The 56,226-nt window shown below is 74.4% G+C and carries 50 protein-coding genes; 17 read left to right on the top strand and 33 right to left on the bottom strand.

Annotation, left to right across the window (positions count from 1 at the left end; translation table 11 throughout):
• Positions 1-115 precede the first annotated feature (115 nt).
• Genes AB0H57_RS22705 through AB0H57_RS22690 form a run of 4 tightly spaced genes read left to right on the top strand, consistent with a single transcriptional unit; the run spans position 116 to position 4,655 of the window.
• A complete protein-coding gene (locus AB0H57_RS22705; RefSeq protein WP_357509490.1) occupies positions 116-376 on the top strand; it encodes a hypothetical protein in 261 nt (86 codons plus the stop codon).
• Between the two features lie 10 nt (positions 377-386).
• Positions 387-1,325: a hypothetical protein gene (locus tag AB0H57_RS22700; protein ID WP_357509488.1), complete on the top strand. Its 939-nt coding sequence runs from the start codon at positions 387-389 to the stop codon at positions 1,323-1,325.
• The gene (locus AB0H57_RS22695; protein ID WP_357509486.1) at positions 1,318-3,990 is read left to right on the top strand and encodes an FtsK/SpoIIIE domain-containing protein; all 2,673 of its coding nucleotides are present in this window, start codon (positions 1,318-1,320) and stop codon (positions 3,988-3,990) included. Before AB0H57_RS22700 ends, AB0H57_RS22695 begins: the two co-directional genes overlap by 8 nt.
• The gene (locus tag AB0H57_RS22690; protein WP_357509484.1) at positions 3,987-4,655 is read left to right on the top strand and encodes a hypothetical protein; all 669 of its coding nucleotides are present in this window, start codon (positions 3,987-3,989) and stop codon (positions 4,653-4,655) included. Before AB0H57_RS22695 ends, AB0H57_RS22690 begins: the two co-directional genes overlap by 4 nt.
• Before the next feature lie 343 nt (positions 4,656-4,998).
• Here the strand turns inward: AB0H57_RS22690 and AB0H57_RS22685 are convergent, their stop codons facing one another.
• Positions 4,999-6,270, bottom strand: coding sequence for a cupin domain-containing protein (locus AB0H57_RS22685; RefSeq protein WP_357509482.1), 1,272 nt, complete (start codon positions 6,268-6,270; stop codon positions 4,999-5,001).
• Positions 6,271-6,280: 10 nt separating this feature from the next.
• Positions 6,281-6,586: a hypothetical protein gene (locus tag AB0H57_RS22680; RefSeq protein ID WP_357509480.1), complete on the bottom strand. Its 306-nt coding sequence runs from the start codon at positions 6,584-6,586 to the stop codon at positions 6,281-6,283.
• Positions 6,587-6,783: 197 nt separating this feature from the next.
• Here AB0H57_RS22680 and AB0H57_RS22675 point away from each other — a divergent pair, with 197 nt between their 5' ends.
• Positions 6,784-7,533: a PIG-L deacetylase family protein gene (locus tag AB0H57_RS22675; RefSeq protein ID WP_357509478.1), complete on the top strand. Its 750-nt coding sequence runs from the start codon at positions 6,784-6,786 to the stop codon at positions 7,531-7,533.
• 8 nt (positions 7,534-7,541) lie between these two features.
• Positions 7,542-8,342, top strand: coding sequence for a DUF72 domain-containing protein (locus AB0H57_RS22670; protein ID WP_357509476.1), 801 nt, complete (start codon positions 7,542-7,544; stop codon positions 8,340-8,342).
• 6 nt (positions 8,343-8,348) lie between these two features.
• On the opposite strand, the gene AB0H57_RS22665 is transcribed toward AB0H57_RS22670, so the two are convergent.
• The 8 genes from AB0H57_RS22665 to AB0H57_RS22630 all read right to left on the bottom strand — a co-directional run bounded on the left by AB0H57_RS22665 (position 8,349) and on the right by AB0H57_RS22630 (position 13,724).
• Positions 8,349-8,777, bottom strand: a complete 429-nt coding sequence (locus AB0H57_RS22665) for a DUF2267 domain-containing protein (protein WP_357509474.1) — start codon at positions 8,775-8,777, stop codon at positions 8,349-8,351.
• A gap of 299 nt (positions 8,778-9,076) precedes the next feature.
• Entirely contained in the window at positions 9,077-9,949 is an 873-nt protein-coding gene (locus AB0H57_RS22660; protein WP_357509472.1) for a DUF72 domain-containing protein, read from the bottom strand.
• 41 nt (positions 9,950-9,990) lie between these two features.
• Positions 9,991-10,389 (bottom strand): TraR/DksA C4-type zinc finger protein, encoded by a 399-nt coding sequence (locus AB0H57_RS22655; protein ID WP_357509470.1) that lies wholly within the window; start codon positions 10,387-10,389, stop codon positions 9,991-9,993.
• A 215-nt stretch (positions 10,390-10,604) separates the two neighbouring features.
• Positions 10,605-11,231, bottom strand: a complete 627-nt coding sequence (locus AB0H57_RS22650; protein ID WP_357509468.1) for a uridine kinase — start codon at positions 11,229-11,231, stop codon at positions 10,605-10,607.
• A gap of 23 nt (positions 11,232-11,254) precedes the next feature.
• On the bottom strand, positions 11,255-11,860 hold the full coding sequence (locus AB0H57_RS22645) for a winged helix-turn-helix domain-containing protein (protein ID WP_357509466.1): 606 nt from the start codon (positions 11,858-11,860) through the stop codon (positions 11,255-11,257).
• 226 nt (positions 11,861-12,086) lie between these two features.
• Positions 12,087-12,683 (bottom strand): winged helix-turn-helix domain-containing protein, encoded by a 597-nt coding sequence (locus AB0H57_RS22640; protein WP_357509464.1) that lies wholly within the window; start codon positions 12,681-12,683, stop codon positions 12,087-12,089.
• A 44-nt stretch (positions 12,684-12,727) separates the two neighbouring features.
• Positions 12,728-13,231, bottom strand: a complete 504-nt coding sequence (locus tag AB0H57_RS22635) for a rhodanese-like domain-containing protein (protein ID WP_357509462.1) — start codon at positions 13,229-13,231, stop codon at positions 12,728-12,730.
• Between the two features lie 46 nt (positions 13,232-13,277).
• Positions 13,278-13,724 carry a cysteine dioxygenase family protein gene (locus AB0H57_RS22630; RefSeq protein ID WP_357509460.1) on the bottom strand — a complete coding sequence of 149 codons (447 nt, stop codon included), beginning with the start codon at positions 13,722-13,724 and terminating at the stop codon, positions 13,278-13,280.
• Between the two features lie 288 nt (positions 13,725-14,012).
• Here AB0H57_RS22630 and AB0H57_RS22625 point away from each other — a divergent pair, with 288 nt between their 5' ends.
• Positions 14,013-14,990, top strand: coding sequence for a DUF3500 domain-containing protein (locus AB0H57_RS22625; RefSeq protein ID WP_357509458.1), 978 nt, complete (start codon positions 14,013-14,015; stop codon positions 14,988-14,990).
• Here AB0H57_RS22625 and AB0H57_RS22620 read toward each other — a convergent pair.
• From AB0H57_RS22620 to AB0H57_RS22595, 6 genes are all read right to left on the bottom strand, one after another.
• Positions 14,968-15,726, bottom strand: a complete 759-nt coding sequence (locus tag AB0H57_RS22620; protein WP_357509456.1) for a class I SAM-dependent methyltransferase — start codon at positions 15,724-15,726, stop codon at positions 14,968-14,970. The two genes, AB0H57_RS22625 and AB0H57_RS22620, sit on opposite strands and share 23 nt — an antisense overlap.
• A 113-nt stretch (positions 15,727-15,839) precedes the next feature.
• Positions 15,840-16,376 carry a DUF2231 domain-containing protein gene (locus AB0H57_RS22615; RefSeq protein WP_357509454.1) on the bottom strand — a complete coding sequence of 179 codons (537 nt, stop codon included), beginning with the start codon at positions 16,374-16,376 and terminating at the stop codon, positions 15,840-15,842.
• Between the two features lie 76 nt (positions 16,377-16,452).
• On the bottom strand, positions 16,453-17,193 hold the full coding sequence (locus AB0H57_RS22610; RefSeq protein WP_357509452.1) for a GAF and ANTAR domain-containing protein: 741 nt from the start codon (positions 17,191-17,193) through the stop codon (positions 16,453-16,455).
• A 204-nt stretch (positions 17,194-17,397) separates the two neighbouring features.
• Positions 17,398-19,689, bottom strand: a complete 2,292-nt coding sequence (gene secA2, locus AB0H57_RS22605) for an accessory Sec system translocase SecA2 (protein WP_357509450.1) — start codon at positions 19,687-19,689, stop codon at positions 17,398-17,400.
• Between the two features lie 110 nt (positions 19,690-19,799).
• On the bottom strand, positions 19,800-20,888 hold the full coding sequence (locus tag AB0H57_RS22600) for a zinc-binding dehydrogenase (RefSeq protein WP_357509448.1): 1,089 nt from the start codon (positions 20,886-20,888) through the stop codon (positions 19,800-19,802).
• The gene (locus AB0H57_RS22595; RefSeq protein WP_357509446.1) at positions 20,881-21,888 is read right to left on the bottom strand and encodes a Gfo/Idh/MocA family oxidoreductase; all 1,008 of its coding nucleotides are present in this window, start codon (positions 21,886-21,888) and stop codon (positions 20,881-20,883) included. Before AB0H57_RS22595 ends, AB0H57_RS22600 begins: the two co-directional genes overlap by 8 nt.
• A gap of 251 nt (positions 21,889-22,139) precedes the next feature.
• Here AB0H57_RS22595 and AB0H57_RS22590 point away from each other — a divergent pair, with 251 nt between their 5' ends.
• The 5 genes from AB0H57_RS22590 to ctaD all read left to right on the top strand — a co-directional run bounded on the left by AB0H57_RS22590 (position 22,140) and on the right by ctaD (position 27,856).
• The gene (locus tag AB0H57_RS22590; RefSeq protein WP_357509520.1) at positions 22,140-23,123 is read left to right on the top strand and encodes a glucosyl-3-phosphoglycerate synthase; all 984 of its coding nucleotides are present in this window, start codon (positions 22,140-22,142) and stop codon (positions 23,121-23,123) included.
• 115 nt (positions 23,124-23,238) lie between these two features.
• Positions 23,239-24,396 (top strand): glycosyltransferase, encoded by a 1,158-nt coding sequence (locus tag AB0H57_RS22585; RefSeq protein ID WP_357509444.1) that lies wholly within the window; start codon positions 23,239-23,241, stop codon positions 24,394-24,396.
• Positions 24,397-24,495: 99 nt separating this feature from the next.
• Complete coding sequence (locus AB0H57_RS22580) at positions 24,496-24,960, top strand: DUF4383 domain-containing protein (RefSeq protein WP_357509442.1); 465 nt, start codon at positions 24,496-24,498, stop codon at positions 24,958-24,960.
• A 75-nt stretch (positions 24,961-25,035) separates the two neighbouring features.
• Positions 25,036-25,764, top strand: coding sequence for an STAS domain-containing protein (locus AB0H57_RS22575; RefSeq protein WP_357509440.1), 729 nt, complete (start codon positions 25,036-25,038; stop codon positions 25,762-25,764).
• 88 nt (positions 25,765-25,852) lie between these two features.
• On the top strand, positions 25,853-27,856 hold the full coding sequence (gene ctaD / locus AB0H57_RS22570; protein ID WP_357509438.1) for a cytochrome c oxidase subunit I: 2,004 nt from the start codon (positions 25,853-25,855) through the stop codon (positions 27,854-27,856).
• Positions 27,857-28,006: 150 nt separating this feature from the next.
• Here the strand turns inward: ctaD and AB0H57_RS22565 are convergent, their stop codons facing one another.
• The 5 genes from AB0H57_RS22565 to AB0H57_RS22545 all read right to left on the bottom strand — a co-directional run bounded on the left by AB0H57_RS22565 (position 28,007) and on the right by AB0H57_RS22545 (position 34,117).
• Positions 28,007-28,270: a hypothetical protein gene (locus AB0H57_RS22565; protein ID WP_357509436.1), complete on the bottom strand. Its 264-nt coding sequence runs from the start codon at positions 28,268-28,270 to the stop codon at positions 28,007-28,009.
• Positions 28,271-28,296: 26 nt separating this feature from the next.
• Complete coding sequence (locus tag AB0H57_RS22560; protein WP_357509434.1) at positions 28,297-29,436, bottom strand: SigB/SigF/SigG family RNA polymerase sigma factor; 1,140 nt, start codon at positions 29,434-29,436, stop codon at positions 28,297-28,299.
• Between the two features lie 258 nt (positions 29,437-29,694).
• A complete protein-coding gene (locus tag AB0H57_RS22555; RefSeq protein ID WP_357509433.1) occupies positions 29,695-31,107 on the bottom strand; it encodes a hypothetical protein in 1,413 nt (470 codons plus the stop codon).
• A 126-nt stretch (positions 31,108-31,233) separates the two neighbouring features.
• Entirely contained in the window at positions 31,234-32,997 is a 1,764-nt protein-coding gene (locus AB0H57_RS22550) for a thiamine pyrophosphate-binding protein (RefSeq protein WP_357509431.1), read from the bottom strand.
• Positions 32,990-34,117, bottom strand: a complete 1,128-nt coding sequence (locus AB0H57_RS22545) for a Vms1/Ankzf1 family peptidyl-tRNA hydrolase (protein ID WP_357509429.1) — start codon at positions 34,115-34,117, stop codon at positions 32,990-32,992. Before AB0H57_RS22545 ends, AB0H57_RS22550 begins: the two co-directional genes overlap by 8 nt.
• A 152-nt stretch (positions 34,118-34,269) precedes the next feature.
• On the opposite strand from AB0H57_RS22545, the gene AB0H57_RS22540 reads away from it, so the two are divergent.
• Together AB0H57_RS22540 and AB0H57_RS22535 are read left to right on the top strand one after the other, a co-directional pair.
• Entirely contained in the window at positions 34,270-34,812 is a 543-nt protein-coding gene (locus tag AB0H57_RS22540) for a hypothetical protein (protein WP_357509427.1), read from the top strand.
• A 44-nt stretch (positions 34,813-34,856) separates the two neighbouring features.
• Complete coding sequence (locus AB0H57_RS22535) at positions 34,857-35,717, top strand: alpha/beta hydrolase (protein ID WP_357509426.1); 861 nt, start codon at positions 34,857-34,859, stop codon at positions 35,715-35,717.
• A 36-nt stretch (positions 35,718-35,753) separates the two neighbouring features.
• Here AB0H57_RS22535 and AB0H57_RS22530 read toward each other — a convergent pair whose 3' ends face one another.
• On the bottom strand, positions 35,754-36,092 hold the full coding sequence (locus tag AB0H57_RS22530; protein ID WP_357509424.1) for a DUF3817 domain-containing protein: 339 nt from the start codon (positions 36,090-36,092) through the stop codon (positions 35,754-35,756).
• Between the two features lie 204 nt (positions 36,093-36,296).
• Between AB0H57_RS22530 and AB0H57_RS22525 the strand changes: the two genes are divergently transcribed.
• Positions 36,297-37,775, top strand: coding sequence for a glutamate--cysteine ligase (locus AB0H57_RS22525; protein WP_357509422.1), 1,479 nt, complete (start codon positions 36,297-36,299; stop codon positions 37,773-37,775).
• 4 nt (positions 37,776-37,779) lie between these two features.
• Here AB0H57_RS22525 and AB0H57_RS22520 read toward each other — a convergent pair whose 3' ends face one another.
• The 7 genes from AB0H57_RS22520 to glgX all read right to left on the bottom strand — a co-directional run bounded on the left by AB0H57_RS22520 (position 37,780) and on the right by glgX (position 48,555).
• A complete protein-coding gene (locus AB0H57_RS22520; protein WP_357509420.1) occupies positions 37,780-38,370 on the bottom strand; it encodes a GNAT family protein in 591 nt (196 codons plus the stop codon).
• A 246-nt stretch (positions 38,371-38,616) separates the two neighbouring features.
• Positions 38,617-39,528, bottom strand: a complete 912-nt coding sequence (locus tag AB0H57_RS22515; protein ID WP_357509518.1) for a glycoside hydrolase family 11 protein — start codon at positions 39,526-39,528, stop codon at positions 38,617-38,619.
• A 560-nt stretch (positions 39,529-40,088) separates the two neighbouring features.
• Complete coding sequence (locus AB0H57_RS22510) at positions 40,089-40,736, bottom strand: maleylpyruvate isomerase family mycothiol-dependent enzyme (protein WP_357509418.1); 648 nt, start codon at positions 40,734-40,736, stop codon at positions 40,089-40,091.
• 102 nt (positions 40,737-40,838) lie between these two features.
• Complete coding sequence (bla, locus tag AB0H57_RS22505; RefSeq protein WP_357509416.1) at positions 40,839-41,759, bottom strand: class A beta-lactamase; 921 nt, start codon at positions 41,757-41,759, stop codon at positions 40,839-40,841.
• Between the two features lie 600 nt (positions 41,760-42,359).
• Positions 42,360-44,093, bottom strand: a complete 1,734-nt coding sequence (treZ, locus tag AB0H57_RS22500; RefSeq protein WP_357509414.1) for a malto-oligosyltrehalose trehalohydrolase — start codon at positions 44,091-44,093, stop codon at positions 42,360-42,362.
• The gene (gene treY / locus AB0H57_RS22495; RefSeq protein ID WP_357509412.1) at positions 44,090-46,432 is read right to left on the bottom strand and encodes a malto-oligosyltrehalose synthase; all 2,343 of its coding nucleotides are present in this window, start codon (positions 46,430-46,432) and stop codon (positions 44,090-44,092) included. Before treY ends, treZ begins: the two co-directional genes overlap by 4 nt.
• 2 nt (positions 46,433-46,434) lie before the next feature.
• Positions 46,435-48,555 (bottom strand): glycogen debranching protein GlgX, encoded by a 2,121-nt coding sequence (gene glgX / locus AB0H57_RS22490; protein WP_357509410.1) that lies wholly within the window; start codon positions 48,553-48,555, stop codon positions 46,435-46,437.
• 317 nt (positions 48,556-48,872) lie between these two features.
• Here glgX and AB0H57_RS22485 point away from each other — a divergent pair, with 317 nt between their 5' ends.
• The gene (locus tag AB0H57_RS22485; protein WP_357509408.1) at positions 48,873-50,264 is read left to right on the top strand and encodes a glycosyltransferase family 4 protein; all 1,392 of its coding nucleotides are present in this window, start codon (positions 48,873-48,875) and stop codon (positions 50,262-50,264) included.
• Positions 50,265-50,447: 183 nt separating this feature from the next.
• On the opposite strand, the gene AB0H57_RS22480 is transcribed toward AB0H57_RS22485, so the two are convergent.
• The 4 genes from AB0H57_RS22480 to AB0H57_RS22465 all read right to left on the bottom strand — a co-directional run bounded on the left by AB0H57_RS22480 (position 50,448) and on the right by AB0H57_RS22465 (position 55,542).
• On the bottom strand, positions 50,448-51,731 hold the full coding sequence (locus AB0H57_RS22480) for a citrate synthase (protein ID WP_357509406.1): 1,284 nt from the start codon (positions 51,729-51,731) through the stop codon (positions 50,448-50,450).
• Between the two features lie 169 nt (positions 51,732-51,900).
• Positions 51,901-53,943: a sulfatase-like hydrolase/transferase gene (locus tag AB0H57_RS22475; RefSeq protein ID WP_357509516.1), complete on the bottom strand. Its 2,043-nt coding sequence runs from the start codon at positions 53,941-53,943 to the stop codon at positions 51,901-51,903.
• Between the two features lie 7 nt (positions 53,944-53,950).
• A complete protein-coding gene (locus tag AB0H57_RS22470) occupies positions 53,951-55,384 on the bottom strand; it encodes a class I SAM-dependent methyltransferase (protein ID WP_357509404.1) in 1,434 nt (477 codons plus the stop codon).
• 8 nt (positions 55,385-55,392) lie between these two features.
• Entirely contained in the window at positions 55,393-55,542 is a 150-nt protein-coding gene (locus tag AB0H57_RS22465) for a hypothetical protein (RefSeq protein WP_222956945.1), read from the bottom strand.
• Positions 55,543-55,736: 194 nt separating this feature from the next.
• Between AB0H57_RS22465 and AB0H57_RS22460 the strand changes: the two genes are divergently transcribed.
• Positions 55,737-56,135 (top strand): VOC family protein, encoded by a 399-nt coding sequence (locus AB0H57_RS22460; RefSeq protein WP_357509402.1) that lies wholly within the window; start codon positions 55,737-55,739, stop codon positions 56,133-56,135.
• Positions 56,136-56,226 lie beyond the last annotated feature (91 nt).

The following is a 56,226-nucleotide window of genomic DNA, read 5'->3' as shown; positions in this document are numbered from 1 at the left end:
CGCACGTCAGCGCGGTAACCGGACACCGGGGCAGGAACGCGGGCAGGGCGGATGTTCGCTGCCCGACCGGCATGGGATGTAATGGAGATCTCTCCCCGCCCCCAGGAGGTCCGCCGTGGCGAGCGTCGCCGAGCTGAAGGCAGCCATCGACATAGCCCTCCAACAGATCGGGGACGGCCAGACAGCGGTGCAGGCGGCCGGCGAGAAGCTCGCCGAGGCCCAGCAGACCCTCGCCGGGGCGCTCGAGGGCAGCGGGCACGAGACGGTGGAGGCGGCCCAGTCGTCGCTCACCCAGGCCAGCCAGGAGCTGGAGGAGTGCCTCGCCGCGACGCTCGTCGCGGTCGAGCAGGCGCAGCTGTACGTGTCCACCCTGTAGAGGCCCACCCGTGTCCATCATCGAGGACGTCGGCGCCCAGGTGCGCGCCGCCGCCGAAGAGCTGCCCCTCGCGCAGCTGACCCAGGCGTTGGAGAAGTTCGGCCAGGCCACCGAGCGGCTGCGCTGGGTGCGCCAGGAGTCCGCCAACCCGATGGGGGTGCCGGAGCTCTCCGCGGCCACCGAGCACGCGGAGACCGCCGGCTACGCGCTGCGCGTCGCCCAGGAGCAGCTGGCCGCGTACCTGGCCGCGATCGGCCTGGCCGGTGACGGCGCGCCCCCGCCCCGGCAGGGGGACCGGCAGCAGCGCCACGACCGGGCCGGCGGCGCGCCGCCGGCCGCCGCGCCGGCACCACCGGAGCAGGCCACCGACCCGGCCGTACGCCGGTGGTGGGCGGTGCGGGTGGCCGAGCTGACCGGTGGGCGGGAGGGGCCGCCCGACGAGCCGGACGAGCGGATCGACGACTCCCGGGAGCTGCTGCGGCGGGTGGCCGCCGGGGTCCGGTCCGGCGACCGGGACCGGCTGCACCGGGAGCTGCGCCGGGCGCACGCCGACGTCGGCCTCGGCCTGGCCGCGGTGGCCCCGCCGGTGCTGCGCCAGTTCGCCACCGAACTGCTCGGCCACCCGCCTCGCGCGGAGGACCTGGGGCGGCTGCGCGCCGCGCTGGACGGCCGGGTCCGGGACCTGCTGCCCGGGCTGCCACCGCCGGCGCTGGAGACCCTGCTGACCCGGATCTGCCGGATGCCGCCGCCGGCCCGCTCCGGCGAACCGCCGCACGCGGCCGACTCGGCGGTCACCGCCGGGGTGGTGACCGGCCTGCTCGCCGCCCGGCTGGGCCGGGAGATACCCGCCGCCGAGCCGGACCCGGGCGGGACCGCCGCCAACGGCACCGGGACCAGCGCCAACGGCGCCGGCCGGCGACCGGAGGGGAACGGCGGACGACGTGGCTGACCTGCGCGCACAGCTCGTGTCGCGGGTTCGGGGCATGCTCGCCGAGGCCCTCGGCGCCACCCGTACCCGATCGGCCGCCGCCGGCACCGAGCTGACCTCGGCCCGCGAGCGGCTGGGGCGGGTGCGCCGGGCCGCGGCGGCGGTGCCGGCGCGGGTCGGCGCGCAGCGCGACCGGCGGCTGGCGGAGATCGACGACCGGCACGCCGCCCGCCTCACGGACCTGGCCCGCCGCGCGGCGGCCGCCGCCGCGCGGGAGGCGCCGGGCGCGGCCTCCGCCGGCTGGGACGGCTGGGTGGCCACCCCCGCCGGGCGGGGTGAGCCGCCGGGCGCGGTCCGCGTCGGCACCGTCCGCATCGACGACGCCGAGCCGGTCCCCGCGCTGGTCCCGCTGCTGGACGCCGGGCACGTGCAGCTGACCGGCGGCGACGCCCGGGGGTACGCCGCGGTGGTGCCCGCGCTGCTGCTGCGCAGCGTCGGCCGGGCCGACCCGGGCGCGGTGCGGCTGGTCGGCTACGACCCGGAGCACCTCGGCGGCGGCCTGGCCGGCTTCGCCCCGCTGGGCACCGCCGGGCTGCTCACCTTCGTCGGACCGGGCGGGCTGGGCCGGCTGCTCGACGATCTGGTGGAGCAGATCCGCCGGATCAACGAGACCGTCCTGGCCGGCGAGTACCGCACGCTGCGGGAGCTGGCCGCCGCCACCGGCCGGCGGCCGGAGCCGTGGCGGGTGGCGGTGCTGCTCGGCGGGGACGAGCCGTCCCGGCACGAGCGTGGCCAGCTGGACCGGGTGGTCCGCACCGGCGCGGCGTGCGGGGTGCACCTGGTGGTCCGCGGCATCGAGCTGCCCGACGACCCGACGGTGACCCGGGTACGGGTGGACGCCGAACAGGCGGTCGTCGGCGGGCTGCCGGTGGTGCTGGACGAGGCACCGCCGGCCGCGCTGGTCACCGAGACCTGCCGGGCGATCGCCTCCCGGGTCAACGCCGGCCCGCCGCCGACGCCCTTCGCCGACCTGCTGCCGCCGCCCGACCAGATGTGGCGGGAGGACTCGGCCACCGGGCTGGTCGCCCCGATCGGGGAGGGCCCGCACGGCCGGCCGGTGCTGCTCACCCTGGGCGACTACCCGCCGCACGCGCTGATCGGCGGCCCCTCCGGCACCGGCAAGACCAACCTGATCTTCGCCTGGATCGGGGCGCTCGCCGCCCGCTACTCCCCCGCCGAGCTGGAGTTCTATCTGCTGGACTTCAAGGAGGGCGTGTCCTTCGCCCGGTTCGCGCAGGGCCGGCGGGACCCGAGCTGGCTGCCGCACATGCGGCTGGTCGGGATCAACGTCAACACCGACCGGGAGTTCGGGCTGGCCCTGCTGCGCTTCCTCGCCGAGGAGCTGCGCCGCCGCGCGGACGCGGCCAAGAAGCACGAGGTCACCAAGCTGGCCGAGCTACGCGCCGTCGACCCGGACGGGCACTGGCCGCGGATCGTCGCGGTGGTGGACGAGTTCCAGGCGTTGCTGGCCGGCCGGGACGTGGTCGCCCGGGAGGCCGCCGACCTGCTGGAGGACCTGGCCCGGCGCGGCCGGTCGCAGGGCATCCACCTGGTGCTCGCCTCGCAGGACGTACGCGGGATCGAGGCGCTGTGGGGGCGGCCGGCGCTGGTCGCCCAGTTCACCCTGCGGATCGCGCTACCGAAGGCGCTGCGCATCCTCGCCGAGCGCAACGACGCCGCCCAGTCGCTGCCCCGGCACCACGCCGTGGTCAACGCCGAGTCCGGGCTGATCGAGGGGAACCAGGTGGCCCGGATCCCGTCCGCCAGCGACTGGGAGAGCTGGAGCGGCCTGCAGCACCGGTTGTGGCGGATGCGCCCGCAAAAGGCCGCGCCGGCCCGGCTCTTCGACGGCGAGGCCATTCCCCGGCTGGCCGAGGCGCCGGACTTCCGGGCGCTGGCCGAGCCGGAGACCGGGGTGCCCCGCAGCCCGGTGGCGCTGCTCGGCGAGATCATCGACGTGCAGGCCCGCTCGGCGGCGCTGCGGCTGCCCCGGGCGCCCGGGCGCAACCTGGCGGTGCTGGGCACCCGGGTGGACGAGGCGTGCGCGGTGCTGGACGCCGCCGCCCGGTCCCTGGCCCGCCAGCACCGCCCCGGCACCGTCCGGTTCTCCATCGCCTGCCTCGACCCGGACGCCGACCCGGCCGCCCGCGAGCTCTACGCCGACCTGGCCGGCGACGCCGCCTGGTACGACGAGGAGACGCTGCCGGAGCTGATGGCCGAGGTGGGCGACGGGCTGGGCGCCCCGGGCACCCCGAGCCCCCCGCACTACCTGCTGCTGTACGCCGTCGACGCGGCGGCGGGGCAGCTGGCCGGGCGGGCCGGGCGGCGGACCGGCCTGGAGCAGCTGCGCCGGATCCTGCACGACGGGCCGGAACGGCGTACCCACGTGCTGGCCTGGTGGCGGGGGGTGGCCCGGATGCGGGCCGACCTGGGCGGGCCGGCGGCGCGCACCGACCAGATCGGGGCGTGGGTGGCGCTGGACGTGCAGGGCGCCGAGCTGGGCTCGTCGCTCTACCCGGGCACCGGCGGCCCGGACTGGTATCCCCGCCCCTGGCGGGGGCTCTTCTTCGACCGGGCGGTGCACCGCACCGGACAGGTGATCATCCCCTATGGTCCCTCCCGATGAACGAACCGGAGACCGGTGAGACGTACGCGGCCCAGGTGCGGCGGCTGGCCGAGCTGACCGCCCGGGTGGCCCAGCAGCGCGCGGAGGCGCACACCTGGTACGCCCGGCAGTGCGCGGCCGCCGAGCGGGCTGTCGCCGACGCCGAGGAGCAGGTGCGGCGGGCGGAGGCGGAGCTGACCGCCGCCCGGGAGTTGCAGGAACGGGTGGACGGCGAGGTGGCCCACCTCTGGCAGCAGCTGCGCGGCCGGCTGGGGGTGGGCGCGCGGCGGCTGGGTGACCCGCCCGGCCCGGCCCGGGACGCGGCCGGTGACCCGGTGCCGCTGCTGCGCGGCGTCCAGGAGCTGCTGGACCGGGCCCGTCAGCCCGGGGAACTGCCCGGCTCGACCAACCCGGTGCTGGCGCTGTGCGGGGTGGCCGGCGCAGTCGTCGCGTACGCCCTGGGGGCGGGCGCCCGCGCGCTCGGCCTGGGCTACGGGGGCGACCTGGCGGTGGGGCTGCCGGTGCTGGCGCTGGTGGTGACGCTGCTCGGGCCGCCGCTGGGCCTGGCGCCGGCGAAGCTGGTCGCGGACCGGCGGCACGCCGTCCTCGGCCCCCGCCCGATCTTCGTGGTCCTGGTCGCCGGCCTGGCCACCACGATCCTGCTGCTCACTCTCCTCCCGCGCTGACCCCCAACAACCCGTTCCCCTCCTCCGCCGGCCCGCGCCGGCCGGCGAGCTGCCCGCCCCGCCGGCGGCCGGTGCGCGTGCAGATCTGGCGCGCGGGTCGGACCCAGGTGCCGCGGATCGCCGTGGGCTGCCGAGGAGTCGAGCTCGGCGGCGGCCAGGGCGACGACCGTGCCGGGTGGAGACCGGAACGAGCGTGATACCCGAGAGGTATGGATATACCTGAGAGGTATCACGCTCGCGTCGGCGGACGCCGCGTAGGTGGCCCGGCGGCGGCGCGGCCGGCCGGGCCCACGCGGCGGCCGGGCCCACGCGGCGGCCAACCCAGCGCCGCGAGCCCGGCCGGTCAGGCGGGTACGGCGACGGCCTCCTTGAGCAGGCGGCGGGCCAGCGTGACCCGGTCGGCGTCGTCGTCCAGGCCGGGCAGGTCGCCGACCCGGACGGGCTCACCGGCGAGCAGGCGGCGCAGCGCCGGCTCGCACTGGCTGGGCAGGGTCAGGGTGCGGTCGGACAGCCGCAGCGCGACCTTCCCGTCGCCGGTGGCGATGAGCTGCCACCGCAGCCCGCCGCGCGGGGCGATCCGGGTGCCGGCCTCCACGGTGGCCAGCGCGGCGGCCTGGGCCAGCGGCCGGATCGGCGCCGGGCGGGCGGCCGGCCAGGCCCGCTGGCGCAGCCCGGCGGCCACCGCCGCCGGATCGGCGCGCAGCAGCCAGTCGCGCAACGCCTCCACCGTCTCCGTCAGCTCCGGCTCGATCGCGTCAGGGTCGGCGACGTCGGTGCCGAACGGCAACCCGGCCCGCAGCCGGGGATCCTCGGCGGCGAGCGCGAGCAGCTCCTCCACCAGGGCGTACCGGGTCAACGCGCGCACGCCCACGGTCAGGTGCAGCGAGCTGGACTCCTGCGCCTGCGCGCTGTGCAGCCAGCCCCGGGGCAGATAGAGCGCGTCGCCCGGTTCGAGGACCACGTCCAGCGCGGCGGGCCCGGAGGCGGTGGCGGAGACCTCGTCGGCCCGGCCGCCCCACGGCTGCCGCTCCAGCGGGTCGGGCAGCACCGGCCGGTGGATCCGCCAGTGCTTGCGGCCGTCGACCTGGAGCACGAAGACGTCGTGGGTGTCGTAGTGGGTGGCGAAGCCCTGGCTGCCGGCCGGGGTCAGGTAGGCGTTGACCTGCAACGGCTGGGTCAGCGCGGTGCCCAGGTCGCGGGCGAAGTCGACAAGCGCCGGCCAGGTGCGGTGCAGGCCCTGCAGGACCAGGGTGGCGCCGTCGGCGTAGAGCTGGAGGATCTTCTCGTCGAGGACCTGGTCGCCGATCTCGGCACCGGCGCCACCGCCGCCGGTCCAGCGCGCCGCCGGCACCAGCTGGCCGTCCTTGGCCACCCGCAGGAACGGGGTACGCAGGCCGCGGCGGCTGAGCAGCTCGTCGGCGTCGGCGGGGCTGAGCAGGTCGGTGAAGCCGGCCGGGTCGGGCAGCTCCCCGGCGCGGGAGAGCAGTGGCTCCCGGCCCCAGTACGCGGCCGCGAACTTGGCCGGCTCGACGCTGACGCACCGGGCGAGCGCCGCGCCGGCGGAGGACGGAACCGCCGGGCGGCCGTGGCCGCCCGGCGGGTCGACGATCGTCATGACGGGTCGGTCAGCCGGCGCTGCCGTCGGCGCCACCGTCGCGCTGGCCGGGGGTCGCGCCGCCGTCGGCCGGGCCCTCGGCACCACCGTCGGCGCCGCCGTCCTGCCGACCCGGGGTCGCGCCGCCGTCGGCCGGGCCCTCGGCACCACCGTCGGCGCCGCCGTCCTGCTGACCCGGGGTCGCGCCGCCGTCGGCCGGACCCTCGGCACCACCGTCGGCGCCGCCGTCCTGCCGACCCGCGGTCGCACCACCGTCCGCCGGACCCTCGGGGCCGCCGCCGCTGGTGGTCTGGATGTCGTCGTCGTTCAGTGCCATCGGTGCTCCCTCGGGTGTGCCGCCCCGCCGTCTGTCGGGGTTCCTGGTGCAGCGGGTGGTACCCCACGCGCGATCTTCTCTAACCACACCGTAGACGGCCCGGCCAGGCCGTACGGACGGTTCACCAACGGTTCCCGCCCGGCACGCCGGCGGCGCCGGTGACAGGATGGACGCGGCTGGCGACAGGGAGGTCGGAGATGGCGCGACCGCAGGGCGAGCGGCTGGAGCCGCTCACCGAACAGTGGCAGCGAGGGCTGGCCGTGGTGGCCCACCCCGACGACCTGGAGTTCGGCGCGGCGGCGGCCGTGGCTCGCTGGACCGGGCAGGGCAAGCAGCTCGTCTACTGCCTGGTCACCAGCGGCGAGGCGGGCATCGACGGGATGTCGCCGGAGCGGACCCGGCCGCTGCGGGAGGAGGAGCAGCGGGTCGCCGCCGGCCTGGTCGGCGTGACCGAGGTGGAGTTCCTCGGGCTGCCCGACGGCGTCCTGGAGTACGGCGTGCCGCTGCGCCGCGCCATCGCCGAGGCGGTCCGCCGGCACCGCCCCGAGGTGGTCATCACCAACAACTTCCGGGACACCTGGGACGGGGTGTACGCGCTGAACCAGGCCGACCACATCGCCACCGGGCGGGCCACCCTCGACGCGGTCCGCGACGCCGGCAACCGTTGGGTCTTCCCCGAGCAGCTCACCGGCGGGGTCCAGGCGTGGAACGGGGTACGCCAGGTCTGGGCGGCCGGCTCACCGCTGGCCCGGCACGCCGTGGACGTCACGGCCACCTTCGACCGGGGGCTGGCCTCGCTGCGCGCGCACGGGGCGTACCTGAGCGGGCTGGGCGACGGCGGATTCGACCCGGCGGAGTTCCTGGAGGGGCTGGCCCGCCCGGCCGGCACCCGACTGGGCGTCCGGTACGGCGCCGCGTTCGAGGTGTTCCACCTCGACCTGAGCTGAGGGCCGCGATGATCGTGCTGGGCACCTCCGGCTGGCAGTACCGGGACTGGCGGGACCGGTTCTATCCGGCGAAGCTGCCGCAACGGCTCTGGCTGGAGCACTACGCCGCCCGGTTCGCCACGGTGGAGGTGAACAACGCCTTCTACCGGCTGCCCGAGCGGGACACCTTCGCCGCCTGGCGGGCGCGGACCCCGGACGACTTCTGCCTGGCGGTGAAGATGAGCCGCTATCTCACCCACATCAAGCGGCTGCGCGAGCCGGCCGAGCCGGTGGCGCGGTTCCTCGACCGGGCCACCGCGCTGGGCGACCGGCTCGGACCGGTGCTGGTGCAGCTCCCGCCGAACCTGCGCTCCGACCCGGACGCCCTGGCCGCGACGCTGCGGCTCTTCCCCGCCGAGGTGCGGGTGGCGGTGGAGCCCCGGCATCCGAGCTGGTGGTGCGACGCCACCCGGCGGGTGCTGGAGCGGCACCGGGCGGCGCTGGTGTGGGCGGACCGCGGCAGCCGCCCGATCACCCCGCTGTGGCGCACCACCGACTTCGGCTACCTGCGGCTGCACGAGGGCCGGGCCCGGCCCTGGCCCCGCTACGGCCGGGCCGCGCTGGCCGGCTGGGTCCGCCGGCTCGCGGCCGCGTTCGACCCGGCCGAGCCCGCGTACGCCTACTTCAACAACGACCCGGGCGGCGCGGCGATCGTCGACGCGGTGGCCTTCGCCGGGCTGGCCCGGCGGGCCGGGCACCGGGTCACCCGGACCCCCCGGGACGCCGACGGCCCGCCCCCGTTGAACGGGAGCGGACCGGTTTCCGGCTGACCCGCCTCAGGCCATCATCCGGCCCAGGTCGGCGGGCATGTTGTCGGTCACGTCGTCCCACTCGCCCTGGGTGACGTGCCGGCGCATGGTCTCCAGCACCACCTGCACCACCCGCTGCGGGCCGCCCTCCACGTCGTACGGGAAGCCCTGGCGGACCTCGTAGAGGAAGTCGTCCCGGTTCAGCTTGATCGGCACGTTCTCCGGCTGCCAGCCGTCGAAGTAGATGCCCCGGACGAGCACCGGCAACTGCTGGGCGAACTCGACGCTCTCCGGCACCGGCATCCGGTCCCGCAGCAGGTGCAGGACGGTGCGCAACGCCGCGTACGACTGGTTGCGCTGCTCCTTCGGCCAACCGTAGGCGTCCTCGATGTCCTTCAGGATCAGGTTGGTCTTGTCCAGCGAGGACTCGAACGCCGAAATCAGCTGCTCAGCCATCTGCCCACCCCCGTCTGTCGGTTTCCCACCGTCGGTCGTCGGCGCGCCGCGGCGGACCCGAAGGGCCTCGCCACAGCCGGGTCGGATGCACCCGGTTGGGTCGGGCCGGCCGGCGCGAGTCGCCGCCGGAGCCGACGACGTGCAGCACGGCGCCCCGCCGTGGGTCCGCCACCACCCGAACCGCCATCACAGCCACCTCCGTACCCTCTCCGCGGCCGGACCGGCCGCACGCACCGTTCCATCCTGCGCGGGCCCCGGGTGAGGCGGCCTCACCCCGGACGGGTGAACCGGTGGCGGGTTCAGCCGGCGTCGAGCAGGCCGGCGAGGGTCGCGGCGTTGGTCTGCGCATAGTCCCGATAGCAGTTGTTCATGAGCACGTGCGTCCGTTCGGTCTCCCCGGCCAGCTCGCGCAGCTTCGGCGCCCAGTCCCGCAACTCCCGGTCGGAGTAGCGGTAGCCGAACTTCTCGTGGATGTCCTTGCTGGTCCACTTGTCGCTGTGCCCGTGGAAGCGGACCACCGCCAGGTCGGCGGTGGCCGCGAGCACCGGCGGCACCGACGAGCGGTGCCCCTGCGGCATGTCCACGCAGACGAACGGCAGCTCGTGCCGGCGTAGGAAGGCCAGCGTCTCCTCCTGGTTCGCCCCGTCGAACCAGGAGGCGTGCCGGAACTCGAAGACCGGGCGCAGCGGGGCGCACCGCTTCGCCACCTCGACCAGGTAGTCCTTGTGGTCGCGGCGGATGCCCCACCAGGGCGGGAACTGGAACAGCAGGGCGCCGAGCCGACCCGCCCCGACCAGCGGGTCGAGCGCGGACAGGAAGCGCGTCCAGACCTCCTCGTACGCCTGGCGCGACAGGTCGTCCGGGTAGACGATCTTCTTGTCGGTGTCCGGGCGGAGGTCCTTGTAGAGCGAGCTCACCCGGGTCGGGTGCCCGGTGAGCAGGCTGAACGCCTTGACGTTGAAGGTGAAGCCGGCCGGGGTGCGGTCCACCCACAGCTGCGCCGTCCGCTCGGCGGGCGGCGAGTAGTAGGTGGCGTCCACCTCGACCAGCGGGAACTGCCGGGCGTAGTACGCCAGCCGCTTCTCCGGGTTGTCCGCCGTCTGCGGGTACCAGCCGGAGTCGAGCAGGGTCCGGTCGGTCCACGAGGCGGTGCCCACCTTGATCTCACCCATCTGTGGAGTCCACCGCGCCGACGCCCGACCGGCAACCCGGCTCAGGCGGCCCGGCGCTCCCGGGTCTGCTTGCACCCCACGCAGGAGGTCGCCGACGGGAAGATCTCCAGCCGCTCGACCGGGATCGGCGCGGCGCAGCCCTCGCAGAAGCCGTAGGTGCCCTCGTCGAGCCGGGCCAGCGCGTGCTCGAACTGGGCCCGCCGGTCGAGGATGGTGCGCAGCAGGGACTGCGCGGTGTCCCGCTCGGCGGTCTTCGTGCCGCTGTCGGCCTGGTCGTCGCCGGCGGTGTCGGCGACCTCGACCAGCCGCAGCACCTGACTCTGCAGCACGGCCTGCTCGTACTCGGCGGACAGCTCGTCGTAGCGCGACCGCAGCGCGAGCCGGATCTGGTCGTTCTCCGCCTGCGAACGGGCGGTGGTCTGCGTCTCCTGCACGAGCATCGCTGCCTGCCTCTCGTCGTACCCGGTACAACCGGGGCGCCGAGCCCCGGTCCCGTCCGTCCGGTGCGCGCGGTTGGTGATCACCCGCGCTCTGTGAGCCGGGCGATTACCCGGGTCGTGGTGAACTCAAACCGGCGATTTTCCGGCCGGTCCGGCCCGGCGCGTCCGGTTTCCGCGCCGGGCGGGGCCGAGGAGGGCCACCCCGGCCGGGTCGATCAGCCTTCCACCAGGGCGGGATGCCGGGGATCGTCGGCGCGGACCACCACGTCGGCGAACGAGGCCGGGTCCACCTCGTCGGCGTACCGGGTGAAGGCGGGCAGCGTCCAGCGCTGCTCCGGGTCGGTGCGCCGGGCCAGCGCGGCCGGGGAGAGCACCAGGTGGACCGTGACGTCGAAGGGCAGCCCGCCGCCGAGCAGCAGCGCGCCGCTGACCAGCACCACTCCCCCGGGCGGCAGGTCGACGTAGCCGGCCCGGCTGGACCGGTCGGCGACCGGGTCCCACAGCGACGGGAGCAGCCGGCCCGAGCCGTCCGGCCCGGCCGGGTCGAGCACCTCCCGGCGCAGCCCGGTCTCGTCGGTCCAGCCCGCGTAGTAGGCGTCCGGGTTGGTGCGGCCGTGCTCGAGCCGGGTCGAGGCGGGGCGCAGGAAGTCCGCGGCCCGGACGTGCAGCACCGGGCGGCCCGCGGCCCGCAGCGGCTCGACCAGCGCGGCGGCGAGGTCGTCCGGCCCGGCGGCGGGCGCGCCGTCGACGGCCACCCGGAGCCGGCCGGGCGGGGTGGCCCGGCTCAGCAGCTCGGTCAGCTCGGCGACGAGGCGGTCCGGCGAGATGGGACGGATGCGCATCGGACCATCCTGCCCCCGCCCGGTCAGCCGCTGCGGTCGATGGTCACCCGGGCGTCGTCGGCGAGCCGGTAGCCCACCCCGTACACGGTGGTGACCAGGGGGACGTCCACCCCGACCTTGCCGCGCAGCCGGCGGACGTGCACGTCGACGGTGCGCACCCCGGCGTGCTCGTAGCCCCACACGGCGTTGAGCAGCTGGAGCCGGGTGAACACCCGGCGGGGATGGGCGACCAGGTGCAACAGCAGGTCGAACTCCAGCCGGGTCAGCGGCAACGGCTCGCCGTCGCGCAGCACGGACCGGGAGGAGGCGAGGATGTGCAGCGCCGGCACGGTGGCCGCGCGCGGGCGGGCCGGGGTACGCCCCGGCGGGGAGCCCTCCGGGCGGCGCTCGGCCGGCACGCTCGCGGTGATCGTGCCCTCGCCCCGTTCCAGCAGCTCCCGGGCGGCCTCCAGCAGCCGCCGGGCGGGCGGGGTGAGCGACTCCTCGGCGGCCAGTGGGATGGACAGGGTGACGGTGAGCACCGGCGTCGGGGTGCTGGCCGGTCGGCGCTGGCCACCGGGAGGACGGCCGGGGACCGCGGGCTGGGACGGATGCCATCCGGCGCGCGACGAGGCGGGGCTGACCGACATGGTCCTCCTTGGCTGGTCCGGGTGTCTCCCCACGGCCCGGGACGCCGCTGCCTCGATGCTTCCCGGGGCCCCCGGCGAGGGTCAAGGGGCGGCCGCGTTGCATGAATGTGACAATTGACGAACACATCGGAGCCGTCCGCTCGCTCTCCGTACGAGCCTGATGATTACAGCAGAACCGCCCGGATGGTTCGATACGGGGGTACCCCAGACGTGCCCACCAGCCGGTTCAGCGGTCCGGGTCGACCATCACCCGGGCGTCGTCGGCGAGCCGGTAGCCCACCCCGTACACGGTGGTGACGAGGGGGTGGTCCACGCCGAGCTTGGCCCGCAGCCGGCGGACGTGCACGTCGACGGTGCGCGCCACCGCGTGCTCGTACCCCCAGACGTTGCTGAGCAACTGGAGTCGGGTGAAGACGCGGCGCGGATGCTCGGCGAGGAAGCGCAGCAGGTCGAACTCGATCCGGGTCAGCCGGATCTCCCGGTCGTCGAGGCGGACCACCCGGGTGCCGGCGAGGATCCGTACCGTCGCGGCGTCCGCCGGCTCCGTCCGCTCCACCGGGTCCGGCACAACGCGCGGCCCCGGCGGGCGGCCGTCGCCCCACCGGCGGCCCGCACCCGGCCGGGGCGGTGTCAGCTCGTGGCGCAGCACGCCCTCGCCGGTGGCGGCCAGCTCGTCGAGCAGGTCGACCAGGCGGGCCAGCCCCGGGGTCAGGGCGCCGCCGAGGTCGAGGGTGATGGTGAGGGTGGGCGCGGGACGCGGGCCCGCCGCCGGGTCGGGGCGGCCCGGCGGGTGCGGGCGGGGCGAGAGGGCGACGACGGTCATGCGGGCCTCCTGACGGTGGCGCCGCCACGCGGATGACGCGGCGGTCAGTGCGCCGCCCGGCCGGCGGTCACCGGCGGCGCGACGGGCGAGGGATGGTACGGCGGGGTGGGGCCGAGGGCGGGCAGGCCGGCGATCCGCCAGGCGGCGAAGCCGCCGACCACGTCGGTGGCCCGCCGCAGCCCGATCTCCTGGAGGGCGGCCGCCGCCAGGGACGAGGTGTAGCCCTCCTGGCAGAGGACCAGCACCGGCAGGTCGTAGTCGACGGCGATCGGCAGCCGGGCCGGGCAGCGCGGGTCGAGCCGCCACTCCAGGACGTTGCGCTCGATCGCCAGCGCGCCGGGCACGGTGCCGTGCGCGGCCCGCTGGCCGACCGGCCGGATGTCGACCAGCAGCGCACCGCGCCGGTACGCCAGATGGGCCTGCTCGGGGTCGAGCCGGCGCAGCCGGGCCCGGGCGTCGGCGAGGATCTCGTCGATCCCCCGCGACCCGGGCGGCGGCACGGGACAGCCGTCGGCGCCGGTCGGCGTCGCGGTCGGGGTCACGCTCATCGGAGCGTCCTTCCGGGTTCGGGGCGGGCGGGGCCGCCGGGGCGGGTCACCACGCCACGCCCGCCTCGGCCACCTCGGCGGCCAGCAGCCGGCCGGCGACGAGCCGGTAGCGGGTCATCCGGGCCAGGGCCGGGGTGTAGACGTGCACGCTGACGGCGGGCCGGTCGCCCCGGTTGGTGACCCGGTGCACGTGCCGGGCGCCGAACCGGCGCGTGGCGCCGGCGGCGAGCCGGTGCGGGCGCAGCCGGTGGCCGCTGACCGTCTCCTCGGTGAGCTTCCCGGCCACCACCAGGAAGGCGCCGGCCGATCCGCCGTGGTCGTGCAGGTCGGTGCCCTGGCCGGGCAGCCAGCTCAGCGCCCACACCTCGTGGCCGGGGCCGGCGGCCAGGCGGGCGTACCACCGCTGGGCCGGGTCGAAGCGCAGCGGCACCGGCCAGGCGGCGGGGTCGGCGTACCCGGTGGCGACGGTGAGCAGATCGGGCTGGTGGGTCATCGCGGAGTCCTCGCGGGCGGATTGACGTGGTCGACCCACTATAGAAGGCAAATCCTATAGGTTTAGTAGGCCATATCGGATGGTGGGACAGCCCGCCGGTGCCGGTCACCGGGCGCGGCCGGCAGGTCATGACCGAAGGCACCGAGCGCAGCGAGGCCGTGGGGCATGGGCTACGACATCAGGTTCGTAGCTTGCCCACCGACCGCCTCGAGGGCGTGCGGTAGGAGGCGATGCGCGAAGGCAGCTCCTGCCAGCGGGGGGAGATCCCGCCCGAGGTATACAGGGGCGGTGGAGGATCCCGTACCCGAGCAGATGCGCGCCGCCGCGACCGCGCTGCTGACGACGCTCGACGAGGCGGCCCGGCGGCGCGCCCGGCACGACTTCGACGACGACGCGGCCCGCCGCTGGCTGGAGTACCGACCGCGCCCCCGCCCGGGCGCCTGCCTGGCCGACCTGGACGTCGCCGGCCGCAAGGCCGTCCACCGGCTGCTCGCCACGGCGCTGAGCCCGGCCGGGTACGCCCAGGCGCTGGCGATCGTCGGGCTGGAGGAGGTGCTGGACCGGGCCGAGGGCTGGCGGCGCGGACGGCACAGCGGCGACTACTGGGTGGCCGTCTTCGGCGACCCGGGCCGCGACGACCGGTGGGCCTGGCGGGTCGAGGGTCACCACCTGTCCGTCAGCATGACCGTGGTGGCCGACCAGGTCTCCCCCGCGCCGATCTTCTTCGGCGCGAACCCCGCCACCGTCCGGCACGCCGGCCGCCCGGTCTCCCGCCCGCTCGGGCCGGAGGAAGACCTGGCGCGGGAGCTGCTGGAGGCGATCGGTCCGGTGGGCCGGGCGGCGGCGATCGTCGCCGACGAGGCCCCCACCGACATCATCAGCGCCACCCGGCCGGCCGCGCCGGGCCGGCTGGAGCCGCTCGGCGTGCCCCGCGACCGGCTGGGCCCCGGCGGCCGGGCGCTGCTGGACCAGCTGGTCGCGCTCTACCTGGACCGGCTGCCGCCGGAGCTGGCCGCCCGGGAGGCGGGCCGGCTGGACGGCCGCGAGCTGCACTTCGCCTGGGCCGGCCCGACCCGGCCCGGGCAGCGGCACTACTACCGGGTGCAGGGCGACGACCTGCTGATCGAGTACGACAACACCACCGACGACGGCAACCACGCGCACACCGTGCTGCGCCGCCCGGCCAGCGACTTCGGCGCCGACGTGCTCGCCGACCACCACGCCACCGCCCACTCCGGCGAGGTCAGGGGCGGCGGGCCTCGATGAGGAACCGCTGGGCGTGGGCCACGAACGGCCCCTCGGCCCGGATCCGGTCGTGCAGCCGGCGCAGCGCCTCCCGGTACGCCCCGACGGTGAAGCCGGGCACCGTCCAGATCACCTTGCGCAGGAACCAGACCACCGCGCCGACGTCGTGGAACTCCGCCCGCAGCTTCGCCGTACGCAGGTCGACCACCGTGAGGCCGGCGGCCCGGGCGGCGGCGACCGCCTGCTCCGGGTGGCGGGTCGCCGGGGGCGGCAGCGGGCCCATGATCGCCTCGCTCAGCTCGCGCATGGTGCCGGGGCCGATCTGCTGGGAGAGGTAGCTGCCGCCGGGGGCGAGCACCCGGGCCACCTCGGGCCACACCGTGTCCACCGGGTGCCGGCTGACCACCAGGTCGAAGGCCGCGTTCCGGAACGGCAGCGACGCCCCGCCGTCGGCCCGGACGACTGTCGCGCCGACCCGGCGCAGCGTACGGCGGGCCACGGCGACGTTCGGCGGCCAGGCCTCGGTGGCGACCAGCAAGGTCGGCGCCGCCGGCACCCCGGCGAGCACCTCTCCCCCGCCGGTGTCAATGTCCAGCGCGGCGCCGGCGGAGGCCATCCGGGCGCCGACGAGGCGGGCGTAGCCCCAGGGTGGCCGCTCCTCGCTGGCCCGCCCGGCCAGCCAGGAGAAATCCCAGCCGTCCACCGGCTCGGCGGCGGCCTCGGCGAGCAGCGTGTCGAAGGTGCGCTGATCGGTCACGCCCGGCAGCCTGCCCGCCCGACCGCGCCGCCGGCAACGCGATTTTCCGCGGGACGGACGGCTCAGGCCGACGGCCGACCGGGCGGCTCAACGCCGCCAGCCGAGCGGGTGGCTCAGGCCGACGGCGGGCGGGCGGCCCGGCGACGGGCCCCGGCGGCCCAGGCCGGCCGGCGGATGATCTCGGCAGTCGGGCCGGTGAGGTCGCGCAGCGCCCCGATGCTCGGCTCCCGCCGGTCGAACTGGCGCATCAGCCGGGCGCCCAGCGCCACGCCGACGCCGCCCACCGCCAGGGCGAGCAGTTCGACGCCGAGCAGGACGCCCGACGCGCCCCGCTGCGGCGAGTCGGCGCGGATCAGGCAGGAGATCAGGAACAGCCCGGCCATCGCCGTGTTCACCAGGTTGAAGGTGACCGCGGTGCGACGGGTCCGGCCGGCCCGCACGTCCCACAGGTCGATCATCCCGGCGACCGCGGCCAGCGCGGCGGCGACCAGCGCGGCGATCGTGGTCCAGTAACCCACCTCGCCCAGGAAGTCCGGCCCGCCGGCCACGTCGGCGAGGTCGAAGAGCGTGGCGCAGGCGAAGAGCCCGTACGGGAACGTCACCAGCATCGGTTGGATGGGGTGCCCCTGCACCCGCAGTCGGCTCTCCATCGGTTGCCTCCCTGGTCCACACGGTTCACCAGTCCAGGGTGCTACCCGGGCGCCACCGGGGCGAAACGATCTCGGCTCAGCCCTCCCGGGACCGGGACACCGTGCGCACCAGCCGCTCGGCCACCTCGCCCAGCGGGATGTCCAACGAGGAGGCGGCGCTGCGCAACACCGCCAGGGCCTCGGGCGCCGGGCAGCCCCGCTGCGTCATGATCACTCCGATCGCCTGCCCGACCACGCCCTCACCCAGCAGCGACGAGTCCCGCTCGCCGGCCTCGGCGGCCTGCCGCGCCCGGTCCCGGACGGCGGCCAGCAGCAGCCCCGCGTGCTCGGCGAGCAGCATCGCGGTGAGCTGGAGGCGGGGCGCCAACGCGGCGGTGCTGTCGGCGTAAAGGTTGATGGCGCCGATCACCTGCTCGTCCACGTCGACCGGCGCGGAGATCACCCCGCGGACGCCGAGTGCCCGCGCCCGCGCCGTCCAGGCCGGCCAGCGCTCCTCGGCGGTCAGGTCCTCCGAGCTGGTCATCTCGCGGCGACGGATCGCGGTCATCACCGGCGTGTCCGGCCCGTGGCGCAGGTCGTCCAGCTCGGCCAGCCGGTCGTCGGAGGCGGCCACCCCGGCCGGCTCACCGGCCCGCAGCGCGGTGAACCCGCACCAGGTCGCCCCGGGGACGGCGTCCCGGACGATCCGGACCAGCTCGGCCAGCGCCCGGTCGAAGTCGTCGACCGCGATCAGCCTCGCGGTCAGCTCCCGCAGCAGGGCGGCCGTCTCCAGCACGCCCAGGGTGTCGTTCATCGGGTCCCGCGTGTCCAGGTTCACCGGCCCCCGGCCCCCGCGTACCGCCCGCCGCCTGCCACTGGCGCCGTTGCCTGTGTCATCGTCTCGAACCCTCTCCCGACTCAGTCTCGAACCCTCTCCCGACTCATGAGCCCCGGGCTACTACCCTCGCAAACCAGGATCGAAACCGCGCAAAGGGGGTTCCTCCCGGCGCAGTTCGGGCGCCGGAAGGAACCCCGGGGTACGTCAGCGGGCGGCGCTGAGCCGGCGCCCCACGGAGGCGATCAGCCGGTCCAGCTCCGAGCCGAACGGGTTGTCGTGCACCAGGTACGTCCAGGTGGCGCTGGGCCGGACCAGCTTCGACGCGTCCGGCTCCCACCCCTCGTCGAACTCGGTCTCCTCGAAGGTGGCGATGGTCCGGGTCTCGATCTCGGGGACCAGCGCGGTGAACGCGGGCACCGCCGCCCGGTGGAACTCGTCCAGCGGGTCCAGCCGGCCCAGCGCCCGCAGGTGCACGCCCTCGCGCACCTCGGACAGCTCGGCCAGGTGCTCGGCCCAGAGCCGGTCCAGGTGGTAGAGGGCGATCTTGCGGGCCACGTCGGCGAGCAGGTCCTCGTCCATCTCGCCGGCCTTCTCCGGCACCCGCTCCAGCAGCATCACCCCGGCCACGTCGCTGGTCAGCAGCCGCTCCCGGCGCTCGGCCAGCGCCTTGCGCTGCTGCTCGATGACGACGCTGTAGCGCCAGGTGTTGCGGTGGATCTCGTGGTTGACGCCCTCGGCGACCCGCTGGGCGTGCTCGACCGCGTAGTCCACCTGCGGGTCGGTGACCAGGCCGTCGGCGTTCATCCGGGGCGACGGCGGGACGGTGTCGCCGGCGTGCCGGACGACCAGGTCGTCCTCCAGGCTGACGAAGAAGACCGACCCGCCCGGGTCACCCTGCCGGCCGGCCCGGCCGCGCAGCTGGTCGTCGACCCGGCGGCTGTCGTGCCGGCCGCTGCCGATCACGTAGAGGCCGCCGAGCTCGGCCACCCGCTCCCGGTCGGCCTGGTCGCTGCCGCCGAGGCGGATGTCGACGCCGCGGCCGGCCATCTGGGTGGAGACGGTGACCGCGGCGTACGCGCCGGCCTCGGCGATGATCGCCGCCTCCTCGTCGTCGTTCTTGGCGTTGAGGACCACGCAGGGCACCCCGGCCGTGTGCAGCCCGGCGGCCAGGCCCTCGGACTCCTTGACGTCCAGCGTGCCGACCAGCACCGGACGGCCGCGCTCGTGGTTGCGCCGGATCTCGTCGATCAGCGCCTCCTCCTTCTCGGCCCGGGTGGCGTAGATCCGGTCCGACTCGTCCTCCCGGACGCACGGGGTGTTCGGCGGGATCACCGCCACCTCGAGGCCGAAGAACTCGCGGAGCTGGTCGCCGACCAGCACGGCGGTCGCGGTCATCCCGCACACCGTCGGGTAGAGCCCGATGAACGCCTGCACGGCGATGGTGCCGAGCACCTCGCCCTCGGCGGTGGCGTCCAGCCCCTCCTTGGCCTCCACGGCGGCCTGCAGGCCGTCCGGCCAGCGCCGGCGCTGGGCCACCCGGCCCCGCATCTCGTCGATCAGCTCGACCGAGTCGTCCCGGACGATGTAGTCCACGTCCCGGTGCAGCAGGGCGTGCGCGTGCAGCGCCACGTTGACCGCGGAGAGCTGGCCCACGTGCTCGGCATCGTAGAGGTCGATCCCGCCGAGCTTCGCCTCGACCGCGGCCAGGCCGTCGCTGGTGAAGGCCACGCTGCGGCCGTCCTCGGCGGCGGTGTAGTGCTTGCCCTTGCGCAGGCCGCGGACCAGGGCGGCGGCGGTGTGCACCGGGTCCTGCTCGCCAGCGACCGCGCCGGCCAGGACCATCGGCACCCGGGCCTCGTCGATCAGGATCGAGTCGGCCTCGTCGACGATGGCCGTGCGCAGCGGCGGCTGCACCCGGTCGGCGAGGTCGGTGACCAGCTGGCCGCGCAGGTAGTCGAAGCCGGCCTCGCTGACCGAGATGTAGGTGACGTCGCAGGCGTAGGCGGCCGTGCGCTCCTCGGGGGTGGAGGTCTCGTTGACCCAGCCGACGGTGAGCCCGAGCAGGGTGTAGACCGGCTCCATCCACTGGGCGTCGCGGCGGGCCAGGTAGTCGTTGACGGTGAGCACGTGCACCGGCCCGTTGCCCATCCGCACGTGGCCGTACGCGGCGATGGCGGCGGTGAGCGTCTTGCCCTCACCGGTGGCCATCTCGGCGACCTTGCCGGACAGCAGCGCCATCGCGCCCAGCAGCTGGACGTCGTACGGGCGCTGGTCGAGCCCGCGACGGGCCGCCTCCCGGCCGATGGCGCAGAGCTCCTGGTAGCCCTCGGCGGAGCCGGCGGCCTCGGTCAGCTCGGCGTCGGAGAGCTTCTCCAGCTCCTCCTCGCGCGCGGCGATCCGCGGCAGCAGCTTCTCCAGCGGGGCCAGGTCGACCGTCGTCCCCGGGCGCTGGAGGAACCGCCGGAACCTGGTCTTCATCCGTTGCGACACACCCATGAGCGGCAACGGTACGCGAACCGAGCCGGATTTCGTGGTCCGGCCGTCCCGGGTCGGCCGAGTTGTCCCGGCGAACCGCCGTTCGCGCAGGTCGGGCGCCCCGACCACGGTCAGCCCGTGAAGATCACCTGGAGCTCGGACCGGCGGCGCTCGGCCAGGTCGGTCAGCACCCTCGGGGCCTCGGCGAGCGGCTCCACCGCGGTCACCAGGTGCTTGCGGATCTGGTCGCCGTACTGGCGCAGCAGTTCGATCGTCTCGGCGGAGAGCCGCTCCCGGTCCCAGACCGGGGCGAGCCCGCGCGGCACCCGGCCGATCTGCGCGCAGCGCAACGACAGCCCGTTGTGGTGGAACTCCTCCCCGAACCGGACGTCGTCCGCGCCGGCCTGGTAGAAGGCCAGGTCGATCACCGTGCCCTGGGGGCGCAGCAGGCGCAGCGCCAGGTGCAGCGCCCAGGCCTGGCCGCGGCACTGGAACACCACGTCGGCGCCGCGGTCGCCGGCGGCGTGGTTCCACCGGGTCTTCAGCACCACCGCCGGGTCGTCGGCGTCCGGGTCGAGGGTCTCCAGGCCGAGCGCCTCGGCGACCGCCCGCCGCTGCGGCGTCGGGTCCAGCACCACCACCGAGGCGGCGCCGTGCCGCTTGGCGAACAGGGCGGTGAGCAGGGCGACCACGCCGCTGCCGACGACGGCGACCCGCCGGCCCCGCACCCCGTCGCCCAGCGACCGGACGTCGGTGCCGCAGAGGTCGGCGGCGGCGTGCAGCACGCCGTTGGCGCAGATCGGCCCCATGTGCGCGACGTAGACGCCGAGCATCGGGTCCAGGTCCTCCGGCAGCGGCACGAAGCGTTCGGCGAGCGGGTCGGTGACGTAACCGCTGCGGTGGCCGTAGGTCATCGCGCCGACGGTGCCGACCGCGATGGCCGGGGTGCGGCTCTCCACCACCCGGCCCACCTGCATGTAGCCGAGCCGGGTGACCGGGTACGGGGTGCTCGCCTCCCCCGGCTGGAAGAGCCCGAGGGCCGGGTTCCAGGTCACGTTGAGGTAGGGGTTGGTGCCCTTGACGAAGCTGAGCTCGGTGCCGGCGGAGACCCCGCTGAACAGCGTCTCCACCCGGAAGCCGCCCTCGGGCAGCTCGGGGACGTCCTGCTCGACCAGCTCGACCCGGCCCGGGCCGCTGACCGCCACCACCCGGTCACGCATCGACGGTCACCCCGGTGGGTGCCAGCGCGGCCGGGCCGGTGGGCAGGGCGACCGGGCGGCCGGTACGCGCGCTGTCCGCGACGGCGAGAGCGAGCCGCTGGGTACGCAGCGCCTCGGCGTACGGGACGCGGACGTCGTCGCCGACCCCGCGGACGGCGTCCACGAAGGCCCGGTCGACGGCCACCCGGGCGCCGTCCGGGTCGGCGGGCAGGTGCCGCTCGCCGTCGGCGTCCCGGACGGTCAGGCCGTCCTCGGCCAGCGACAGCGCCAGCCCGTCGGCGAGGATCTCCAACCCGGCGCGGTGCTTCCAGGTCAGCACGCAGGCAGCGGCCAGGGTGCCCACCCCGCCGCCGGCGAACCGCAGCGCCGCCGCGGTCACCGAGTCGATGTCCGCCCCGGCCACCGGCGGCGGGGAGCCGTCGCCGTACGCGGTCACCTCGACCACCTCGCCGGCCAGCACGCGGACCAGGTCCAGCACGTGCGCGGCCTGCTCGACCACCGGGCCGCCGGACCGGTCCCGGACCGCCCACCAGGCCACCGGCGGCACCTTGTCCAGCCAGGCGCCGTTGACCATCCGCACCGGGCGGTCGGCCAGCAGCTCCCGGGCCTGCTGCACCACGTGCAGGTAACGCCAGTGGTGCCCGACGGCGGTGAGCAGCCCCCGCTGCTCGACCAGGGCGCCGATCCGCTCCGCGGTGTCCAGGTCGACCGCGACCGGCTTCTCCACGAACATCGGGACGCCGGCGGCGATCACCGCCTCCTCGACCGGGCCGTGCGCGAACGGCGGCACGCACACGTACACCGCGTCGAGCCCGGCCGCGAGCAGCTCGTCCACGTCGACGAAGGATCGGCCGCCGTGGTCGGCGGCCAGCGCCTCGGCCGCATCCCGGGCCACGTCGGTCACCCCGACCAGTTCGACGTCGGTGAACTGGCTCAACACCCGGGCGTGGCGTTGCGCCACCCCGCCGGCCCCCACCAGTCCCACCCGGCATGTGCGCATCAGACCCGACCTCTCCGCCACGGTTTCATGTTCCGCGGCAAGCTCTCCCCGGGCCGGCGGCGCGCCAAACCCGCAGCGGGCGCGCAATCAGACGTTCATTTCCCGGGAACCGGTACGGGTGATCTTCGTGATCAGGCTGTTAGCGATGATCCGGTTAGCGCGCGGTCGCGATTGGGAAATCAATCCCCGCGTTTCCGCCACAATCTGGGGGTGTGCCTGTGCGGGAAACAGAATCGACCGTCTCACCGGTGGTGGAGGCGTGGGCGACGTACCGGACGACCTCGGCCGCCGAGTGGCCGGCGCGGGCGCTGGTCCGGGCCAAGGGCGACACCAGGGTCAGCGTGGTGCTGCCGGCGCGCAACGAGGAGGCGACGGTCGGCGCCATCGTGTCCACCATCCGGGAGCACCTGGTGGACCGGGTACCACTGGTCGACGAGCTGATCGTCGTCGACTCCCGCTCCACCGACCGTACCGCGCAGGTGGCCCGGTCCGCCGGCGCCGAGGTGGTCAGCCAGGACGCGATGACCCGCGGCCTGCCCCAGCTGACCGGCAAGGGTGACGCGCTCTGGGCGGGGCTGGCCGCCGCCGAGGGCGACGTCGTCGCGTTCGTCGACGCCGACCTGCGCGAGTTCCGGCCGCACTTCGTCACCGGCCTGCTCGGCCCCCTGCTGACCGATCCCTCGGTCGACTTCGTCAAGGGCTTCTATCACCGGCCGCTGGTGGGGCCGTCCAGCTTGGAGGCCGACGGCGGCGGCCGGGTGACCGAGTTGATGGCCCGGCCGTTGCTCAACCTCTTCTGGCCGGAACTGGCCGGATTCGTGCAACCCCTGGCCGGCGAGTACGCCGCCCGTCGTGACGTACTGGCCCGGGTGCCGTTCGTCTCCGGCTACGGCGTGGAGACGGCCATGCTGATCGACCTGTTGGAGCTGGTCGGGCTGGACGCCCTGGCCCAGGTGGACCTCGGCGAGCGCAAGCACCGCCACCAGGACACCGCGGCGCTGGGCCGGATGTCCGCGCAGATCCTGCACACCGTGTGGGCGCGGCTGCAACGTCGCGGCTGGGCCAGCCCGGGCAGTTCCCCCGCGCCGCTGCTGACCCAGTTCCGCCGCGGCGGGTCGGAGGCACTGCCCAACCTGGAGCGGGAGATCGTGGTGAGCGACGTCTCCGTGCAGGAGCGGCCACCGCTGGCGCAGCTGCGCCACCGGGTGCCCCGCCGCCCGTTGGCGGCGGCGTGAGGGTCCGGTCCGGCGGGCCGGCCGCAGCACCCAGCGACACCCGGCCGCACCGGCCGTTCGGTGGCGGAGCGCGTACGCCCGCGGGCGCCCGCGCCGAGGGAAGGAACCCCGCACGATGAGTCTCACGGTCCTGATGAACGCCGGCCCCTGGCTCTCCGTGCCACCGCCGGGCTACGGCGGCATCGAGAACGTCGTCGCGACTCTGGTGCCGGAGCTGCGCCGCCTCGGGATCCGGGTGGTGCTGGCGTCGGTGGAGTCGAGCACCCTGCCGGTCGACGAGAAGATCTCGGTCTTCCCGGACGGCCAGTTCCACGCCCTGCAACGGCCGTACAACCAGGTCTGCGGCGTCGCCCAGGCGCACCTGGGCGGGGTGGCCCGTGCCTGGCACGCCCGGGACGACATCGACCTGGTGCACGACCACGTGGAGGCGGTCGGGCTGGCCACCCTGGCCGCGATGGGTCCGTCCGGCCCGCCGGTGCTGCACACCCTGCACTGGGACCTGGCCAAGCACCCCGAGCTGTACGGCAACCTCGACGGCGCCGACCGGGTACGGGTCAACGGCGTCTCCGCGTCGCAACTGGCCCGCGCCCCGCAGGCGCTGCGCGACCACTCGGTCGGGCACGTGCACCTGTCCACCCCGCTCGCGGTGGGAGCCGATCGCCGACCGCAGGTGGCCAAGGGCGACCACACGATCATTCTGGGCCGGATCAACCCGGGCAAGGGGCAGGACCTGGGCGCCCGGCTGGCCCAACAGGTCGGCTTCCCGCTGGTGCTGGCCGGGCCGGTCGGGCCGTACCACCGGCCGGAGGAGCTGGCCGCGGCGGGCGACGACGCACGGCAGAACCCCGACGTCCGGTTCTTCCACGACCACGTCGCCCCACACCTCGACGGCGACCTGGTCCGCTGGGTCGGCACGGTCGCCGGCCAGGAGCGCGACGACCTGCTGGCCTCCGCGCGCGCGTCGCTCTTCCCGCTGCGCTGGGAGGAGCCGGGCGGCACCGCCGTGGTCGAGTCCCTGGCCCTGGGTACGCCGGTGGTCGCCACCACCCGCGGCTGCCTGCCGGAGCTGATCGAGCACGGCCGGACGGGCCTGCTCACCACCGACGAGGAGGAGCTGGGCGAGCTGGTGCTGGCCGCCGGCCTGCTGGATCCGGCCGAGTGCCGGCGGGAGGCCGCGGCCCGGTTCACCCCGGCCATGATGGCCGAGAAGTACGTCGGGCTGTACGAGCAGGTCCGCCGGCTCGCCTCCGCCCGCCAGCTTCAGCACGCCTGACCGGCGCCGGCCCGGACCCGGTCCCCGTGGCCGGGTCCGTGCGGGTTTGTCCCGTCCCGCGCCGGGAATGCACCGGTTCCGCTACGGGAGGAGCGCACGGTGAGTGGAGCGATGGCACACGCCCGGGCGCGCCGGGGCCCGGCCGACGGGCACCCACCCGTACGCCGGGCCGCCGCCACCGTGGGCGTGGTCTTCCTGGTCATCGGCGTGCTGGGCTTCGTGCCGGGCATCACCACGCACTTCGGCGACCTGCACGTCACCGGGCACGCCTCCGGCGCCGAACTGTTCGGGGTCTTCCAGGTCTCGGTGCTGCACAACCTCGTACACCTGGGGTTCGGGGTCGCCGGCCTGGCGATGTCCCGGGCGGTGCCCGGCGCCCGCGCGTTCCTGGTCGGCGGCGGGGCGGTCTATCTGGTGCTCTGGCTCTACGGATTGGTGGTGGACCGGTCCAGCGGCGCCAACTTCATCCCGGTCAACTCCGCCGACAACTGGCTGCATCTGCTGCTGGGCCTCGGCATGATCGGTCTCGGCGTGGTCACCGTGCGTGGCGAGCGTCACCGCTGACCGGTGCCGCTCCGGTTTCGTGCCCCCGTGCGCCGGGTAGTTCGGAGGCCCCCACGCGACGGAATCGAGGACCGCATGCCCAGCCGGATCAGGTGCCTGGTCGACGACGAGGGACCGGTCACCGTCGTCCGGATCTCCGGCGGGCTGGACACCGGGACCATCCGGCCGGTGCATGGGGTGCTGGACCGCTGCCTGACCGAGCAGCCGGACGCGCTGGTGGTCGACCTCTCCGCCGTACGGGTGGAGGATCCGCTCGCGCTGTCGGTCTTCGCGGCCGCGGCCCGGCAGGCCGCCAGCTGGCCCGGGGTGCCCATGGTGCTCTGCGCGCCGTCGCCGGACGCGGCGGCCTGGCTGGCCGAGTCGGCCGTGTGCCGCGTGGTGCCGGTGCGCCCCGACCGCGCCGCGGCGGCCCAGGCCGCGGCCGTCGCCGCGGCGCCCCGGCTGCGGGCCCGGCTGGATCCGGTGGCGGGTGCCTGCCGGCGGGCCCGGGAACTGGTCAGCGACGCCTGCGCCCGGTGGAATCTGCCCGGGGCGGTCGGCCCCGCCTCGGTGGTGCTCACCGAACTGGTCGGCAACGTGGTCCGGCACGCCGGCACGCCGATGCGGGTGACGATGACCCTGCGCCGGCCGTACCTGCACCTGGCGGTCCACGACGGCAGCCGGGAGGCGGCCCGCTGCCGCAGCGCGGGTCGGCTGGCGGAGGGGGGCCGTGGGCTGCTGCTGGTACGGGAACTCACCCGGGGGTGGGGCAGCTCCCCCGCGGCCGACGGCAAGGTCGTTTGGGCGATGCTACCGGCGAACTGACCGAATTTTCCGCTCTCGCCTGGTTTCATAGGTGACGGGGCCGGGCAGCCACGCCCGTCCTTTCCGCCGTCACGACGGGGTGAGAGTCATGCCCGAACGGGTAGGCACGGAGCCGGCACGCGACCGGGGGCCGGCCGTCCTGGCGCCGGCCCGGTTCGGCGGCTACCCGGGCCCGGTGCGGCCGGCGCTACCGGGCAACAAGCTCGTCCGGCTGCTCGGCAGCACCGACGCCAAGCAGATCGGCCTGCTCTATCTCTACACGTCGTTCGTGTTCTTCCTGATCGGCGGCGTGCTGGCGCTGCTGCTGCGGGCCGAACTGGCCCGTCCGGGGATGCAGTTCCTCTCCCCCGAGCAGTACAACCAGGCGTTCACCATGCACGGCACGATCATGCTGCTGCTCTTCGCCACCCCGTTGGTGTTCGCCTTCGGCAACTACATCGTCCCGCTCCAGATCGGCGCGCCGGACGTGTCGTTCCCGCGGCTGAACGCCTTCGCGTACTGGCTCTACCTGTTCGGCGGGTCGATCGTGCTGGGCGGCTTCTTCACCCCCGGCGGCGCCGCCGACTTCGGCTGGTTCGCGTACACGCCGCTGAGCAACGCCCAGCACAGCCCCGGGGTCGGCGGAAACCTGTGGATCATGGGTCTGGTCATCTCCGGTCTGGGCACCATCCTCGGCGCGGTCAACATGATCACCACGATCCTGACCCTGCGCGCCCCCGGCATGACCATGTTCCGGATGCCCATCTTCACCTGGAACCTGCTGCTCACCAGCCTGCTGGTGATCCTGGTCTTCCCGCTGCTGGCCGCCGCGCTGCTCGCGCTCGGCGCGGACCGCCTGCTCGGCGCCCACGTGTACGACCCGACGACCGGCGGGCCGATGCTCTGGCAGCACCTGTTCTGGTTCTTCGGCCATCCCGAGGTGTACATCGTGGCGCTGCCGTTCTTCGGCATCATCACCGAGGTCATCCCGGTCTTCTCCCGGAAGCCGATCTTCGGCTACACCGGCCTGGTGCTGGCCACCGTCGCGATCACCGTCCTGTCGATGAGCGTGTGGGCGCACCACATGTTCGGCACCGGCCAGGTGCTGCTGCCGTTCTTCAGCTTCCTCAGCTATCTGATCGCGGTGCCCACCGGGGTGAAGTTCTTCAACTGGATCGGCACCATGTGGAAGGGTCAGCTCACCTTCGAGACACCGATGCTGTTCGCCGTGGGCTTCCTGGTGACCTTCCTGCTCGGCGGCCTCACCGGCGTGCTGCTGGCCAGCCCGCCGGCGGACTTCCAGGTCACCGACTCGTACTTCGTGGTGGCGCACTTCCACTACGTGCTCTTCGGCACCATCGTGTTCGCCGCCTTCGCCGGGGTCTACTTCTGGTTTCCCAAGATGACCGGCCGGCTGCTCGACGAACGGCTCGGCAAGGCGCACTTCTGGACCATGTTCGTGGGTTTCCACATGACCTTCCTGGTGCAGCACTGGCTCGGCGCCGAGGGCATGCCCCGCCGGTACGCCGACTACCTGCCGGGGGACGGCTTCACCGGGCTGAACGAGATCTCCACAATCGGCTCGTTCATCCTCGGCGTCTCCACCCTGTTCTTCATGTACAACGTCTGGAAGTCCTGGCGGTACGGCGCCGCGGTCACCGTCCACGACCCCTGGGGCTTCGGCAACTCTCTGGAGTGGACGACCACCTGCCCGCCGCCGCTGCGCAACTTCGACCAGATGCCCCGGATCCGCTCCGAGCGGCCGGCCTTCGACGCCAAGTACGGCTCGCTCGTCTCCGACCTCGGTCGTGACCTGCCCCAGCGCACCACCCGGCCGCCGCAGGAGTTCAGCGAGGAACTGCACCGCGAGCCGCATCCCCTGGAGTCCCCGGCCGCGGAGGGCGCGCACGGCGCCGCGGAGGCGGTGGCCTACCACCCGGCGCCCGAGTCGGGCGCCCGGCCGGTGGATGTGCCCGAGCCGGAGGAGATCCGCCGGCCCAGCTTCGAGCAGACCGACGAGCCCGAAGTGGGCGCGCTCGGCGCGGAACGCGCCCCGCAGGAGAACGAGCGGTGGCGCCACCCGCACAGCAAGGGCGACCCCCCGGAGCACTGAACCGGCCGCCGCGCCCGCCCCGCCGGCCGCAGGTCGCCACCGGGCGGTCGTGCACCGCGCCGGCCGGCTCGGACCGGGTCTCCCCGGTCGGCCCGGCGGTGGCCGGGGAGACCCGGTCCGGCACGCTACCAACTTGATGTCGTAGACGAATCAACGCGGCCCGGGGCGCGCCGGCGTCACCGTCGTGAGCAGCGGGAAGTGTTCGTCCATGCCGGACGATGATTCGTTTGTGACGTCAAGTTCGTAGCGTGCGAAGGACTCATCGGCAGCCCGCTGGTGCCGCGCCGGCCGCGCCGCGCGCCACGCCGGCCACCGGCCACGCCGGCCGACCGGCGTCAGCGACACGAGCCGGCACCACCGGACCAGACCGATCACCACCGTCCAGGCCGGCACCACTAAACCAGCCAGCACCACCGGTCCAGGCCGGCACCGGCGAAGCGTCAGGCGTCGGCGGTGGCGGAGAGGCCGGCCGCGGTGAGCGAGCGGCGGACCCCGGGCTGCACCCGGGTCAGCCGCAGCGGCACCCCGGTGCGGGCGGCGGCGTCCCGGCCGGCCATCAGGGCGGCGATCCCGCCCGCGTCGAAACCACCGGCGCCCACCAGGTCCACCACCACCTCGCGGGGCTGGCCGGTGACCGCCTCCAGCATGGCCTTGCGCAGCTGGTCGGCACCGTCGCGGTCGATCTCGCCGCCCACCTCGACCACCACCCGGTCGCCGTTCTGCCGTACGGAGATCTTCGACTTCGCCGGCTCGGACTCGGCCCCGCCGTTCTGCCAGGGTGGCGGCGCGTCGGCGAGCATCGCCTGGCGCAGCCAGGTCAGCGCCCGGGACAGCAGCCGCGAGACGTGCATCTGGGAGATGCCGAAGCGGGCGGCGATCTCGGCCTGGGTCTGGTTGCCGTAGAAGCGCATGGCGAGGATCCGCCGCTCTCGCCAGGGCAGCCGGTGCAGCAGCCCGCTGACGGTGACCCGGTCGTCCACCGACTCCAGCGCGTTGTCGGACTCGCCGACCAGGTCGCCGAACTCGGCGGAGCTCTCCCCACCGACCGGCGCGTTGAGCGAGGCCGGGCTGTAGCCGGCCGCCGATTCCAGCGCCGCCAGGATCTCCTCCTCCGGGGTCTCCAACCGCTCGGCCAGCTCGGCCACGGTGGGCGCCCGGGACAACTCGCTGGTCAGCGCCGCGGTGGCTTGACCCACCTCGAGGATCAGGTCGCGCAGCCGGCGCGGCACGTGCACCCCCCAGGTCCGGTCCCGGAAGTGCCGTTTGATCTCGCCCACAATGGTGATCGCGGCGTATGCGGTGAACGAGCCGCGTTCCGGGTCGTACCGGTCGACGGCGTTCACCAGGCCGAGCCGGGCGACCTGTTCCAGGTCCTCCAGCGGTTCGCCCCGCCCCCGGTAGCGGCGGGCCAGCCGGCCGGCGAAGGGCAGCGCGAACCGGACCAGATCGTCGCGCGCCTCCTGCCGCCGCTCCGGCGGCAGTCCCGCGATGCGGGCCGCGTACGCCAGCGCCGCCGCGTCCAGGTCCTCCAGGCCGCGTTCGCTTGCCGGCGGGGTCGTCGTGCTGGTCTGTCCGTACATCCGCGCCTCCCTCGGGAAGGTCCCCGCCCGGATCGGGAAACCGGTCCTGCGCGTGGTCGACCCACGCACCGGGACGGAAGTGGGGTTACGTGACTGGATGCCTGCGAGCGGGCGACCGCACGCCACACGGCGTGATAAGGCCGTCGCAGCGAGCGGTGTTCCCGCTCCGTAGGTACTCAATCACGCGACCCCGGGTTCGCGAGGATGTTTCGGCTGCTCGGGTCCGCGCCGGTCGGGTGACCGGGCGGATCTGGCCGGTCAGCGCACCAGCAGGCCGTGCGCGTCACCGGCGTCCCGCAACGCCCGCAACGCGTCGGCCACCGGCAGCGGCGGCGGCACCGGCAGGTCGTACGGCTGGTTGCGCAGCACCTCGGTGGCCCGGCTGGTGGGCACGGAGGCGACCGGGTAGCCGCGGGCCGAACCCCGGTCCAGCGCGCGGCGCCGGCGGCCGAACGCGGCCACCGCCAGCCACTGCGGCAGCCCGGCCAGGGCCGGCGAGCGGACCCCGGGCGGCTCCGGGAGTACGTCCACCGAGCTGAACGGCTCGCTGCCGGCGAGCCACCACTCCACCCCCTCCACCCGGCGCCGGGTCGCGTTCTCGCACCAGTACGGCACCAGCCCCGCCCGGACCACCTGCCACGGATCGAGCAGCCGGCCGCACTCCACCACCAACCGGTCGCCGGTCTTGCCGCAGCGGCGCAGCCAGCCGCGGTACAGGTCGGCGGTGGCCGCGCTGAGCGCCTCCGGCTGCGGGACCAGCACCCGGTGCAGCGGGTGGCCGCGCCGGCCGGCCCAGACCGCCACGCTGTCGGCGAACCCGCCGTCCACACCCGCCTCGGCGTGCTCCCGGGGCGCGCTGACCTCCGGCGGCGCCCAGTGGGCCCGCGCCCCGCCGGCCGCCCGGAGCACCTGGCGCAGGGCGGGCGAGTCGGGATGGAAGTCCACCGGCTCCAGGCCGCTGGCCGGCGAGCCGACCTGGAAGCTGTGCCCGGCCCCCTCGTCGCGCACCGGCCAGGTACGCGCGTCGCGCAGCAGCAGCACCGCGGCCCCCGGGTCCAGCCGGTCGGCGAGGAACCGCCGGTACGCCGTCGGCAGCGTCCGCCAGCGCACTGCCAGCGACACGATGGCCCCGGCGAGCGGTCCTCGGCTGGCCGGGCAGTGCACCTGGCGTACGTGCACGTCCGGGTTGCCGGCCAGCAGGCGGGCGGCGAGGGCGGCGCCGTGGTCGAGGGCGGCCGCCGGCCGGTCCACCGCCCCGCCGGTCCAGTGCACCGTCAGCTCGAACGAGGCGGGCAGCCACGGCATGTCCAGCGCCACGGCCAGGTGGGCGGCGGCGCCGTGCGGCGAGCCGATCAGCACCCCCGGGTAGCGGCGCCGCGGGTACTGGTCGGCCAGCCAGTCCGCGACCCGGGCGGCGTCCACCTCCGCCGCCTGCCCGACAGTGAGCGCGGCCCGGGTGACGGCTCGGGCGGCGGCGGCCCGGCGTACCGGGTCGGGCGCGCCCGGAAAGCGGGAGACCGCCCCGGGGCCACCCAGGTCGGCGCAGTCGGCGCCGCGCAGGGCCCGGGCCGCCGCGGCCACCAGCACCCGCGCGGTGCTGCCCACGGCGACGACCCGGTCGCCGGCCAGTCCGGCGCCCGCCGCCACGACGTCCCGGTGCGCCTTGGGCACCGGCCCCACCCTGCCTCGTTCGCTCACCACGCGGCCGGGCTTCCCGCCCCGAACAGGTCTAAACGGGCATCTGCCGTCGGTCGGGAGCAATCGCTTCGCGGCGGCGGATGACACCGACCGGGGACGTCAGCGGATGTCCTCGGCCTCCACGGCCATCGCGGTCTCCAGCACCCGGTCGCGGACCCGGCGCGCGGCGTCGCCGGCGGCGAAGACGCCGCGCAGGTCCGCGAAGGCCGGCTCCGGCGGGGCCAGCGGCACCCGGGCGTCCACCACCGCCTCCAGCACGCTGGGCCGGTCGGCGGCGAGCACCTCGTCCCACGCCGGCCCGACCAGGTCCGGGCGGTCCACCCGGACGCCGTGCAACCCCAACAGTCGGGCCCAACCCGCGTACGGGACGTCGGGCCGGCGGTCGGCCGTGGTGGCGGGGTACGTCCGGCCGCCGCCCACCCCGGACTGGTCCCGGTTGTTGAGCACCAGCACCACCAGCCGCGGGTCGGCCCACTCCGGCCAGTGGTGCGCCACCGTGATCAGTTCCGCCAGCCCGTTGAGCTGCATGGCCCCGTCCCCGAGCAGCGCGAGCACCGGCTGGTCCGGGCGGGCCAGCTTGGCCGCCACCGCGTACGGCAGGGCGCAGCCGGTCGAGCCGAGCGTGCCGCAGAGCTGCGCGTTGACCCCCGGCGGCAGCGTCAGGTGCCGGGCGTACCAGTAGAGCACCGAGCCGACGTCCACGGCGACGGCGCCGGTGCGCGGCGCCCGGGCCGACAGTTCGCGCAGCACCAGTTGCGGGTTCACCGGCTCGGCGGGCGCTTCGGCCCGCTCGGCGGCCTCGGCGCGCCACCGGTCCACCGCCGCCTCGACGGTCCCCCGCCACTGCGGGTTGCGCCGTTCCGGCACCCGGGTCAGCAGCGCCCGCAGCGTCTCGGCGGCGTCGCCCACCAGCGCCACGTCCACCGGGTAGTGGCTGCCGATCCGCCGCCCGTCGATGTCGATCTGCACCGTCCGGGTCTGGCCCGGCAGCGGCAGGTACTCCGTCCACGGCTCGGTGGTGCCCACCATCAGCAAGGTGTCGCAGCCGCCCATCAGCTGGGCGCTGGCGGCGGTGCCGACCTCGCCGAGCACCCCGGTGTGGAACGGCAGCCGCTCGTCGAGCACCGGCTTGCCGAGCAGCGACGTGGCCACCCCGGCGCCCAGCCGGTCGGCCAGCGCGACGATCTCCGTACCCGCGTCCCGCCCGCCCTGGCCGACCAGGATCGCCAGCCGGCTGCCGGTGGTGAGCAGCGCGGCGGCGGCGTCCAGGTCGGCGTCGTGCGGCAGCACCCGGGCCAGCGGGGCGCCCGGGGTGGCCGTCACCAGCCGCCCACTTTGCGGGTACCGTTCGCGCACCGGCGCGACCTGCAGCGCGCGGGGCAGCACCACGCAGGTCGGGCTGCGGGTCGCCGCGGCGGTCTGGAACGCCTGGTCCAGCAGCGGCGCCGCCTGCTCGGGCGCCCGCGCGTAGCGGACGAACTGGTTGCACACGTCGCCGAAGAGCCGGCTCAGCCCGATCTCCTGGTGCGCGTTGCCGAGCGGCCCGGACACGTCCTCGCCGATGATCGCCACCACCGGCTTGCTGTCCAGCTTCGCGTCGTAGAGGCCGTTGAGCAGGTGCACCGCGCTCGGGCCCTGGGTGGCCAGGCAGACGCCGATGCCGCCGGTGAACTTGGCGTGCCCGGCGGCCATGAAGGCGGCGGTCTCCTCGTGCCGGGCCGGCACGAACGCCGGGTCGCCGCCGGCGTGGTCGAGGGCCTCGACCAGCGGGGCGATCGCCGACCCGGGGCAGCCGAAGGCGCGGGGCACCCCCCAGGCGCGCAACCGTTCCACCACCAGGTCGACGACGGTCCGCTCAGCCATGGACGAACCGCCCGGGGGTGCCGACGTCGACGTAGCGCAGCACGGCGCCCACCCCGTCGGTGAGGTCCGGGGCCTCGTCCGGGCCCAGCACGGTCAGCTCGGCGTCCGTGCCGACCAGCGCCCGGACCAGGGCGGCGTCGGCGCGTACCTGCCGCCGCTCGGTGGCCGCCGCGCCGGCGAGCCGGCGCGGGTCGGTGGCGATGTCGGTCGGCGCCGGGCCGATCCACAGCTGCCCGTCCGCGGACGGGTCGTCGACGAGCAGCATCGTGTCGACCTGGTTGCGTTGCAGGGCGTCGACCACCGCGTCGAGCCCGGCGCCGACGTCCTCCTGCATGCCGAAGCGGTCCAGCACCTCGGTGATCCGCTGCTCGGCGACCTCGGCGATGGTCTGCACGGTCAGGTCGTCCATGGCCGCCGGATCGGCGCCCCCGGTACGCGAGCCGGCGTCGGTGCGGACCACCACGTCCCGCCACCGCTCCGGCAGCTGGGCGGCGACCATGCCGGTGGCCCGGATGTCGCCGGCCAGCACCACCACGTCGGCGCCGACCCGCTCGGCCAGGTCGGCGGTGGCCGCCGCCACGTCGCCGGCGTTGTGGTGCCACGCCTCCATCGCCGCCCGCTGGTAGCGGGACTGGGACCAGCCGCCGGGGTTGACCTGGCGCAGCTGGTGGCTCTCCCGCCCCTTGACGTGGGCGCGGCGCGGGATACCACCGGCGCTGACCGCCACCGCGTCCGCGCCGGTGCGGTCGGCCAGCACCCGCACCCAGGAAACCTGTTCGCCGCGCTGGGCGAGCAGGGGCATGGTGTGCGGCAGCGGGGAGACCGCGGCCAGGTCGCGCAGCGGCGGGGCGGAGAGGTACTCGGAGATCACCAGCCGGCCGTGGCTGGCGAAGGCCGCCAGGCCGTAGTCGCCGGGCAGCGGGTCGTGGCCGCGTACCACCCGGTCCAGCGCGGCGATGGTGGGCTCGTCGGCGCCTTGGGCGGCGAGTTGCTCGCTCAAGGCCCGCCAGCGCAGGTCCAGCGCCGGGCGCGCGTCCTGGGTGTCCCGGGAGGCGTCCAGGTAGACCGAGCACCACGGCCCAGGACGGTCGTAGAGCGGGCGCAGGAAGGACAGCTGCATGCTCGACCCCTTTCCGGCTCGGCCCCCCGCATACCCGCGCCGCTCGGCTTGTCACCTGGTGGTCCGCGCCGTGTGACCACGATTCATTCACGTCGTTCAACCCGGGGAGCCGATACCATCAGTGAACGGAACGGGACTCTCGGTGGTGATCGATGGACACTGACCTGCACTACCCACGCGTGGTCCGCCCCACGGAACGGATCATCACCGCCCGGGTGGTACGCCTGCTCGACGGCTACCCCCGCGAGGTACGGGTGGGACAGCCGGTGCTGGTGGCGGTGCTGACCGCCGCCGGGCTGGCGGGACTGCTGTTCCGGCTGGTGCGGGCGCTGCTGTCCAGCGGCGGCGGCGCGGCCCGGCGCAGCTTCAAGGACCTGAAGAAGGGGCCGGAGTTCCTGGTCACGCCGGTCCGCCTGCGCGACGGCGCGGGCCGGCTCTGCGAGGTGGAGCTGCACGGCCACCTGCCGCAGAGCGCCCTGCACCCGGCGGACCACGTGCAGCTCACCCTGCGCCCGCAGCGGGACGCCGACCTGCCGCCCCGGATCGAGCGGATCGTCAATCTGACCACCGGACAGCTGCTCACCCCGCGGGTGCCCACTCTCTGGTCGCACCTGGGGCCGCCGCTGCTGCTCCAGGCCGCCTGCGGCGCGCTGCTGGTCGCGGCGTTGGCCGGCTGGTCGGTGCTGACCGGCTGAGCCGCCGCGTTTCGCGACCGGGGAGGCCGGGCACCGGGGACGGCATGTTCGCCGGATTCGCCCTGGAGGAGATCGACGTCGGCCCGGCGCGGCTGCGAGTACGCCACGGTGGCGCCGGCGCGCCGGTGGTGCTGCTGCACGGGCACCCCCGTACCCATGCCACCTGGCACCGGGTGGCGCCGCTGCTCGCCGAGGCGTACACGGTGATCTGCCCCGACCTGCGCGGGTACGGCGGCTCGTCGAAGCCGCCGGGCGGCCCGGACCACTCCGGCTACGCCAAGCGGGCGATGGCCGCCGACGTGGTGCGGCTGCTGGACGCGCTGGGGCACCGCCGGGCCGCCGTGATGGGCCACGACCGCGGCTGCTACGTGGCGATGCGCACCGCGCTGGACCACCCCGGCCGGGTGACCCGGCTCGGGGTGCTGGACGGGGTGCCGATCGGCGAGGCGCTGGCCCGCGCGAACGCCCGGTTCGCCGCCCGCTGGTGGCACTGGTTCTTCCTCGGCCAGCTCGACAAGCCCGCCGAGCGGGTGATCAACGCCGACCCGGACGCCTGGTACGGGGGCTCGCCCGCGCAGATGGGCGACGAGGCGTACGCCGACTACCGCCGGGCCATCCACGACCCGGCGACGGTGCACGCCATGTGCGAGGACTACCGGGCCGGGCTCGGCCCGGACCGGGCGGCCGACGACGCCGACCTGGCCGCCGGGCGGCGGATCGGCTGCCCCACCCTGTTCTGCTGGTCGGAGCGGGACGACATGGTGGACCTGTACGGGGATCCGGCCGCGATCTGGCGGCGCTGGGCGCCGGACCTGCGGACCGCCTCGATCGACTCGGGGCACCACCTGGCCGAGGAGGCGCCGGAGCAGCTGGCGGGTGTGCTGGGCGACTTCCTCGCCGGCTGAGACCCGCCCGCCGCGCGCCCGGCGGCCGGTCCGGCGTCAGCCGACCGGGGTGGGCGTCCGCCGTTCGGCCGGGGTGAGGCGCAGCAGGCCCCGGCGCCGGGCCCAGCGCTCGAAGAGCAGGGTGGCGAACGGCGGCACGGAGCAGACCAGGGCGACCGCGGTCACCGGCAGGCTCCAGCGGCGCAGCCGGGCCACCGCCAACACCAGGACGCCGTACGCCACGAAGAGCCCGCCGTGGATCGGGCCGAAGATCTGCACCCCGGTCTCGTCGGCCGGCGGCCCGTACTTGACGGCCATTCCCACCAGCAGGGCGAGCCAGGAGCACGCCTCAGCAATCGCGGCCACGACGAACAGCCGGGTGATCTTCTCGCGCATGGTGTCCCTTCTCCGCTTCGGCCGCCCATGCTAACCAGCCCCGCCGGGCAGCCGCGGTGCGCGCGGCGGTGGCGAGGCGGAATCACGGTCACCACGTCGGGTAGGTGCGGCGCGACGGCGGGTGGGTAAAGAGGTATTCGGGTCTATCCCCCACCCGCCGAGGCATGCGAGGTTAGGGGGACCAACGGTGACAGGGTGGTGACCATGGGCGAGGACGTCGGCGTACGTACCTTCAGTCGGGAGGATCGGGCCCGGTATCGCGACAAGGTCCGCCGCTGCCTCGACGTCTTCGCCGAGATGCTGCGCGAGTCCCGGTTCGACGTGCAACGACCGATGACCGGCCTGGAGATCGAGCTGAACCTGGTCGACGACGACTCGATGCCGGCGATGCGCAACGCCGACGTGCTGGCCGCGATCGCCGACCCGGCCTTCCAGACCGAGCTGGGCCAGTTCAACGTCGAGATCAACGTGGCGCCCCGCCGGCTGGCTGGCAAGGGCACCGCCGAGTTCGAGGAGCACGTCCGGGCCAGCCTCAACGCCGCCGAGGAGAAGGCCCGCACGGTCGGCGCGCACATGGTGATGATCGGCATCCTGCCCACCCTCCGGCCGGAGCACCTGACCGCCGAGACGCTGTCGGCGAACCCGCGTTACGCCCTGCTCAACGAGCAGATCTTCGCCGCCCGCGGCGAGGACCTGCGGATCTCGATCAGCGGGGTGGAGCGGCTCGGCACCACCGCGGACACCATCACCCCGGAGGCGGCCTGCACCAGCACCCAGTTCCACCTCCAGGTCAGCCCGGCCCAGTTCGCCGACTACTGGAACGCCGCCCAGGCCATCGCCGGCATCCAGGTGGCTTTGGGGGCGAATTCACCACTGTTCTTCGGCCGGGAGTTGTGGCGGGAGACCCGGGTGCCGCTGTTCCAGCAGGCCACCGACACCAGGTCCGAGGAGATCAAGGCCCAGGGGGTACGCCCGCGGGTGTGGTTCGGGGAGCGCTGGATCACCACCGTGTTCGACCTGTTCGAGGAGAACGTCCGCTACTTTCCCGCCCTGCTGCCGGTCTGCGAGCCGGAGGACCCGGCCACCGCCCTCGCCGACGGCGGGGTGCCGAGACTGGCCGAGCTGCGGCTGCACAACGGCACCGTCTACCGGTGGAACCGGCCCGTCTACGACGTGCTGAAGGGCCGGCCGCACCTGCGGGTGGAGAATCGGGTGCTGCCCGCCGGGCCGACCGTGCTGGACACCGTCGCCAACGGCGCATTCTACTTCGGACTGGTCCGGGCGCTGGCCGAGTCGGACCGGCCACTGTGGTCCCAGATGTCGTTCAGCGCGGCCGAGGAGAACTTCACCAGCTGCGCCCGGCACGGCATCGACGCACAGGTCTACTGGCCGGGGCTGGGCTACCTGCCGGCGACGGAGCTGGTGCTGCGCCGGCTGCTGCCGCTGGCGTACCACGGGCTGGACCGGTGGGGCCTGGACCCGGGCGAGCGGGACCGGCTGCTCGGCATCATCGAGCAGCGCTGCCTGACCGGGCGCAACGGCGCGACCTGGCAGGTGGCGACGCTGCACCGGTTGGAGTCGGCCGACCACCTGGACCGGCCGGAGGCCCTGCGCCAGGTGGTCCGCCACTACGTGGAGCTGATGCACAGCAACCGGCCCGTCCACGAGTGGCCGATCCCCTGACCGCTCAGCGCCCGTTTTCGGTCCAGGGCGACGGGTCGTCGCGCAGCCGGCTGTAGAGCCACCCGTCGCGCCAGGCGCCGGCCCGGAACTCGCAGGCGCGCACCACGCCCTCCAACTGGAAGCCGGCCTTCTCCAGTGATCGTTGCTCGGCGACGTTCTCCGGATGGGTGCCGGCCTGGATCCGCCGCGCCGGAGTGTGGCTGAACAGGTAGTCGCAGAGCAGGGCCTGCGCCCGCCAGCCGATGCCCCGGCCGCGCCACTCGGGCAGCAGCGCGATGCCGATCTCCCAGTAGGCCGTCCGCCCGTCGTAGCTGCCGTGCAGGTAGCTGACGTACCCGGCGGCGGCGTCCTCCGGTTCGACCTGGACGATCAGGCGGCCGGACCGCTCGCCGAGGTAGCCGTCCTCGGCGTACCGGCGGGCCGGGGCGCCGGCGTCGCGGAAGCCGGCCCAGTCCGGGCCGACCAGGCCGGGCTCGGTGAGGAAGCGGCGGAACATGGCGAGATCCGGCTCGGCCACCGGGCGCAGCCGGACGGTGCGGCCGGCGGCCTCGTGCGTGTTGCCGGCCGCCGGGACCGGCGGATCGGTGTGCGGCATGCCCGGAACACTAGAGCGTGTTCTCAGAAGTGGGGTGCCGGAATGTGCTGCCCGGGTGCCCCGCACCGGCGCCGGGGTTGTCCTTCCGCAGGCCACGACCTTGATGACGTGGACGAAACTGCGAATCGACCACCCCCGGACGGGCGCGGCGGCCCGGGAGGCCGCCGCGCCCCGGGTCGCCGGTCAGCCGGTGCTGCAGGAGACCGACGGCCAGGTCCAGTTGCCGTTGTGCTGGATCGTCACGCCTCAGTTGTTGCCGTTGCCGTTCGGTCTGGCGGTCAGCACCTGGGCGCTCGGGTAGCTGGCGGTGACGTTCCAGGTCGAGAGCACCTTCGCCGGGGACGGGACGTTCATCGTCACGGTCCAGTTGTTCGAGCCGGAGACCGCGACGTTGAGGTTGTAGCGGTCGCTCCACTGCTGGCCGGCGGAGAGCGTCGCGGTGCAGCCACCGCCACCGCCACCGCCGCCATCGCCGCCGCCACCACCGGAGCCGCCGATCGTGATGTTCGAACTGCCGCTGCTCTGGTAGCCCTCGGTCGCCATGATCATGTAATTGTGGCTGCCCAGGTTCATCCCGTTGCGCGCCCACGCGTCGAAGTGGTTGCCGCTGGTGATGGTGCCGCCGGTCCGCTTCGCCTGGCGGACGCTCCAGAACTGCTTGAAGGTCGCGGTGCCGATGATCGACGGGGCGTTGTACCGGGTGGTCTCGTAGATGTCGTACGTGCCGCCGTCGCTGGTGACGGTGCCCTTGTAGGTGCCGGTGGGCCGGTAGGTGCCCCAGTTGTCGACGATGTAGTACTCCACCAGCGGGTTCGTCGTCCACCCGTAGAGGGTCAGGTACGCGTTGCCGGACGGGTTGAAGCTGCCCGAGTACGTGACGCTGCGGCGACCTCCGGTGCTCCACCCCTTACCGGCGACGAAGTTCCCGGTGTTGCGCCAGGACGTGCTGTAGTTGCCGCCGGATCCGAGTTCCATGGAGACCGTGCCGGGGCTGTCGGTCCAGAACGAGTAGTAGTAGCCGTCGTGGTTGCCGGTCTGGTTCGAGGTGACGGCCGCGCTGGCCGGGCTGGCCAGCGCCATCGAGGCGGCCACCAGCGCCAGGGCGCTGGCGGCGCTGACGAGCAGCCTGAGGCGGCCGCGTCTGCGGGTCTTCGGCATTGCGGGGGCGTCGTTCACGGCGTTCCTCCTCGTGCGAGCTGGCGAGGGCCAGGCAGCGTGGTACGACCCGACGGGTGCCGGCGGCCGGAGGATGGGCCGCCGCGCGTCGGGCAGCGCACAACGCGGCGCGGTGGTGGCCGGTCGTCGCGTGGTCGGCGACCGGAGGACCGGGTCAGGGGTGGCGACCCGGATCGACAGGAGTCGAGGCCTGTCAATGCGACGAGTATGGAACCGACACTTATGAGCGTCAACGACTCTCGGAAATGTTTCGGAAACACTTCTGCCCTCGCGCAGGGACGGCGTGGCGCGAGGATCACCTAGCCAGCAGCGGTGCTGACGCCGCTCGGGCCAGCTTGCGCACCGGCTCGTCCCGGTCGTTCGGGGCGCACGGCACGGCTACTGCAACCCGAGTTCCGGAAGCGTTCCGGTCCCCTGAGGACGCGCGGGGCCCCGGTCGCGACGCGGCGACCGGGGTTCGTCCCAGGTGGGGCAGCGGATCGAGTGGAAGGATGCGGGCAGGCCCGCGCAGCGCGGTTGCGCCGTCCGGTTCCGGGCCGGGATCAGGCGGGCGCGCAGCGTTTGCGCAGCTCCGCCACCCCCGGGCCGGTGAGGTCGTCGCAGTAGGCGCCGCGGCCGGCCAACGCCATGGTCAGCGCCAGGGTGGGGCCGGCGACCAGTGGCCCGTCCCCGGTGGCGAAGGGGCCGTCGGTCGCCTCGAGCCGCAGCCCGGCCCCGGTGGTGCGGCCGGCCACGGTGAAGTCGCGCCGGGCGTAGAAGTCGGCGACGGGGGTGACGGCCTCGACCGGGGGTGTGCGGGTGATCCCGAGCGGACGGCGGATGTCCTGGGCGTGCACCACGACCTCGCCGAGCCAGGCTTCGGTCGGGCCGAAGGTCGACGTCGTACTGTCGATCACCCGCCGGAACCGGGCGAGGGTCTCCGCCGGGGTGGCGCCGCGGTGGTCGGCGAGCCGCCGGTCGTTGTGCCGGTCGAAGTCGAACCGGGCGCCCAGCACGCTGGCCAGCCAGCGCAGCCGTCCGACGCTCGCCGCCGCCGTCAGGTGCGCGACGACCTCCTGCACCGTCCACCGCCCACACAGCGACGGCTGCGCCCACTGCGCCGGGTCGAGGGTGGCCAGGTCGTCGGCGAGCGCGGCGCGCTCGGCGTGCGCGGCGGCCCACAGGGCCGCACGCGGCGGGGCGTCGGGCATTCGAACCTCCGGGGGCACGGGTCACCGGGCGACGATGGCGACGATCTCGGATCGTAGCGCGGTCCACGCCGTCTCCGGTGGTTCCGCCGGCCGTCCGGCCGGTCAGCGCAACGCCGCCAGGGTCACCTCCGCCGCGCGGGCGACCAGGGCGTCGTCGGGCTCGGCGTCCCGTCCGGCGTGCGTGGAGAGGACGGCCAGCACGATCGGCGCGGCGTTCGGCGGCCACACCACGGCGATGTCGTTGCGGGTGCCGTACCCTCCGGTGCCGCTCTTGTCCGCCACCTGCCAGCCGGCCGGCACACCGGCCCGGATCAGGCCCGCCCCGGTCGTGCTGCCCTTCAGCCAGCCGAGCAGCACCGCCTGGTCCGCCGGCGCCAGCGCGTCGCCGATCACGTACGCCTTCAGTGAGCCGGCCAGGGCACGGGGCGTGCTGGTGTCGCGGACGTCGCCCGGCGCGGCCTCGTTGAGTTCCGGCTCGGTGCGGGCCGGGTCGGTGACCCGGTCGCCGATGCCCCGCAACGCCCGCTGGAAGCCGGCCGGGCCGCCGAGCTCGGCGAACAGCAGGTTCCCGGCGGTGTTGTCGCTGTGCCGCACCGCCGCCTCGGCGACTGCCCGCAGCGTCATCCCCGACGCCAGGTGGCGCTCGGTGACCGGCGAGTGCGGCACCAGGTCCGCGCGCCGGTAGCGCACCACCCGGTCCAACTCGGCGTCGGACGCCGCGGCCAGCACCGCGCCAGCGGCCAGCGCCTTGCAGGTCGACGCGTACGCGAACCGCTCGTCGGCCCGGTGGGCGAGCGTGCGTCCGGTGCCCGTGTCGACCGCGTAGACGCCCAGCCGCGCGTCGAACCGCCGTTCCAGTGCGGTGAGTTCCGCGGGCGGCGCAACCGGCGTGGCGGTCGGCCCGGCGGGGGCGGTGGTGCCGGGCACGGCGGTAGGCCCGGGCGCGGCCGAGGGCGGGGTGGGCGTACACCCCGCCGCCACCCCCACCGCGAGCACCACCGCCACGACACCTTTCCCACTCACGACCCGTCCTCCCTCCGCCGGCACACCGGCACCCTCCCCGCCCCCACCTCCCATGTTCTTGGAGTTGTGGTGCGTCGAAAGCCGCGAGACTACCGGTGCCGCGCCGCCACCGTCGGCAGTGTGCTGGTCACGCACGGAAAGACGACGTCGAGAGGCCTTGCGGATGCAGCCGGGGCAGAGGCGGGCGCGACAGGTGGAGCGGGTCACCGCCAACGGGGTGGAGTTCTTCGCCGAACGCCGAAGGTGGAGGCCGTCGAGGTGGTGGTGCGCGTCGGCGGCGATGTCCTCGTGGCGCAGCCACCGGCGGGCACGATCTGCATGAACGGCTGGGCAGGTTGGCGCAGCAGGCTGGCGACGTCGGGTCGGCCGAGGCTCTGCTCACCAGGGCGGCCGGCATTCGCCGCACCCTGCACCGGCAAGAGCCGGACCGGGCCGATCTCGCCGAGGAACTGGGCGTCACGCTCACCCAACGACTCCCGGGCCGCGGTGGTCGCCGAGGCAGTCGGGTTGCTCGAACCCTTCGAGGCAGCCGGCACCCTGACGCCGAAGGGTGCTGCGGTGCTGCGGTGGTCACGCCGGTAGCACCGAGGCCGCTGCGCCTCAGAGCGACACGATCGCCGCCGACTCCGGCGGCAGCTCGATCCCGTCCCGCATCACCGTGACCCCCTCGGAGGTGGCGAGCAGCACCCGGCGCACCACCCCGGGCAGGTTGACCCGCTGCGGCCGGTCGGCCAGGTTGGCCACCACCAGCGTCTCGCCGCGCCGCATCACCAGGAACTGGTCGCCGTGCCGCACCTCGACCCGGTCCAGCCGGGGGTCCGACAGGTCGGCCCGCGACTTGCGCAGCGCGATCAGCCGCCGGTGGAAGTCGTACATCTCCCGGTGTTGGGGTTTGTCGAGCTCCGCCCAGTCCAGCCGGGACCGCAGGAACGTGCGCCGGTCCTGCGGGTCCGGCACGTCGGCGGTGGCCCAACCGTGCGCGGCGAACTCGCGGCGGCGCCCGGTGGCCACCGCGGCGGCCAGCTCCGGCTCGGGATGGCTGGTGAAGAACTGCCACGGCGTCGAGGCCGCCCACTCCTCCCCCATGAACAGCATCGGCGTGAACGGCGCCGTCATCAGCAGCGTCGCGCCCACCCGCAGCATCGCCGGCGACAGCGTGGCCGAGATCCGGTCGCCGGTGGCCCGGTTGCCGATCTGGTCGTGATTCTGCAGGTACGCCACGAACCGGTGCCCCGGGATGCGCTGCCGGTCGACCGGCCGCCCGTGCGTGCGGTTGCGGAAGCTGGACCAGGTGCCGGCGTGGAAGAACGCGGCGGTCAGCACGTCGGTCAGGCACTCCAGGGAGCCGAAGTCGCCGTAGTAGCCCTGCCGTTCGCCGGTGAGCAGGGTGTGCAGGGCGTGGTGGGCGTCGTCGTTCCACTGGGCGTGCAGGCCGTACCCGCCGGCCTCCCGCGGGGTGATCAGCTTCGGGTCGTTGAGGTCGCTCTCGGCGATCAGCGACAACGGCCGGCCCAGGTGGGTGGCGAGCGCCTCCACCTGCACCGCCATCTCCTCCAGCAGGTGCACCGCGCCCGCGTCCGGCATCGCGTGCACGGCGTCCAGTCGCAGCCCGTCGACGTGGTAGTCGCGCAGCCACATCAGGACGCTGTCGATGATGTAGCGGCGTACCTCGCCGGAGTGCGGACCGTCCAGGTTGACCGTGCGCCCCCACGGGTTGCTCTGCTCGCTCAGGTACGGCGCGAAGCTCGGCGCGTAGGCCCCGGAGGGCCCGAAATGGTTGTAGACGACGTCGAGGATCACCCCCAGCCCCTTGGCGTGGGCGGCGTCGACGAGGCGTTTCAGGCCGTCCGGCCCGCCGTACGGCTGGTGTGGGGCGTACCAGCAGACACCGTCGTAGCCCCAGTTGTGCTCGCCGTTGAAGGCGTTCACCGGCAGCAGCTCGATCAGGTCGACGCCGAGGTCGACCAGGTGGTCAAGGTGGTCGATCACCGCGTCGAAGGTGCCCTGCGGGGTGAACGTGCCGACGTGCAGCTCGTAGAGGACGCTGCCGGGCAGCTGCCGGCCGGTCCAGGCGCCGTCGGTCCAGGCGAAGGCGGCGTGGTCGTAGACCCGGCTCGGCCCGTGCACCCCGGCCGGCTGCCAGCGCGAGCGCGGGTCGGGCAACGGCCGGTCGTCGTCGTCGAGCAGGAAGGCGTAGTCGGTGCCCGGCCCGGCGTCGGGCACGTCGACCCGCCACCAGCCCCCGGGGCTGGCGGTCAGCTCCCGGTCGGCGGCGCCGGGCCGTCGCAGCCGCACCCGGGCGGCCTCGGGCACCCACACGGTGAACTCGGTCATGGGGCGGCCTCCACTGAGTCGGCGGAGTCGGCGGGGGCGAGGAGGGCGACGGGGTAGGTGCTCAACAGATCGTCCAGGAGCAGCTCAGACCCACTGTAGACCCGACCGGTGAACATGTCCCTAACACTGTTGCCGGAAATCGACAGGGTGGTGTCCCGCCAGCCGCCGGCGCGGGCCAGCCCGAGCGGCAACCGGGTCGCCACGGCCACCGCGCCGCCCCGGTCGAAGGCCACCGCGTGCGCGCCGGCCGGCCCGTGCGCCGGCACCGGCCGGTAGCTGGTGAACAGCCCCGGGTGGTCGCGGCGCAACCGCAGCGTCCGGGAGACGACCAGCAGCTTCGCCGCGCCGTCCGCGGCCACCGCCGGCCGCCAGCCGGCGTCGAGCCGGTCCAGCAGCTCCCGGCGTACGGCGAAGTTGACCGGGCGGCGGTTGTCCGGGTCGACCAGGGAGTTCTCCCACAGCTCGGTGCCCTGGTAGGTGTCCGGCACCCCGGGCATGGCCAGCTGCGCCAGCTTCTGCCCGAGCGAGTTGGACCAGCCGGGCGGGGTGAGTTCGGCGGCGAACGCGGTGATCTCGGCGTGCAGCTCGCGGTCGTCGTACATCCGGTCTACCAGCGCGTGCAGCTCGTCTTCGAAGGCCGGGTCGGGGTCGGCCCAACTGGTCGACGCCGACGCCTCTCGGGCGGCCTTCTCCGCGTACGCGTGCAGCCGCTCGCGGTCCAGCGGCCAGGCGCCGACGGCGGTCTGCCAGAGCAGGTGGGCGAGGTCCGGGTCGGGCAGCGGGGCGCGGGAGGCCCACCGGGCGACCTGCTCGGCCCAGCGGCCCGGCAGCTCGGAGAGCACGGCGAGCCGGGCCCGGACGTCCTCGCCGCGTTTGGTGTCGTGGGTGGAGAGGGTGGTCATGCCGGCCGGCCAGCGGAGCTGCCGGGCGGTGGCGAAGCGGTGGAACTCCGCGGGCGGCACGCCGAAGTGCGCCGGCGAGCCGCCGACCTCGTTGAGCGCGACGAAACGGCTCCACCGGTAGTACGCGGTGTCCTCCACGCCCTTGGCCATCACCGCGCCGGTGAGCTGCGGGAAGCGGCGGGCCAGCTCGTGCCCGGGATCGCGGAGCAGGGCGGTGACCGCGTCCAGGGTGGCGGTGAGGTCGGGGCGGCGCCGGCCGGCCTCGGCGCGGGCGGCGGCCAGGTGCCGGGCGCCCTCGGGCGGGTAGCCCCGGTAGACGGGAAAGCAGGCGGCCAGCTCGGCCAGGGCGGACTTCGTGTCGGCGGCGTCCAGCTCGGGGGCGAGCGCGGCGAGCCGGGTCAGCTCGGCGGCGAGCAGCCGGGTGGCGGCGGCCAGCTTGGTGTCGTGGGTGAGGTCCTGCCAGGAGGCGTGCCGGCCGGTCAGCCGGGCCTCCAGGGCGGTGAGGTCGCCCTCGGCGGCGCCGTCGACGAAGAGGCCGCAGACCGCGGCGAGGGCGTCGTAGCCGGTGGTGCCGTCGACCGGCCAGTCCGGCAGCTCCTCGCCGTACTCCAGGATCTTCTCCACCACCAGCCAGGCGTCCGGCGCGGCGGCGCGCAACCGGGCCAGGTAGCCGGCGGGGTCGCGCAGCCCGTCCGGGTGGTCGACCCGGATGCCGTCGACGTCGCCGGCCGCGACCCAGCGCAGCAGCTCCGCGTGGGTGGCGTCGAAGACCGCCGGGTCCTCCACCCGCAGCCCGGCCAGGTCGGAGACGGCGAAGAACCGGCGGTACGTCAGCTCGGCGTCGCCGCGCCGCCAGTTCACCAGCTGGTAGTGCTGCCGGTCGTGCACCTCGCGGGGCGTCCCGTCGCCGGTGCCGTCGGCGATCGGGAAACGGTGCTCGTGGTAGCGCAGCTCCCCGTCGACCAGCTTCAGGTCGTCCAGCGCGTCGGGGGCGTCGGCGAGCACCGGCAGCAGCAGGCGGCCACGGTCCCAGTCGATGTCGAACCAGTCCGCGTACGCCGAGGCCCGCCCGGCGCGCAGCACGTCCCACCATGCCGGGTTGGCGGCCGGCCGGGCCACCCCGGCGTGGTTGGGCACGATGTCCACGACCAGGCCGAGCCCGGCCGCGCGCAGCGCCCGGACCAGGCGCTGCCGGCCGGCCTCGCCGCCCAGCTCCGGGTTGACCGCGCGGTGGTCGACCACGTCGTAGCCGTGCGGCGAGCCGGGGGTGGCGGTGAGCAGGGGCGCGCTGTAGAGGTGGGTGACGCCCAGGTCGTGCAGGTAGCCGGCGAGCCCGGCGGTGGCGTCGAGGTCGAAGCCGGGGCGGATCTGGACGCGGTAGGTCGACCCGACCCGCGTCCTCGTCGCCGTCGGCACGTCGGGTCGGGTGTCGGGCATGGTCAGACCGTCCTCTCCAGCACCAGCAGCGAGCGGTCCGGCACGCAGACGGTGCCGGCCGCCTCGACCAGCGTCGTCTTCTCCGGATCCGGTTCCGCGGTGCTGATCACCAGCTCCCAGTGCTGCCCGAACTCCTCGCCGGGCAGGGTGAAGTCCAGCGACGCGTCGTGCGCGTTGAACAGCAGCAGGTACGAGTCGTCCCGGTGCCGCTGGCCGTACTGGCCGCGTTCCGGGATGCCGTCGCCGTTGACGAACAGGGCCACCGAGCGGCCGAAGTCGTTGCCCCAGTCCTCGTGGGTCATCTCCCGGCCGTCGGGGGTGTACCAGGCCAGGTCGGGCAGGCCGGAGCCCGCGGCCCGCCCGCCGACGGGCAGGCCGGTGAAGAAGCGGCGGCGGCGGAAGACCTGGTGGCGGGCCCGGAACTCGGTGAGCCGGCGGACGAAGGCGAGCAGGTCCTCGTCGGCCCGCGCCCAGTCGACCCAGGCCAGCTCGCCGTCCTGGCAGTAGGCGTTGTTGTTGCCGAGCTGGGTGCGGCCCAGCTCGTCGCCGTGGCCGAGCATCGGCACGCCCTGGGAGAGGAGCAGGGTGGCCAGGAAGTTGCGCCGCTGGCGGGCCCGCAGGGCGAGCACCTCCGGGTCGTCGGTCTTCCCCTCGACCCCGCAGTTCCAGGACCGGTTGTGGCTCTCGCCGTCCCGGTTCTCCTCGCCGTTGGCCTCGTTGTGCTTGTCGTTGTACGACACCAGGTCGTGCAGGGTGAACCCGTCGTGGCAGGTGACGAAGTTGATGCTGTGGAAGGGGCGACGGCCGTCGTCCTGGTAGAGGTCGGCGGAGCCGGAGATGCGGGAGGCGAACTCGGCCAGCGTGGCCGGCTCGCCGCGCCAGAAGTCCCGTACGGTGTCCCGGTACTTGCCGTTCCACTCGGTCCACAGCGGCGGGAAGTTGCCCACCTGGTAGCCGCCCGGCCCGACGTCCCACGGCTCGGCGATCAGCTTGACCTGGCTGACCACCGGGTCCTGCTGCACCACCTCGAAGAAGGTGGAGAGGCGGTCCACCTCGTAGAACTCGCGGGCCAGGGTGGCCGCGAGGTCGAAGCGGAAGCCGTCGACGTGCATCTCGGTGACCCAGTACCGCAGCGAGTCCATGATCAGTTGGAGCGAGTGCGGGCTGCGCACGTTGAGGCTGTTGCCGGTGCCGGTGTAGTCGACGAAGTAGCGCCGGTCGTCGTCGGAGAGCCGGTAGTAGCTGGGGTTGTCGACGCCCTTGAAACTCAGCGTCGGCCCCAGATGGTTGCCCTCGGCGGTGTGGTTGTAGACCACGTCGAGGATGACCTCGATGCCGGCCGCGTGCAGCGCCTTGACCATGCCGCGGAACTCCTGCACCTGCTGACCGAGGCGGCCCAGCGCGGAGTAGCCGTGGTACGGGGCGAAGAAGCCGATGGTGTTGTAGCCCCAGTAGTTGCGCAGGCCCAGGTCGGCGAGGCGGTGGTCGTGCACGAACTCGTGCACCGGCATCAGCTCGATCGCGGTCACCCCGAGCCGCTTGAAATAGTCGATCATGGCCGGGGAGGCGATCGCCGCGTACGTGCCGCGCAGCTCCGCCGGGATGTCGGGGTGGCGCATGGTCAGGCCGCGCACGTGCGCCTCGTAGATCACCGAGTGGTGGTACGGCGTGCGGGGCGGCCGGTCGTTGCCCCAGTCGAAGTACGGGTTCACCACCACCGACTTCGGCATGAACGGCGCCGAGTCGATCTCGCTCATCCGGTCCGGGTCACCGCCCACCTCGTAGTCGTAGCCGGCCGGGTCCCAGCTGACCTCCCCGTCGACCGCCTTGGCGTACGGGTCGAGCAGCAGCTTGTGCGGGTTGCAGCGCAGCCCGTCGGCGGGACGCCACGGGCCGTGGACGCGGAAGCCGTAGCGCTGGCCGGGCTCGATCCCGGGGATGTACGCGTGCCAGACGTACGCGTCGACCTCGCGCAGCTCGACCCGGCGCTCGGCGCCGGTGTCCCACTCGTCGAAGAGGCAGAGCTCGACCCTCTCCGCGACCTCCGAGAAGATCGCGAAGTTGGTGCCCATCCCGTCGTAGGTGGCGCCCAGGGGATAACGCTCGCCCGGCCAGACCTGCATGTCGCTCCCTCAACGATGATCGTGAGCGCACGGTCGGGCGGACCGCCGATGCGCACGCCGCTAATGCCCCGGCGCCGGAGCGAGCAATCCACCCGTTCGGACCGTAACCGAAATCCACCCTCCCGAGGAGCGCCGGACGTTCGGGTGTCATCCGTCACGATGTCCCATTTCGAGATGCGCGACGGCACGCGATGCCCTTTGCTGTGTGTGGGCGCGCGCCGCCGCGCGTCCTCCTCGGCCCTCGGCCACCACCCACCTGAGTTCCTCTCGCCGCCATCGTTGCCGGCGCGTCCCACCATGCATGGACGGAGATCGACGTGATCAACCCGCGGTCCGGCGCCCAGCCCGCCGCCCCGGATCGGACCTGCCGGCCCTCCCCCACCTCGCCCCCCCGACCGGCGTCCCCGCTCGGCGGCGCCCGCCCGCTGCGGGTGCTGATGCTCTCCTGGGAGTACCCGCCGGTGCTCGTCGGCGGCCTCGGCCGCCACGTGCACGCCCTGTCGGTGGCGTTGGCCGCCGCCGGCCACGAGGTCACCGTCGTCACCCGGCACGCCGAGGGCGCCCCGCTGGAGGAGTACGTCGACGGCGTCCGGGTGGTCCGCGCCGCCGAGGACCCGGTGGCCTTCCCGCTGGCCACCGAGAGCCTGCTGGCCTGGACGATGGCCTTCAACCACACGCTGACCCGGGCCGCGCTGCGGGCCGCCGCCACCGGCGGTTACGACGTGATCCACGCGCACGACTGGCTGGTCGCGCACACCGCGATGACCCTGCGCGAGCACCTCGACCGGCCGCTGGTCAGCACCATCCACGCCACCGAGGCGGGCCGGCACCAGGGCTGGCTGCCCACCGAGATGAACCGCACCATCCACGGGGTGGAGCACTGGCTCGGCACCTCCTCCGAGCGGATGATCGTCTGCTCCGGGTACATGCGCGACGAGGTGACCGGGCTGTTCGGGGTGCCGGCCTCGCGGGTCGACGTGGTGCCCAACGGGGTGGAGCCGCATCGCTGGCGGGTGCCGGTGGCCGCGGTCGCCGCCGCCCGGGCCCGGTTCGCCGCCGACGGCCCGCTGGTCACCTTCGCCGGCCGGCTGGTGTACGAGAAGGGCGTCCAGCACCTGCTGGCCGGGCTGCCCCGGCTGCGCGACCGGCACCCGGGGCTGCGCGCGGTGATCGTCGGCGACGGCCCGTACCGGCCGGAACTCCAGGCCGAGGTGCACCGGCTCGGGCTGGGCGGCACGGTCAGCATGCCCGGCTTCCTCGGCGGCACCGACCTGCCGGCGGTGATGGCCGCCTCGGACTGCTTCGCCGTGCCCAGCATCTACGAGCCGTTCGGCATGGTGGCCCTGGAGGGCGCCGCCGCCGGCGCCCCGCTCGCGGTGTCCGCCACCGGCGGGCTCGCCGAGATCGTCGAGCCGGGCGTCACCGGGATGACCTTCCGACCCCACGACCCGGAGGGCCTCAGCGACGCGGTGCACGCGCTGCTGTCCGACACCGACCGGGCGCGTGCGCTGGCCCGCCGCGCCCGGGCCATGGTCGACGAACGGTACGGCTGGGCGGCGATCGCCAGTCGCACGGCCGCGACGTACGCCTCGGCGATCGCCCAGGCGCCGGGCTTCGTCGCCGAACGCGCCACCCACCAGATGACCCACGGCCGCACCCGCCCGGTGGTCCCGGACGGCAACCTCCTCGCCGCCGCCGGCCTGCGCTGAAAGGAGGGGCCCCGGTCAACGCATTTTGGATAGCTGGGGCCCCCGCTCAACACTCCCGCTCGTGGCGACCGGCGGCACGAGTGTGGCCGCCGACCCGGCTCGGGTCGGCGGCCACACGTCAGCCTGCGTTAAGAAGGGGCCCTTCCTCTACCGAAAGCGTTGAGCGGGGCCCTTCCTTACACCTCAGCGGTTGGTGAGGGGGGTGTAGGTGCGCTCGGGGGCGCCGGTGTAGATCTGCCGCGGGCGGCCGATCTTGGTCTCCGGGTCGTTGATCATCTCGCGCCACTGGGCGATCCAGCCGGGCAGCCGGCCCAGCGCGAACAGGACCGTGAACATCTTGGTGGGGAAGCCCATGGCCTTGTAGATCAGGCCGGTGTAGAAGTCCACGTTCGGGTAGAGCTTGCGGGAGACGAAGAAGTCGTCGGCGAGCGCGATCTCCTCCAGCTCCATGGCCAGGTCCAGCAGCGGGTCCGGCTTGGCCATCCGGCCGAGCACGTCCTGGGCGGCCTTCTTCACGATGGCGGCACGCGGGTCGTAGTTCTTGTAGACCCGGTGGCCGAAGCCCATCAGCTTGACGCCGTCCTGCTTGTCCTTGACCTTCCGGACGAAGGAGCGGACGTCGCCACCCTCGACCTGGATCTTGTGAAGCATCTCCAGCACGGCCTGGTTGGCGCCGCCGTGCAGCGGGCCGAAGAGCGCGTTCACGCCGGCCGAGACCGAGGCGAAGAGGTTGGCGTTGCTGGAACCGACCAGCCGGACGGTGGAGGTGGAGCAGTTCTGCTCGTGGTCGGCGTGCAGCAGGAAGAGCATGTCGAGCACGCGGGCCATCACCGGGTCGACCTCGTACGGCTCGGCCGGCACGCCGAAGGTCATCCGCAGGAAGTTCTCCACGTAGCCCAGCGAGTTGTCCGGGTAGAGCAAAGGCTGGCCGATCGCCTTCTTGTACGCGTACGAGGCGATGGTGGGGACCTTGGCCATCAGCCGGACCGTGGAGATCTCCACGTGCTCGGAGTCGAACGGGTCCAGGCTGTCCTGGTAGAAGGTCGAGATCGCGCTGACGGCCGAGGAGAGCACGGCCATCGGGTGCGCCTCGCGCGGGAATCCGTCGAAGAAGCGCCGCATCTCCTCGTGCAGCAGCGAGTGCCGGCGGATCCACTCGGTGAACTCGGTCAACTGCTGCTGGGTCGGCAGCTCACCGTAGATCAGCAGGTAGGAGACCTCCAGGAAAGAGGACTTCTCCGCCAGCTGCTCGATCGGGTACCCGCGGTAGCGCAGGATGCCCGCGTCGCCGTCGATGTAGGTGATCTCGGACGAACAGGATGCGGTGTTGACGAAACCGGGGTCGTACGTGGTCATCCCGGTTTCCTTCAGCAGCTTGCCGACCCCGATGCCCGCAGGGCCCTCGACCGCGCTGTGCACCGGCATCGAGAGCTGCCCACCGGGGTGATCGAGCTTGACTTCCGTCATGTGGTTCCTCGCTTCGCCGGCGAAATCCTCGTTGAATTGCCTTCGCTTTTACCGTAGTCACGGCCCGGCCGATACCGCCCACCGTGGTTCGGGGGTGAGGTATGCGTCACCCGATTCCCGACCTGGATGATCGGAAACCTGCTCGCGCACCGGAAAGCGGAAGGTTACCTCAGGACAGCGTCAGGCGACGAAGCGTGTCACCAGGACCGACCCGGAAGACGTCCAACTGGTTCTTCCCCACCCGGTAGAGCCGGTCGTCGGGGAGCAGGGCCGCGAAGCGCCGCCCACCCGCGTCCGCCGGCACCACCGGGACCACCGCGCCGATCCGGCCGTTGACCGCCACGGCCAGCAGCGTGCCGTCCGGCACCGACGCCGGCACGGTGCCCCAGACCAGGGCCGGCAGCTCGCCGTCGGACGCCCGGACGTCCCGGAACGCGGCCAGGTTCGCCACCGTGGCGCTGCCGCCGCCCCCGACCGCCCGGCCGCCGGCCTCGGTGCCCACCAGCGGATGGACGGGTACGGGCGGCAGCGGCGCCGGCACCCCGCCGGTGATGGTCACCGGCTCCCCCGGCCGGTCGTAGAAGCGCTTGTCGGCGGGGTCGCGGGGCGCCTGCCGGGCCGACCGGCCCTCGACCCGCCAGGGGATCCGCACGTGCGCGTAGTCGGCGACCGTGGGCAGCAGGTCGACGTGTTGCCAATTGCGGTCGTCCACCCGGCCGGTGCGCTGGCCCGGCTCCTTGACGAACATCGGCACCCAGGCCACCTGGTCGGCGGCGTGCTCGATCGCCCCCATCCCCCGGCCCTGCCAGTCCTGACGGAAGCTGACCCCGTGGTCGGCGGTCACCACGACCAGGGCCTTGTCGTACAGGCCGGAGGCGCGCAGGGTACGCAGCGTCTCGCCGATCAGCCGGTCGGTGTAGCCGAGCTGGGCCAGGTGCCGGGCCCGGGCCAGGTCGACCCAGCCGGCGCCGTCGTTGGGCAGGTCCTCCGGCGCGTCGTACCGCGCCCCGGACGGCAGGAACGCCCACGGCGCGTGCGGCATCAGCAGGTGCAGGAAGTGCAGCGTGGGGCGGGCGGTCGGGCGCAGCCCGGCGAGGAAGCTGGTGAACCGCGCGGGCTGGTTGTCGTCCAGGCTGTCGAAGCGGAACTTCGGGTCGTCCGGGACCGGCTCGGCCGCGTCCAGGCCCGCCTCGGCCGCGGTCTTCTCCCGGTACGACTCCTCCGGGTCGATCCGGCTGTCCACCGGCGCGGTGACCTGGCGCAGCAGCTTGCCGCTCTCCCGGACCAGCACGCCGAGCCCCTGCTCGGGCGTGCTCGGCTGCTCGCACCGGCTGGGTGGGCAGAGCCGGGTGATGCTCTCCTCGGCACGCACGTCGTACAGGCCGCCGAGGACGGTGAAGAGGTTGTCCGGGTACTGCGAGTAGTGCGGCGCCACCCCCTTCGTCGGGTACCGGCCGGTGAGCATCGCCGGCAGCGCGTACGGGGTCCAGCCGCTGACGCCGGTGGCGTTGCGGTACCAGGTGGCGCCGCCGGCCAGCTCGGCGAAGTGCGGGTAGCGGCCGGCGTCGACCTTTCCGTCCGGGCCGAGCAGCGACTGCAGCGGGAACTCGTCCAGCACGATCATCACGATCGGCGGGTGCGCCCCGGGGCCGGCCTGGCCGGCGGCGCCGCCCTCACCCCGTGGCAGCACCACCGCCGAGGCGGGCGAGGCGAACAGGAACAACAGCACGAACACCGGCGGGCCGACCGCGGCGAGCCGCAGCACCCGGGCGGGCGCGCGCCAGCGCCGGTGCGCGGCCGCCCCGGCGGCGCCGGCCAGCGCCGCGACCAGCAGCAGCGGTACGCCCCGCAGCGGCGTGACGTGCCGCCCCACCTGCACGGCTAGGGCGGCGATCAGCAGCCCCACCAGGCCGGTGTGCACCGCCGCCCGGACCGCCCGGCCGGCCAGCCGGCTGACCGCCCCGAGCAGTGCCACCGGCAGCGTCGGCAGCACCGCGATCAGCGCCACCAGCAGCAGCACGTCCCGCTGCCGGGCCCGGTGGAACAGGAAGAAGTCGGGGCTGCGGCCGAGCACGTCCAGCATCGGCTGGGTGACCACCAGGCCGACCAGGGCGGCCACCTCCAGCGCCCGGCGCAGCTCCAACCGCCACCCGGCCGGGGCGGGTCGTCCGGGGGACGCGGGGGCGGCCGGCGGCGGGGCGGTGCGGGCCAGCGTCGGCTCAGCCACCCACCATCACCTGGTAGAGGGTGCGGGTGCCCGACGGCAGCTCGAGGCGCTGGACCACCCGGCAGCGGGCGGCGAGCAGCCGCTCGAACTCCTCCGGGCGGTAGTCCGGGAAGAGACCGTCGGGCTTGTTGGCCAGCAACCGGCGCGCCATCGGGTCCTCCGGGTGGACGAACTCGACGACCAGCCGCCCGCCGGGCGCACACCAGCCGGTGAGGCAGTCGACGACCTCCGGCAGCGGCACGTTGCGCCCGATGGCGAGGTGGTGGACCAGGGCCAGGGCGAGCACCACGTCCGCGCGGGCCGCCCGGGCGGCGAAGCCGGCCCGTTCGACACTGCGCCAGCCCCCGCCGGGCGACGGGTCGGCGAGGTCCATCACCAGCGGCAGAATCCGCTGCTCCCGCTCGGCGCGCAGCCCGCGGTACAGCTCGTCGACCACGGCCGGATCCTGCTCGACCGCGACCACGTAGCGGGCGTGCCGGGCGGCGAGGCGGGCGTACCGGCCGTCGTTGGCGCCCAGGTCGAGCACCAGGTCCGGCTCGGCGGCGGCGGTGACCGCGTCGGCCACGAACCGCTCCTTGGCCACCCGGTCCTGGCCGGTGTACCCGCAGGTGCGCTGGTAGTCCGACCAGTGGCTGGCGGCGGGGCGGTGGTCCAGCCGGCCGACCAGCTTCGTCAGCCCGCGCACGGTGGCCAGGGCGAGTTCCCGGGAGTAGCCGGCGGCGCGCAGCTGCGCCCGGACGTCGGAGGTGCTCGCGGCGGCGTTGCGCCGCTGCATCGCGCCGTGCAGGTGGACGTGGGTGGGTACGCCGGGCAGCAACCGCCGGGCGCCACCGAAGATGCGGCGCATCTGCTCGGGCTCGACGCCGTCGACGCGGGCCCGCAGGAACGGCTGGAAGTCCAGGGCGAGGTGGGCCTGCAGGAGCAGCGGGTAGAGCAGGGTCTGGCAGAACTGCCGGTAGCCGGCCCAGGGCTCGCCCTCGCGGGCCGGGGCGAACGAGCCGACGTCGATGAAGACCGGGTCGACGCCACGCCACTGGAGGTTGTAGGCCGAGCCGTCCTTGGTGGTGAAGCCGGCGGCCAGGGCCGTGCGCAGGATCTCCAGGTGCAGCAGCGCCGCGTCGCGCAGCATGGCGAACGACCACTCGTACGGGTGCGAGACGAACGGGATCCGCTCGTGCCGCAGCACCGCGGCCCACTCGCCGCTGTCTGCGGGCAACGGGTCGGCCGGGTCGACCAGTTCGGTGCCGCAGACCTTGCCCTCGGCCATCAGGGCCGGGAAGAAGTCGGTGGCGGCCAGGGCGCGCCAGTCGGCGGCGGCGCCGGCGTCCAGCGCCCGCAGCACGTCCGGCCCGGCGTGGAAGACCCGGTTCGCCGGGTCCCGGAACGAGCCCGGCTCGGCTCGCGGGCCGCCGTCGGGGATCACCATCACGCGGCTCAGCCCTGGTCGGTGGGCTGGCGGCGGAAGCGGGCGACCAGCCGGCGCCAGTAGAGCTTGGCGGCCACCGCCGCCCCGGCCACTCCGCCGACCACCGCCTGCACGATCAGGCTGCCGGACCCCGCGTCCAGGTAGGCCAGGTGCATCATGGACCGCTCCTCTCCTCGCCGTCGTGGGAGCCGGCGTGACCGATCGCGCCGCCTGGGGCTTATGACCGCAAAGCCGGACTTGTCTCTTTGATACCGTACGCGTCCCCATGGCGACGTGTCGGCCACACCGGGACACTCGGGGCGGTCCGTTTCGTTCAAGACCGCCCCCGCCCGCCCGGCGTAACGTCCGGCCCATGGCACCTCAACTCGACCTGATCGGCACGGTCGTCACCGACATGGCCCGCACGCTCGACTTCTACCGCCGGCTCGGGGTGGACGTCCCGGCCGGCGCCGAGGCCGAACCACACGTGGAGATCACCCTGCCCAACGGGCTCCGGCTGGCCTGGGACACGGCGGAGATGGTGCGCAGCTTCCATCCAGGCTGGACCACGCCCGCCGGCAGCCCGCGGGCCAACCTGGCCTTCCGCTGCGCCGACCCGGCCGAGGTGGACCGGTACTGGAAGGAGCTGACCGGGGCCGGCTACCACGGGGAACTGCCGCCGTGGGACGCCTTCTGGGGCCAGCGGTACGCCGTGCTGCACGACCCGGACGGCACCGGGGTGGACCTGTACGCCCCGCTCGCCGGGAACTAGGGCGTGTTTCAGAAGTCGTGGTGGCCGGAAGGTCACGGCGTGGCGGTGATCGATAGCTGAAGAGGTCTCCGGTAAACGGTTCAGCGACCAA

The sequence above is a fragment of the Micromonospora sp. NPDC050686 genome (assembly GCF_040654475.1).
Classification (GTDB): domain Bacteria; phylum Actinomycetota; class Actinomycetes; order Mycobacteriales; family Micromonosporaceae; genus Micromonospora.
The sequence above is the reverse complement of the archived record's forward strand: the minus strand, read 5'-3'. Positions and strand labels throughout refer to the sequence as shown.

What these genes read in the sequence shown, in the direction of transcription:
- AB0H57_RS22690 (WP_357509484.1), top strand. Translation starts at nt 3,987, where the DNA reads ATGAACGAACCGGAGACCGGTGAGACGTACGCGGCCCAGGTGCGGCGG.
- AB0H57_RS22685 (WP_357509482.1), bottom strand. Translation starts at nt 6,270, where the DNA reads ATGACGATCGTCGACCCGCCGGGCGGCCACGGCCGCCCGGCGGTTCCG.
- AB0H57_RS22680 (WP_357509480.1), bottom strand. Translation starts at nt 6,586, where the DNA reads ATGGCACTGAACGACGACGACATCCAGACCACCAGCGGCGGCGGCCCC.
- AB0H57_RS22675 (WP_357509478.1), top strand. Translation starts at nt 6,784, where the DNA reads ATGGCGCGACCGCAGGGCGAGCGGCTGGAGCCGCTCACCGAACAGTGG.
- AB0H57_RS22670 (WP_357509476.1), top strand. Translation starts at nt 7,542, where the DNA reads ATGATCGTGCTGGGCACCTCCGGCTGGCAGTACCGGGACTGGCGGGAC.
- AB0H57_RS22665 (WP_357509474.1), bottom strand. Translation starts at nt 8,777, where the DNA reads ATGGCTGAGCAGCTGATTTCGGCGTTCGAGTCCTCGCTGGACAAGACC.
- AB0H57_RS22660 (WP_357509472.1), bottom strand. Translation starts at nt 9,949, where the DNA reads ATGGGTGAGATCAAGGTGGGCACCGCCTCGTGGACCGACCGGACCCTG.
- AB0H57_RS22655 (WP_357509470.1), bottom strand. Translation starts at nt 10,389, where the DNA reads ATGCTCGTGCAGGAGACGCAGACCACCGCCCGTTCGCAGGCGGAGAAC.
- AB0H57_RS22650 (WP_357509468.1), bottom strand. Translation starts at nt 11,231, where the DNA reads ATGCGCATCCGTCCCATCTCGCCGGACCGCCTCGTCGCCGAGCTGACC.
- AB0H57_RS22645 (WP_357509466.1), bottom strand. Translation starts at nt 11,860, where the DNA reads ATGTCGGTCAGCCCCGCCTCGTCGCGCGCCGGATGGCATCCGTCCCAG.
- AB0H57_RS22640 (WP_357509464.1), bottom strand. Translation starts at nt 12,683, where the DNA reads ATGACCGTCGTCGCCCTCTCGCCCCGCCCGCACCCGCCGGGCCGCCCC.
- AB0H57_RS22635 (WP_357509462.1), bottom strand. Translation starts at nt 13,231, where the DNA reads ATGAGCGTGACCCCGACCGCGACGCCGACCGGCGCCGACGGCTGTCCC.
- AB0H57_RS22630 (WP_357509460.1), bottom strand. Translation starts at nt 13,724, where the DNA reads ATGACCCACCAGCCCGATCTGCTCACCGTCGCCACCGGGTACGCCGAC.
- AB0H57_RS22615 (WP_357509454.1), bottom strand. Translation starts at nt 16,376, where the DNA reads ATGGAGAGCCGACTGCGGGTGCAGGGGCACCCCATCCAACCGATGCTG.
- secA2 (WP_357509450.1), bottom strand. Translation starts at nt 19,689, where the DNA reads ATGGGTGTGTCGCAACGGATGAAGACCAGGTTCCGGCGGTTCCTCCAG.
- AB0H57_RS22600 (WP_357509448.1), bottom strand. Translation starts at nt 20,888, where the DNA reads ATGCGTGACCGGGTGGTGGCGGTCAGCGGCCCGGGCCGGGTCGAGCTG.
- AB0H57_RS22595 (WP_357509446.1), bottom strand. Translation starts at nt 21,888, where the DNA reads ATGCGCACATGCCGGGTGGGACTGGTGGGGGCCGGCGGGGTGGCGCAA.
- AB0H57_RS22585 (WP_357509444.1), top strand. Translation starts at nt 23,239, where the DNA reads ATGAGTCTCACGGTCCTGATGAACGCCGGCCCCTGGCTCTCCGTGCCA.
- AB0H57_RS22575 (WP_357509440.1), top strand. Translation starts at nt 25,036, where the DNA reads ATGCCCAGCCGGATCAGGTGCCTGGTCGACGACGAGGGACCGGTCACC.
- ctaD (WP_357509438.1), top strand. Translation starts at nt 25,853, where the DNA reads ATGCCCGAACGGGTAGGCACGGAGCCGGCACGCGACCGGGGGCCGGCC.
- AB0H57_RS22560 (WP_357509434.1), bottom strand. Translation starts at nt 29,436, where the DNA reads ATGTACGGACAGACCAGCACGACGACCCCGCCGGCAAGCGAACGCGGC.
- AB0H57_RS22550 (WP_357509431.1), bottom strand. Translation starts at nt 32,997, where the DNA reads ATGGCTGAGCGGACCGTCGTCGACCTGGTGGTGGAACGGTTGCGCGCC.
- AB0H57_RS22545 (WP_357509429.1), bottom strand. Translation starts at nt 34,117, where the DNA reads ATGCAGCTGTCCTTCCTGCGCCCGCTCTACGACCGTCCTGGGCCGTGG.
- AB0H57_RS22540 (WP_357509427.1), top strand. Translation starts at nt 34,270, where the DNA reads ATGGACACTGACCTGCACTACCCACGCGTGGTCCGCCCCACGGAACGG.
- AB0H57_RS22535 (WP_357509426.1), top strand. Translation starts at nt 34,857, where the DNA reads ATGTTCGCCGGATTCGCCCTGGAGGAGATCGACGTCGGCCCGGCGCGG.
- AB0H57_RS22530 (WP_357509424.1), bottom strand. Translation starts at nt 36,092, where the DNA reads ATGCGCGAGAAGATCACCCGGCTGTTCGTCGTGGCCGCGATTGCTGAG.
- AB0H57_RS22525 (WP_357509422.1), top strand. Translation starts at nt 36,297, where the DNA reads ATGGGCGAGGACGTCGGCGTACGTACCTTCAGTCGGGAGGATCGGGCC.
- AB0H57_RS22520 (WP_357509420.1), bottom strand. Translation starts at nt 38,370, where the DNA reads ATGCCGCACACCGATCCGCCGGTCCCGGCGGCCGGCAACACGCACGAG.
- AB0H57_RS22515 (WP_357509518.1), bottom strand. Translation starts at nt 39,528, where the DNA reads ATGCCGAAGACCCGCAGACGCGGCCGCCTCAGGCTGCTCGTCAGCGCC.
- AB0H57_RS22510 (WP_357509418.1), bottom strand. Translation starts at nt 40,736, where the DNA reads ATGCCCGACGCCCCGCCGCGTGCGGCCCTGTGGGCCGCCGCGCACGCC.
- treZ (WP_357509414.1), bottom strand. Translation starts at nt 44,093, where the DNA reads ATGACCGAGTTCACCGTGTGGGTGCCCGAGGCCGCCCGGGTGCGGCTG.
- treY (WP_357509412.1), bottom strand. Translation starts at nt 46,432, where the DNA reads ATGCCCGACACCCGACCCGACGTGCCGACGGCGACGAGGACGCGGGTC.
- glgX (WP_357509410.1), bottom strand. Translation starts at nt 48,555, where the DNA reads ATGCAGGTCTGGCCGGGCGAGCGTTATCCCCTGGGCGCCACCTACGAC.
- AB0H57_RS22480 (WP_357509406.1), bottom strand. Translation starts at nt 51,731, where the DNA reads ATGACGGAAGTCAAGCTCGATCACCCCGGTGGGCAGCTCTCGATGCCG.
- AB0H57_RS22470 (WP_357509404.1), bottom strand. Translation starts at nt 55,384, where the DNA reads ATGGTGATCCCCGACGGCGGCCCGCGAGCCGAGCCGGGCTCGTTCCGG.
- AB0H57_RS22465 (WP_222956945.1), bottom strand. Translation starts at nt 55,542, where the DNA reads ATGATGCACCTGGCCTACCTGGACGCGGGGTCCGGCAGCCTGATCGTG.
- AB0H57_RS22460 (WP_357509402.1), top strand. Translation starts at nt 55,737, where the DNA reads ATGGCACCTCAACTCGACCTGATCGGCACGGTCGTCACCGACATGGCC.